The sequence below is a fragment of the Alteromonas sp. ASW11-130 genome (assembly GCF_026183735.1).
GTDB lineage: Bacteria > Pseudomonadota > Gammaproteobacteria > Enterobacterales > Alteromonadaceae > Alteromonas.
This window is the reverse complement of the sequence record NZ_JAPFRE010000020.1, coordinates 57,672-103,405: the sequence shown is the minus strand read 5'-3', so window position 1 is coordinate 103,405 and position 45,734 is coordinate 57,672. Positions and strand designations below refer to the sequence as shown.

Annotated in this window: 41 protein-coding genes, 1 tRNA gene and 1 pseudogene (1 of these 43 only partly in view); 20 read left to right on the top strand and 23 right to left on the bottom strand. The window is 43.8% G+C overall.

Annotated features, from left to right (window positions below):
- Positions 1-451: 451 nt before the first annotated feature.
- Positions 452-538: transfer RNA gene (locus tag OPS28_RS07980), tRNA-Leu, on the bottom strand.
- Positions 539-735: 197 nt separating this feature from the next.
- Here OPS28_RS07980 and OPS28_RS07975 point away from each other — a divergent pair.
- Positions 736-1,257 carry an RDD family protein gene (locus OPS28_RS07975; RefSeq protein ID WP_442863977.1) on the top strand — a complete coding sequence of 174 codons (522 nt, stop codon included), beginning with the start codon at positions 736-738 and terminating at the stop codon, positions 1,255-1,257.
- Between the two features lie 11 nt (positions 1,258-1,268).
- Here OPS28_RS07975 and lptG read toward each other — a convergent pair whose 3' ends face one another.
- Entirely contained in the window at positions 1,269-2,330 is a 1,062-nt protein-coding gene (lptG, locus tag OPS28_RS07970; protein ID WP_265608926.1) for an LPS export ABC transporter permease LptG, read from the bottom strand.
- Positions 2,330-3,433, bottom strand: coding sequence for an LPS export ABC transporter permease LptF (gene lptF / locus OPS28_RS07965; RefSeq protein ID WP_265608925.1), 1,104 nt, complete (start codon positions 3,431-3,433; stop codon positions 2,330-2,332). Before lptF ends, lptG begins: the two co-directional genes overlap by 1 nt.
- Before the next feature lie 251 nt (positions 3,434-3,684).
- Here lptF and pepA point away from each other — a divergent pair, with 251 nt between their 5' ends.
- Genes pepA through OPS28_RS07950 form a run of 3 tightly spaced genes read left to right on the top strand, consistent with a single transcriptional unit; the run spans position 3,685 to position 8,402 of the window.
- Positions 3,685-5,190 (top strand): leucyl aminopeptidase, encoded by a 1,506-nt coding sequence (pepA, locus tag OPS28_RS07960; RefSeq protein ID WP_265608924.1) that lies wholly within the window; start codon positions 3,685-3,687, stop codon positions 5,188-5,190.
- Positions 5,191-5,196: 6 nt separating this feature from the next.
- Positions 5,197-5,622, top strand: coding sequence for a DNA polymerase III subunit chi (locus OPS28_RS07955; protein WP_265608923.1), 426 nt, complete (start codon positions 5,197-5,199; stop codon positions 5,620-5,622).
- An 8-nt stretch (positions 5,623-5,630) separates the two neighbouring features.
- Positions 5,631-8,402 (top strand): valine--tRNA ligase, encoded by a 2,772-nt coding sequence (locus OPS28_RS07950; protein WP_265608922.1) that lies wholly within the window; start codon positions 5,631-5,633, stop codon positions 8,400-8,402.
- A 55-nt stretch (positions 8,403-8,457) separates the two neighbouring features.
- On the opposite strand, the gene OPS28_RS07945 is transcribed toward OPS28_RS07950, so the two are convergent.
- A complete protein-coding gene (locus OPS28_RS07945) occupies positions 8,458-11,133 on the bottom strand; it encodes a hybrid sensor histidine kinase/response regulator (protein ID WP_265608921.1) in 2,676 nt (891 codons plus the stop codon).
- A gap of 24 nt (positions 11,134-11,157) precedes the next feature.
- Entirely contained in the window at positions 11,158-12,438 is a 1,281-nt protein-coding gene (locus OPS28_RS07940; protein WP_265608920.1) for an ABC transporter substrate-binding protein, read from the bottom strand.
- A gap of 148 nt (positions 12,439-12,586) precedes the next feature.
- On the opposite strand from OPS28_RS07940, the gene OPS28_RS07935 reads away from it, so the two are divergent.
- Positions 12,587-13,438, top strand: a complete 852-nt coding sequence (locus OPS28_RS07935; protein WP_265608919.1) for an SPFH domain-containing protein — start codon at positions 12,587-12,589, stop codon at positions 13,436-13,438.
- Between the two features lie 15 nt (positions 13,439-13,453).
- Positions 13,454-13,669: a hypothetical protein gene (locus OPS28_RS07930; protein WP_442863978.1), complete on the top strand. Its 216-nt coding sequence runs from the start codon at positions 13,454-13,456 to the stop codon at positions 13,667-13,669.
- On the opposite strand, the gene OPS28_RS07925 is transcribed toward OPS28_RS07930, so the two are convergent.
- The 3 genes from OPS28_RS07925 to OPS28_RS07915 all read right to left on the bottom strand — a co-directional run bounded on the left by OPS28_RS07925 (position 13,666) and on the right by OPS28_RS07915 (position 15,680).
- Positions 13,666-14,367, bottom strand: coding sequence for a choice-of-anchor H family protein (locus tag OPS28_RS07925; RefSeq protein ID WP_265608917.1), 702 nt, complete (start codon positions 14,365-14,367; stop codon positions 13,666-13,668). The two genes, OPS28_RS07930 and OPS28_RS07925, sit on opposite strands and share 4 nt — an antisense overlap.
- 176 nt (positions 14,368-14,543) lie before the next feature.
- Complete coding sequence (rraB, locus tag OPS28_RS07920) at positions 14,544-14,921, bottom strand: ribonuclease E inhibitor RraB (RefSeq protein ID WP_265608916.1); 378 nt, start codon at positions 14,919-14,921, stop codon at positions 14,544-14,546.
- A gap of 33 nt (positions 14,922-14,954) precedes the next feature.
- Entirely contained in the window at positions 14,955-15,680 is a 726-nt protein-coding gene (locus OPS28_RS07915; RefSeq protein ID WP_265608915.1) for a 1-acylglycerol-3-phosphate O-acyltransferase, read from the bottom strand.
- 163 nt (positions 15,681-15,843) lie between these two features.
- Here OPS28_RS07915 and OPS28_RS07910 point away from each other — a divergent pair, with 163 nt between their 5' ends.
- Positions 15,844-16,986, top strand: a complete 1,143-nt coding sequence (locus tag OPS28_RS07910; protein WP_265608914.1) for an HD domain-containing phosphohydrolase — start codon at positions 15,844-15,846, stop codon at positions 16,984-16,986.
- On the opposite strand, the gene glnG is transcribed toward OPS28_RS07910, so the two are convergent.
- The 4 genes from glnG to glnA all read right to left on the bottom strand — a co-directional run bounded on the left by glnG (position 16,983) and on the right by glnA (position 21,637).
- The gene (glnG, locus tag OPS28_RS07905; protein WP_265608913.1) at positions 16,983-18,392 is read right to left on the bottom strand and encodes a nitrogen regulation protein NR(I); all 1,410 of its coding nucleotides are present in this window, start codon (positions 18,390-18,392) and stop codon (positions 16,983-16,985) included. The genes OPS28_RS07910 and glnG overlap by 4 nt on opposite strands.
- Positions 18,385-19,470 (bottom strand): nitrogen regulation protein NR(II), encoded by a 1,086-nt coding sequence (gene glnL / locus OPS28_RS07900; RefSeq protein WP_265608912.1) that lies wholly within the window; start codon positions 19,468-19,470, stop codon positions 18,385-18,387. The genes glnG and glnL overlap by 8 nt, the downstream gene beginning before the upstream one ends.
- A gap of 116 nt (positions 19,471-19,586) precedes the next feature.
- Positions 19,587-20,120: a DUF4124 domain-containing protein gene (locus OPS28_RS07895; protein WP_265608911.1), complete on the bottom strand. Its 534-nt coding sequence runs from the start codon at positions 20,118-20,120 to the stop codon at positions 19,587-19,589.
- A gap of 107 nt (positions 20,121-20,227) precedes the next feature.
- Positions 20,228-21,637: a glutamate--ammonia ligase gene (glnA, locus tag OPS28_RS07890; protein ID WP_265608910.1), complete on the bottom strand. Its 1,410-nt coding sequence runs from the start codon at positions 21,635-21,637 to the stop codon at positions 20,228-20,230.
- A gap of 1,315 nt (positions 21,638-22,952) precedes the next feature.
- On the opposite strand from glnA, the gene OPS28_RS07885 reads away from it, so the two are divergent.
- From OPS28_RS07885 to OPS28_RS07860, 6 genes and pseudogenes are all read left to right on the top strand, one after another.
- A complete protein-coding gene (locus OPS28_RS07885; protein ID WP_265608909.1) occupies positions 22,953-23,786 on the top strand; it encodes a hypothetical protein in 834 nt (277 codons plus the stop codon).
- Between the two features lie 13 nt (positions 23,787-23,799).
- Positions 23,800-24,021 (top strand): hypothetical protein, encoded by a 222-nt coding sequence (locus OPS28_RS07880; RefSeq protein ID WP_265608908.1) that lies wholly within the window; start codon positions 23,800-23,802, stop codon positions 24,019-24,021.
- Between the two features lie 262 nt (positions 24,022-24,283).
- Positions 24,284-24,609: pseudogene (gene tnpA / locus OPS28_RS07875) on the top strand (IS200/IS605 family transposase).
- 775 nt (positions 24,610-25,384) lie between these two features.
- Entirely contained in the window at positions 25,385-27,226 is a 1,842-nt protein-coding gene (gene typA / locus OPS28_RS07870) for a translational GTPase TypA (protein ID WP_265608907.1), read from the top strand.
- Between the two features lie 126 nt (positions 27,227-27,352).
- Positions 27,353-27,736 (top strand): response regulator, encoded by a 384-nt coding sequence (locus tag OPS28_RS07865; protein WP_265608906.1) that lies wholly within the window; start codon positions 27,353-27,355, stop codon positions 27,734-27,736.
- A gap of 359 nt (positions 27,737-28,095) precedes the next feature.
- On the top strand, positions 28,096-29,226 hold the full coding sequence (locus OPS28_RS07860; RefSeq protein WP_265608905.1) for a MalY/PatB family protein: 1,131 nt from the start codon (positions 28,096-28,098) through the stop codon (positions 29,224-29,226).
- 6 nt (positions 29,227-29,232) lie between these two features.
- On the opposite strand, the gene OPS28_RS07855 is transcribed toward OPS28_RS07860, so the two are convergent.
- On the bottom strand, positions 29,233-30,426 hold the full coding sequence (locus OPS28_RS07855) for an Nramp family divalent metal transporter (protein WP_265608904.1): 1,194 nt from the start codon (positions 30,424-30,426) through the stop codon (positions 29,233-29,235).
- A gap of 122 nt (positions 30,427-30,548) precedes the next feature.
- On the opposite strand from OPS28_RS07855, the gene OPS28_RS07850 reads away from it, so the two are divergent.
- Entirely contained in the window at positions 30,549-31,184 is a 636-nt protein-coding gene (locus OPS28_RS07850) for a UPF0149 family protein (RefSeq protein ID WP_265608903.1), read from the top strand.
- A gap of 16 nt (positions 31,185-31,200) precedes the next feature.
- Here OPS28_RS07850 and OPS28_RS07845 read toward each other — a convergent pair whose 3' ends face one another.
- The 3 genes from OPS28_RS07845 to OPS28_RS07835 all read right to left on the bottom strand — a co-directional run bounded on the left by OPS28_RS07845 (position 31,201) and on the right by OPS28_RS07835 (position 33,580).
- On the bottom strand, positions 31,201-31,371 hold the full coding sequence (locus OPS28_RS07845) for a hypothetical protein (RefSeq protein ID WP_265608902.1): 171 nt from the start codon (positions 31,369-31,371) through the stop codon (positions 31,201-31,203).
- A 69-nt stretch (positions 31,372-31,440) separates the two neighbouring features.
- Positions 31,441-31,869 (bottom strand): CopD family protein, encoded by a 429-nt coding sequence (locus OPS28_RS07840; protein WP_265608901.1) that lies wholly within the window; start codon positions 31,867-31,869, stop codon positions 31,441-31,443.
- A gap of 34 nt (positions 31,870-31,903) precedes the next feature.
- A complete protein-coding gene (locus tag OPS28_RS07835) occupies positions 31,904-33,580 on the bottom strand; it encodes a chloride channel protein (RefSeq protein ID WP_265608900.1) in 1,677 nt (558 codons plus the stop codon).
- Positions 33,581-33,668: 88 nt separating this feature from the next.
- On the opposite strand from OPS28_RS07835, the gene OPS28_RS07830 reads away from it, so the two are divergent.
- The 3 genes from OPS28_RS07830 (at position 33,669) to OPS28_RS07820 (ending at position 35,793) form a co-directional block, all read left to right on the top strand.
- Positions 33,669-34,373 carry a DUF6776 family protein gene (locus OPS28_RS07830; RefSeq protein ID WP_265608899.1) on the top strand — a complete coding sequence of 235 codons (705 nt, stop codon included), beginning with the start codon at positions 33,669-33,671 and terminating at the stop codon, positions 34,371-34,373.
- Positions 34,374-34,736: 363 nt separating this feature from the next.
- A complete protein-coding gene (gene erpA, locus OPS28_RS07825; RefSeq protein ID WP_265608898.1) occupies positions 34,737-35,081 on the top strand; it encodes an iron-sulfur cluster insertion protein ErpA in 345 nt (114 codons plus the stop codon).
- Between the two features lie 139 nt (positions 35,082-35,220).
- The gene (locus OPS28_RS07820; RefSeq protein WP_265608897.1) at positions 35,221-35,793 is read left to right on the top strand and encodes a glutathione S-transferase family protein; all 573 of its coding nucleotides are present in this window, start codon (positions 35,221-35,223) and stop codon (positions 35,791-35,793) included.
- On the opposite strand, the gene OPS28_RS07815 is transcribed toward OPS28_RS07820, so the two are convergent.
- Complete coding sequence (locus OPS28_RS07815; RefSeq protein ID WP_265608896.1) at positions 35,790-36,746, bottom strand: D-2-hydroxyacid dehydrogenase; 957 nt, start codon at positions 36,744-36,746, stop codon at positions 35,790-35,792. The genes OPS28_RS07820 and OPS28_RS07815 overlap by 4 nt on opposite strands.
- Before the next feature lie 107 nt (positions 36,747-36,853).
- Between OPS28_RS07815 and OPS28_RS07810 the strand changes: the two genes are divergently transcribed.
- Together OPS28_RS07810 and OPS28_RS07805 are read left to right on the top strand one after the other, a co-directional pair.
- Complete coding sequence (locus OPS28_RS07810) at positions 36,854-38,632, top strand: trans-sulfuration enzyme family protein (protein ID WP_265608895.1); 1,779 nt, start codon at positions 36,854-36,856, stop codon at positions 38,630-38,632.
- A gap of 98 nt (positions 38,633-38,730) precedes the next feature.
- On the top strand, positions 38,731-39,162 hold the full coding sequence (locus tag OPS28_RS07805; RefSeq protein WP_265608894.1) for an SRPBCC family protein: 432 nt from the start codon (positions 38,731-38,733) through the stop codon (positions 39,160-39,162).
- Between the two features lie 59 nt (positions 39,163-39,221).
- On the opposite strand, the gene OPS28_RS07800 is transcribed toward OPS28_RS07805, so the two are convergent.
- Positions 39,222-40,331 (bottom strand): anhydro-N-acetylmuramic acid kinase, encoded by a 1,110-nt coding sequence (locus OPS28_RS07800; protein ID WP_265608931.1) that lies wholly within the window; start codon positions 40,329-40,331, stop codon positions 39,222-39,224.
- Positions 40,328-41,644 (bottom strand): OapA family protein, encoded by a 1,317-nt coding sequence (locus OPS28_RS07795; RefSeq protein WP_265608893.1) that lies wholly within the window; start codon positions 41,642-41,644, stop codon positions 40,328-40,330. Before OPS28_RS07795 ends, OPS28_RS07800 begins: the two co-directional genes overlap by 4 nt.
- A gap of 192 nt (positions 41,645-41,836) precedes the next feature.
- On the opposite strand from OPS28_RS07795, the gene tyrS reads away from it, so the two are divergent.
- Positions 41,837-43,036, top strand: a complete 1,200-nt coding sequence (gene tyrS / locus OPS28_RS07790) for a tyrosine--tRNA ligase (RefSeq protein WP_265608930.1) — start codon at positions 41,837-41,839, stop codon at positions 43,034-43,036.
- 6 nt (positions 43,037-43,042) lie between these two features.
- On the opposite strand, the gene OPS28_RS07785 is transcribed toward tyrS, so the two are convergent.
- The 4 genes from OPS28_RS07785 to ahcY all read right to left on the bottom strand — a co-directional run.
- Complete coding sequence (locus OPS28_RS07785; protein ID WP_265608892.1) at positions 43,043-44,371, bottom strand: NAD(P)/FAD-dependent oxidoreductase; 1,329 nt, start codon at positions 44,369-44,371, stop codon at positions 43,043-43,045.
- Positions 44,368-44,943, bottom strand: coding sequence for a GNAT family N-acetyltransferase (locus OPS28_RS07780; protein ID WP_265608891.1), 576 nt, complete (start codon positions 44,941-44,943; stop codon positions 44,368-44,370). The genes OPS28_RS07785 and OPS28_RS07780 overlap by 4 nt, the downstream gene beginning before the upstream one ends.
- Positions 44,930-45,331 (bottom strand): DUF2721 domain-containing protein, encoded by a 402-nt coding sequence (locus OPS28_RS07775; RefSeq protein WP_265608890.1) that lies wholly within the window; start codon positions 45,329-45,331, stop codon positions 44,930-44,932. The genes OPS28_RS07780 and OPS28_RS07775 overlap by 14 nt, the downstream gene beginning before the upstream one ends.
- Positions 45,332-45,454: 123 nt before the next feature.
- A protein-coding gene (ahcY, locus tag OPS28_RS07770; protein WP_332017644.1) for an adenosylhomocysteinase crosses the window boundary here: on the bottom strand, positions 45,455-45,734 show its 3' end. It continues 1,112 nt past the right edge of the window; the window shows 280 of its 1,392 coding nt (coding positions 1,113-1,392); its start codon lies beyond the right edge, outside the window; its stop codon occupies positions 45,455-45,457.

The window sequence follows — 45,734 nt, the reverse complement described above, 5'->3', positions numbered from 1 at the left end:
ACTGGAGTGGTACAGCTCCTTGATAGACAAGGCCTGGGCTGGAAGCGTATGAAATCAAATTCGTGGGGATCCCTCAGGGTCAGAGTCAATTTAACTAAAGAATAGACCCAAACGAATCGACATAAAGTCGGTTTAGAGAGAGTTCCAGAGGCCGAACTCTGACTGGGCCGACACTGGGACGGCACACCCTTTGGGACACTTTGGAGCAGACACAAAAAAACCGACTTTCGTCGGTTTTTAATAGCGTTCTATACATGATGGTACAAGAGGCCGGGCTTGATTCGACCGAGACTCGGACGGCATACCCTGTAGTAAAAGGGGGCAGTGTACTTTAATCACTTGAATCAGGACTCTGATTGGACCGACACTTGGACGGCACACCCTTGCGGGCTCAAACATCAGACACAAAAAAACCGACTTCCGTCGGTTTCAAATAGCTATCTAAACATGATGGTACCAGAGGCCGGACTTGAACCGGCACACCCTCACGGGCGGCGGATTTTGAATCCGCTGCGTCTACCAATTCCGCCACTCTGGCATGGATAGATGTGCTATCAATTGCTGCTGCATTATAGCGTTATGCTAATCGCTGACAAGCCTTTTTTGACAATTGGCGGCGATTAGCAGTTCAAGTGATGTTTTATTCACCATATTGCAGCCTTTGCCATGTGCTATGCGTAAATTATTTTTGATTTGTTCAGCCGTGTGGCAAACTTGGTAGCAGATTTATTAAACGTGTTTAGTGTAGTGTCCAAATCCAAACTTCAATCGACGTCCTTCAACCGCGCCAGTTTTTTCAAACGCTTGTTAGCGATGATCTATGACACGCTGGTGGCAACAGCGGTGGCCATGTGTGCCGCCATGGTGATGATAGTTACGTTAGTGGTACTTTTTCACAATGGTGGGTTGGACATGGGCGAGTACTCGCAACCTTCTGAGGCTATTCAAGCTTCCTGGCAAATCAAATTACTCATTCAGGTGTGGGTGCTAGCCTGGGTAATGGGCTTTTTCTTGTGGTTTTGGAAACGGGGCGGGCAAACTATTGGAATGCGAGCGTGGCGCCTGAAAATTTATAACACTAAGGAAACGCCGATAACGTGGGGACGTTTAATACTTCGATTGATTGCTTCTCTTGGTGGTTTAGGCACATTGCTGGTATTGATTGACTATAAGCACAAACAATCGTTGCAGGATAGGGTGGCCGGCACTGAAGTGTTGCAGTTAAGCAAAAATCAGAACGACCACAAAAGCTGGTAGCGAAGCAAATGCTATCGTCGCAATAAATACGCGGCAATGGCAGCGAATAATACACTTGGCAAAATCGCGCCTAAAATGGGTGGAAACTGATACACCAGACTTAACGGCCCGAAGACCTCGTTAGTGATAAAAAAGCCAAAACCAGTCAGCACGCCCATAATAACTCTGGCGCCCATGGTAACGCTTCGCAAAGGTCCAAAAATAAAGGAAAGTGCCATTAACATCATTACGCCAATGGAGATGGGTTGTAAAATTTTACGCCAAAAGGCCAGTTCGTATCGCGAGGTGTCTTGATCATTGTTGTCAAGATAAGCGATGTAATCTGTTAATCCTTCTATCGATAACGCTTCAGGCTTCACGGCAACAATACCAAGTTTGTCGGGAGTGAGTGAAGAATTCCAGTTTTGGCGCTTATGTTTTTCAACGTCAATTTTTTCTTCGGTGAAGCGGGTTATATCCACATTTTCTAAAAACCAATTGTTTTCTTCAAATATCCCTGACTCGGCATACGTAATTGCATTTAGTGTCAAATCCTGGTTGAACGAAAAAATGCTGATATCTTTTAAGGACTCGCGTGTAAGTACCTGTCCAATACTGACAAACTGATCGCCGTCTTTTGCCCACACCAATTGTTCTGAAGAAAATAAGCTTCCGCCTGTTATAGCTTGAGTTTTTATTTCTTTAGCACGCGACTCACTGAAAGGCGTCACCCATTCACTGATGGCCATAACCATTAAAATTAATGCCAACGTCGACTTCATCGCGGAGCCGATAATGTTCCATCGGCTTAAACCCGCAGCTTGCATAACCACCAGTTCACTATTACTGGCGAGTAAACCCATACCCACTAGCCCGCCAATTAAGGTTGCCATCGGGAAAAACTGTTCTAAATCTCGCGGTAAACTAAGTAACACAAACAAACTGGCGGTGAGCATGTCATAATCACCTTCACCTAATTTGCGTAGCTGCTCGACAAATTTAATAAGTGCACTCAACCCGACTAATACCGAGAGCGTCACAATAATTGTACCAATGAGCGTTCGGGCTATGTAAAAATCTAGAATACGAAACATTAGCCCTTCCTGAATAGTAACGCGCGAATAGTCGCACCCGTTTTACGATCGCGAACCAGCAAGCCAATACCAATTATCAACATTATGCCATGCACCCACCATAAACCAAGTTGGACAGGAATACGGCCATCTTCTAATACCCGTCTGCTGGCAAGTAGTAAAAGGAAATAGCCTAAATATAATAAGATAGCGGGGAACATTTTTCCGAAACGACCTTGCCGCGGATCGACTGAACTTAACGGTACAGCAATTAAAATGAGAAACGGAATTGACAGAGGAATCGCGAGACGCCATTGCAGTTCTGCGTGCGCTTCGAGCGAGTCCATTTTCCACAGCTCTTGGGTGGGTAAGACGCTTATTTTTACCCGCGACTGTTCTTGGGCCTCATCGGCAACCTGCATGCGATATTCGTCAAAAGCAACTTTACGATAGCTTTTTAGTCGCTGCTCTCCTTCATATTGCACGCCGTCTTCAAGAATGAGCGTACGCGTGCCATCAGGCTCACTGCTTATCTTCCCCTGCTCTGCGTAAACGACTTGCACTTTGTCTGCCGCCGCATCGCTTTGATGTTGAGAAAGAAACACACGTTGTAAAGTGTCATTTTGTTTGTCTATATCGTGAACAAAAATAACCGCTCTTTCATTGCCCGTTTGCTGAAACCGGCCAGGAATGATGGCAGAAAACCCGGCTTCAGACCGCGCTTTTTCTTTTAATTCATATTCGCTTTGCGCCGCGGTAGGTGCAAGGTATAAGGTTATGGCTCCCGTAACCAGCATGATTAAAAGCGACAAAAATAACATTACCCGGGTAACGTACCATTCACTGATGCCGCACGCTCGCATGACTGTCATTTCGCTGTCAACGTAAAAGCGGCCATGGGCCAGCATAATACCCAGGTAGGCACTGATCGGCAGTATTAGTGAGGCAAGAATAGGCGAGTATAGCGCAAGAAAACCCGCAACTAACCCGGCCGGTATATCGCCATCTGAAGCGTCACCTAATACACGAACAAAACGTAATGTAATGAATATGGCCATTAGTATTAAAAAAATGGCCAGCTGGGACTTAAGCGTTTCCTTAAGCAAATAGCGAAATATTAACATCCCACTCCCAATGAAAATTTGGAATTATAGTGAAAAAGCGCGCAATCTTGAGTAAACTTTGTATTTTTACAAGTTAAGCAATTAACTTTAAAACGATTAGCTTTGGCTTTAGTTCAATTTAGCTTAGCAGTCAGGCCATAAAATATCATTGGCGTGGGCTGCCAGCGTGTGTATTAAACCATAACCACGCATAAAACGTTACGTGATTTTGAACCCTATGCCAGAACAAATAAAATAGCAAAGGAGATATCGTGGAATTTAGTGTGAAAAGTGGCAGTCCCGAAAAACAACGCAGCGCCTGTATCGTAGTGGGAGTATTCGAGCCACGACGACTAACTGCGGTGGCCGAGCAATTAGATGAAATCAGTGAAGGGTATATTAGTAACCTGTTACGCCGCGGTGATCTGGAAGGCAAAGCAGGACAGATGTTATTGTTGCACCACGTTCCGAACGTATTAAGTGAACGCGTATTGTTAGTCGGCTGTGGTAAAGAGCGCGAGCTGGACGAAAGACAGTACAAACAAATTATTGCACGCACCATTAAAACGTTAAACGAAACAGGCTCGATGGAAGCCGTCTGCTTTTTGACCGAATTACACGTAAAAGGCCGTGACACCTATTGGAAAGTGCGTCAGGCAGTGGAAGCTACCCAGGATTCCTTGTACACCTTCTTGCAATTAAAAACGAAAAAAGGTGAGCCACGCAGGCCGTTACGTAAAATTGTGTTTAATGTACCTACCCGCCGTGAGTTAACTGTGGGTGAAAAAGCGGTCGAACACGGTTTAGCGATAGCGGCAGGTTCTAAGGTGACCAAAGATGTGGCGAATATGCCACCCAATATTTGTAACCCTGGCTACCTTTGGGAACAAGCACAACAGCTGGCTTCGAATTACGACTCTATTACTTCAGAAGTGGTCGATGAAGCGAGAATGGATGAGCTTGGCATGCAGTCTTATTTGGCGGTTGGTCGTGGCTCTAGAAATGAATCTATGATGAGTATTATTCATCACAAAGGCGGTCCAGCTGATCAAGCGCCAATTGTGTTAGTGGGTAAAGGGCTCACCTTTGACTCAGGTGGTATTTCAATTAAGCCCGGTGAGGGCATGGATGAAATGAAATACGATATGGGCGGAGCCGCCGGCGTACTGGGTGTAATGCATTCGGTTGCTGCCCTGAATCTACCTATCAACGTCATCGGCGTATTAGCTGGTTGTGAAAACATGCCTGATGGCAATGCGTATCGCCCAGGTGATATCCTAACCACAATGTCAGGCCAAACGGTTGAAGTACTGAATACCGATGCGGAAGGCCGTTTGGTATTATGCGACGCGCTGACCTATGTTGAACGTTTTGAGCCAGAACTGGTGATTGATGTGGCAACATTAACGGGGGCCTGTGTTATCGCATTAGGAGCGCACGCGACAGGATTGATGAGCCAACATAATCCATTAGCGCACGAATTATTGAATGCATCAGAACAAAGTTCTGACCGCGCGTGGCGCTTGCCGCTTTGGGATGAGTACCAGTCTCAACTCGATAGCCCATTCGCTGATATGACGAACTTAGGTGGTCGTCCGGCGGGCAGTATTACAGCAGGGTGTTTCCTTTCCCGTTTTACTAAAAAGTATAACTGGGCACACCTGGATATTGCTGGTACAGCGTGGCGAAGTGGCAAAAATAAAGGTGCAACTGGACGTCCCGTGCCAATGCTTTCGCAATTTTTGATGAATCGTGCAGGCGTGAATCACGAGGATTAAGTATTCATGCCACAGGTTGTATTTCACGCCCTAGGAAAAGAGCAGCAGGCGTCTCATCGCGCATGCGAGTTGGTCGCTGATGCTTACTCAAAGCGTCAGCGATGTCGCATACTTTGTGCGAATCAAAAACAAGCTGAAGAGGTTGACGAACTGCTTTGGCAAATGCCACCTGACAGATTCATTCCACACAATATGTATGGCGAGGGCCCTGCATCTGGAACGCCAGTGGAAATCTGCTGGCAACCCCAGCAGATTGAAAAGTGCCATGTCATCATTAATTTAACGGATGAGTTGGTCAATCAGCCCCAGCAATTTTTATTTATTTATGATTTCGTGCCGGCGGATGAAGAAGCCAAACAAAAAGCACGATTACGCTACAAACATTATCAACAAGCCGGCTTTGCCATGCAATTTGAGTCGGTGGAGAATTGAGAATTAGTATGGATAAAACCTTCGAACCACAATCCATTGAAAAGCAGTGTTACCAGGAGTGGGAGTCCGCTGGGTTATTTAAGCCCTCAGGTGAGGGGGCACCCTATAGCATTCTGCTACCTCCTCCAAACGTAACCGGTAGTCTGCATATGGGGCACGCGTTCCAGCACACCATTATGGATGCACTCACTCGTTACCATCGTATGAAAGGTGACAATACATTGTGGCAAGTGGGTACCGACCATGCCGGTATTGCGACTCAAATGGTGGTAGAGCGTCAACTTAATGCTGACGGTAAAACGCGTCATGATTTAGGGCGTGAGGATTTTGTTAAAAAAATCTGGGAGTGGAAAGCGCATAGTGGTGGCAACATTACTCAGCAGATGCGAAGACTGGGTACTTCAGGCGATTGGGATCGTGAAGTATTCACTATGGATGATAACTTGTCCAAAGCCGTCACAGAAGTATTTGTTCAACTACACAATGAAGGCCTAATTTATCGCGGCAAACGGTTAGTAAACTGGGACCCAGTACTACTAACTGCTGTATCCGATCTGGAAGTCCTTAACGAAGAAGAAAACGGCAATATGTGGCATATTCGCTACCCACTTGAAGAGGGAAGCGAAGCTATCGTTGTTGCCACGACACGACCCGAGACTATGTTAGGCGACACGGCGGTAGCGGTTCACCCAGATGATGAACGCTATCAGCACCTTATCGGCAAAAAGATCAAATTACCGCTGACCAATCGACTCATTCCGATCATCGCTGATGACTACGTGGATCCAGAATTCGGTACAGGTTGTGTGAAAATTACGCCAGCCCATGACTTCAATGATTATGATATGGGTAAAAGACATGATCTGCCGATGATTAATGTGTTAACCCAAGATGCCCGCATTAATGACGACGCACCTGAACAATACAGAGGCATGGATAGGCTTGATGCGCGTAAGCAAATTGTGGCCGATCTTGAAGCGCAAAACCTATTATTAAAAGTTGAGCCTCACAAATTAAAAGTACCACGAGGCGACCGCTCTGGTGCTGTTATCGAACCGTACCTGACCGATCAGTGGTACGTGGCTGTCGAATCACTGGCTAAGCCGGCGATCGAAGCTGTGGAATCAGGCGAAATCCGCTTCGTGCCTGAGAATTGGAACAAAACATATTATCAGTGGATGCACAATATTCAAGATTGGTGTATCTCTCGTCAGCTATGGTGGGGGCATCGCGTACCCGCATGGTATGACAAGGACGGCAATATTTATGTGGCACGTACAGAGTCAGAAGCCCGTGAAAAACATAACCTGGCGGCGGATCTAGAGTTAAGCCAGGACAGTGATGTTCTTGATACCTGGTTTTCATCAGCATTGTGGCCATTCGCTACTATGGGCTGGCCTGAGAAAACCCCTGAGTTGGAAACCTATTTACCCACTTCTGTGCTAGTGACGGGTTTTGATATCATTTTCTTCTGGGTGGCCAGAATGATAATGATGACGAAAAAGTTTACGGGTCAAATTCCGTTTAAAGAAATTTATATTACGGGCCTTATTCGCGATGAAAATGGCGATAAGATGTCGAAGTCGAAGGGTAATGTGATTGACCCGATCGATGTTATAGACGGCATTGAGGGTGAGGCACTGGTGGCAAAACGTACTAGTGGTATGATGCAACCTCAGCTGGCTGAAAAGGTAGCTAAGCGTACGCGTAAGCAGTATCCAGACGGTTTTAATGCCTATGGAACAGATGCACTGCGCTTTACTTTTGCGGCTATGGCTTCAACCAGTCGAGACATTAATTTTGACATGGGTCGCGTAGAAGGCTACCGCAATTTCTGTAACAAAATCTGGAATGCCTCTCGTTTTGTACTGATGAATACTGAAGACCAAGATTGCGGTTTACATGGTGGTGAACTTGAATTAAGCCTGGCTGATCGCTGGGTATGGGCAAGATTCCAGCGCGTCGTGCAAGATTTCGAATCAGCCATAGCTGATTACCGTTTTGATATCGCGGCCCAGGTAGCTTATGAGTTTACCTGGAATCAGTTCTGTGACTGGTATCTTGAATTAACCAAAGCGGTATTAAATAATCCGCAAAGCACTGATGCGCAAATGCGCGGTACGCGCCATACGCTTATTAACGTGTTAGAAAACCTACTTCGGTTAATGCACCCCTTTATGCCGTTTATTACGGAAACCATATGGCAACGGGTAATACCTCTGTGCAAGCCCGTTGCAGATAACGCAAGCATTATGGTGCAACCTTTCCCTGAGGCAGGTGAAGATAAATCTGATGAGCAGGCGCTGGACGATATTGAGTGGGTAAAACGCTTTATCCTTGGCATTCGTAATATTCGCGGGGAAATGGATATTTCTCCGAACAAACCACTTGATGCGCTGCTAAGGAACGCTTCCGACGAAGATAACCGTAAATTGCAGGCCACCCGCCCATTTATTGATAAGCTAGCAAAATTACAGCATATCGATACGTTGGAAGCGGGCGAAAAAGGGCCTGCAAGCGCCACTGCATTGGTAGGAGAAATGGAAATTCTTATCCCGATGGCCGGGCTGATTGACAAAGAAGCTGAACTTTCTCGCTTAAACAAAGCGATCGAAAAAATGCTAAAAGATGTGGATCGTACTGAAGGGAAATTGGCAAACGAGAAATTTGTCAGTAATGCGCCTGAGGCGGTTATCGAAAAAGAACGAACCAAACTTGCGCAAGCTAAGGCACAACTTGATAAGTTGCAGGAGCAGCGCCAGACTATACTGGATCTGTAATTCGTTTGTACTAGACAAGGAAAAGCCCGCGTGTTGCCCACGCCGGGCTTTTTTTTTATGAGTGATGTCGTAAATATCGAAGTAACGTACTACTCATGGCCTGTCTTTTAATTGGCTTAGTCAAATAGTCATTCATTCCAGCTTGCATACCTTGGTTACGATCTTCTTTCATAGCATTAGCCGACAGGCCTATTATAGGGATATCGGTAAAACCTTGTGCGCGCAATTTTCGCGTGGCTTGGTATCCGTCCATTACCGGCATCTGAACGTCCATGAGTACCAGGTCGTAATGAGGTGAATTAGTTATCTTGGTTATAGCCAATGCACCGTTTTCGGCAATATCATAGGTCAAACCAAACGATGACAGCATTTCGCCGGTAACGACTTGGTTAATGTTATTGTCTTCCACCAACAACACATGGCCTTCAAGTGATTTTTCGTTTTCGTCTTTACCACTTACGATGAGGGAGGAAGTATTCTGCCCTAGCAATTCTTTGATAAAACGCGAAAACTGAATAGGGGTAAACGGATGAAATAAGATAGGGCCTTGCCATAAGTCATTAAATTTGGATTGGACATGGCCTGTTTGGGAGTTCGCCACTAAGCCGATCACACGACCGTTGTTCTTCAATTCCTGAAGTCGATGTCGCTTATTTTGCAAGTCTTCATATTCAGGTGTATCTATTATCAAAACAGGAACGGTTAGCGCTTTATTCGATTGGGCTATTTCCACTTCCGCAAGAGGCTGATGTTTGATGTTTAACAATTCGATGTAATTTAACGAAAGCAAGGGGCCATCGGTAATATACAAACTTTTTGCAGGCAAGCTTGCAACTTCAGACAGTACGCCTTTCTGATTCTTGAATGCCCTTAATGGCAAGGTAACCGTGAATTCAGTACCTCTACCTAACGTTGACGAAACTTTTAATTTACCTTTCATCAATTCAGTTAGCTGGGTGACAATGGTAAGGCCTAAGCCAGTACCGCCGTATTTGCGGTTGGTCGCGCCATCAGCCTGAGTAAAGGGCTTAAAAATTCTGTCAAGTTGTTCGTCGCTCATGCCAATACCTGTGTCCTTAATGGTCACTTTTAGTCTGAGCAAGTTGCCTTTTTCATTTAGCGTTCCATTAAACATTATTTTAATCGCACCCTTTTCGGTAAATTTAACCGCGTTTGAGGCGAGATTCAGAATAATCTGAGTAATTCTCAGCGGATCGCCGATCACTTGGGCCGGTAGTGAGGGGTCAACTTCCATACGCACGTGAAGGTTTTTTTCTTGGGCGCGTAAACCAATTACTGCCAAAATATTGTCAAAAATTGAGTGAAGTGAAAAGCTCACTTCTTCGATATCCAACTTACCTGCCTCGATTTTAGAAAAATCGAGGATATCATTGATAACACTCATTAGAATGTGCCCGGAGTAAGCAGCTTTATCTAAATACTCTTTCATCACCTGGGACATAGGCTGTTGCTGAGCAAGTTCGAGTAGACCAATTATACCGTTCATCGGTGTACGAATTTCGTGGCTCATGTTTGCGAGAAAAATACTTTTCGAAGCGGTGGCTTGTTCCGCTTTCACCTTCGCTTCACGGAGCTCGTTGTTCAAACGGCCTAGCGTCGTGTTAACTTCCTGGGCATCAGTCAGTAATTGGCGAGTTTGTCTATTTTTTTCGCTAAAAACTTGAGCGGCATTGGCTAGTTGACCAATTTCATCTTGGCGTTTTCGCCCGGGGATAGATTCCACATCTTCACCCGCAGATAGCCTTTTAAAAACATGGGTTATAGAGCGAATTGGGGAAAGTATTCTGAACGCGGTATAACCCGCAGCTATAAGCGCCAATAGAATAGCAAACAAAGTAAAAAACTCACCTTTTCGCTGAGCATCAATGCTAGCACGCTGTGCCTTGCGTTTTATTTGCTGGTACCGTTTTGACACCTGTTCAGCTAATTCGCCACTTAAGAACAAAAATTCGTTAGCTGAACCAGCCATGACAACATTAACTAGAAATAAATTACCCCGGGTGATTTGGATAAGTTCTCGAAAATGCTCCTCCAGATAGCTAAGTTGACTGTCAAACTCTTCTAAAAACAGTGCAGGGTTGGCGTTACGTATCGATTTAATTGCTTCAAGGGCTTGGTTAAACTCCCCAATATGAGTGGAGTTAGGTTGAGAAACGTATTGCAACGCTGCACTTTCAGCTTCGGATAAATGCAATTTCAATAATGCCTCATTAGTAGTAGTTAACTGTGTGTCTGATTCTGGGGCATTAATTAATCTTTCCAGTGCAGCAATTTCAGCTAATGTGCCAGAAGCGATCAGATTATCTCGTCTAAAGCGTGCATCCACCACTTGACGAAAATTTTCCTGATAGTCTGCCAGATGTCCGCGCATTCGCTTTAGTACGTCAGCGCCTTCCATTTTCTTAAAACTTTTATTTGTCGAGGACTCTAATGAAGATAGTTTCGAGTGGATAGCGAGCATTAAGCGTTCAAAGCGGGTCACCGCCGATTCACTCGTTGTTTCTTTAAAAATAAGTACATTACGTTGCAAGTCGATAACGTCTCTTTCAAGTTGACGTACTAGCCCAACATCGGTAAATGCGCGGTTTAATTGCTCTAATCCTTCAGAAGATACAATTTGGTTGGTACGTGCAATATAACCTTGTAAGATGAGCAGGCTTACAAGTGCAACTAGAATCAGAATAAGCTGTCCGCGGATAGACGCTAACATATAACGATACTCAACTCTTAACAATTAGGATGTGATAAATTCGTACCACTTTTGCAAACTGTATTCATACGAGGGCATAACCGTATTCCATACGGCCACATTGCTGAACCTGTCTTCATAACTGCCGCCTGAACGTTGCTGGCCCTTTTTTACCGATATTTTACCATTCGGACCTCTAAGGTCTTCAGCTGCGGGCAAACCCTGATACCAGTAATCCCATTCGGCTTTGCTTAAGAACTTAGCTGAGCGAGAAGGGTTTGAAATATAATAGCCCTGCCGAGCAATAAATGCCCCCGGCCATCCAGACAACCACCAGTTCATATACTCATAACAGGCGTCTTTAACTCTTCCCGTGGTGGAAGACGACAAACACATCACACCATGCCAGCCCCTATAGCCCTCAACTGGCGCTGCAAACCGTACTGGGATGTTTTCGCCATTTAACGCCGATACCGCGGGCGAAAACATACTTTCGATGTGCACCCTTTGCGAACGCATAAAATGCATAGACTCAGGCACAGAGGTCCAAAAGCCACTAAAGTGCTGAAGCTGTTTCAACTCAATCAAGATAGTAAATAACTCATCTAGTTCTTGGTTGGTAATGGCACCCATATCTTTGAATTTAAGAAAGCCTTTGGCTTCTGCTGCCAACGCTAAGTCAAATAACCCGATAGTGGGGTCATTAACAATCCCGACTTTTCCTGATAAACGTGAGTCTAGCAACCAGCCCCAACTTTCTTTGCTTTGGTCAAATTCGTCGTCCAGTAGGGCGGTGTTGTATCCAAATGAATCCACATTATGGACATAAGGCAAAAAGCTTAATTTATCGGTATGCTTTGTTCCAAGTGTGCCGTCAGCCTGTATGTGTAGTATTTTATGTGGAGCATCACCAGCGCCCATGCGAGCGTTACGGGTAATTTTTCCTGTTTTAGTCAGGCCGTTTATTTCGTCCCAATAAATAAGTCTTTTTTTTTCAATTGGCTGAATTGCTTTGGAACGCCACAGTACGTTGATGCTATTTGACCATTGTTCATAAAGATCAAAGCTTGAAGGATTCATAGAGGCTTTTTGCAGTAATGCTGCACTGCCTTTGGGTTCGAAGTGCAGTTCTATGCCTAAATCTTCCATCGCCCGTTTTCGCAAAGCTTCTTGTAACGTTACATGGGTGCCCAACACCCTCACTACAGGCCTTTCTCGACCTATAGCAAAAGGGGCGACCGTAGCTGAAATACCCAGCGCAGCCGCACTTTTGATAAACGAGCGTCTATTTACACTACGTGCAGAGGGCGTTGAAACTTTATCCATATACAGTCGATTGATTAAAATATTAGTGCTAAGTGTGGTTCACAATTCAAAGGCATACCACTTTTTACTGAGATAGGAATAGAAAAGTTTGACAGGACTCAATATAGCGTCTTTACTTGATATCATTATGATATCAAGGTGATTTACTATGAATGAAAAGCAAGGATTTTCATTAAACGGTTATATTGCAGGGTTGTTAGTATTACTGCCACTTCAACTGCTGTCGGTGTACTGGATGAATGAAGCCCCGAGTATCCCAAAGCTGCTATTTATTGTCATTGTGGCCGTATGTTGGAGTGGTTTTTTCATGGTGCAACCTAACCAAGGGAAGGTGTTTACTATGTTCGGGAGCTACATGGGAACCGAACGCAGAGACGGATTACGCTGGACTATTCCTTTTTTTATGCGCCAAACAGTCTCACTTCGTATTCGAAATTTTGAAAGCGCAAAAATGAAGGTTAATGACAATCAGGGTAATCCGATAGAAATAGCATCAATAATTGTATGGTCGGTGACGGATACGGCTGAAGCGGTATTTGAAGTAGATGACTATGAAAGCTATGTCACTATTCAAAGTGAATCGGCTATTCGTAATATGGCAAGCGACTTTCCCTATGACCCCAGAGATGATGCGATGGCGGAAATAGCCTTACGTAGCCATCCCGCTGAAATATCATACCGATTGCAACAAGAAATTCAGGACCGTTTAAATAAAGCTGGGATAACGGTACACGAAGCAAGAATCAGTCATCTGGCGTATTCCGCTGAAATTGCTAGCGCAATGTTGCAACGCCAGCAGGCGACCGCCATCATTGCCGCTCGCAGTAGAATTGTTGACGGTGCGGTTGGTATGGTAGAAATGGCGCTGGCACGCTTAAGTGAAAACAATATCGTGGAACTGGATGAAGAACGCAAGGCAAATATGGTGAGTAATTTACTCGTAGTGTTGTGCGGTGATAAAGCTACACAGCCTGTGGTGAACACCGGTAGCTTGTACTAATCCATGGCTTCAGATGTGAAAAAGAAAGCTTATCCATTGCGAATTAAAGCCGACGTATTAGCCGCTATGCAACGCTGGGCCGATGATGAAATCCGAAGTTTAAATGCGCAAATAGAATTTGTGTTGCGCGACGCATTGGTAAAAAATAAGCGGGTAAAGCTGGTAGAAAAAGTGGTCACCGAATTGAAACCTTCAAGTGACCACGATAAACGGGAAAGCAAAGACAGTTAAGACTTCTTTATTTTTCGCCAACAGATAATTGCTGCCAGGAATGCCAGGGAGGCAATCATCACACTTCCTCCATGGACATGGCTGGTGACGACCACTGTTTCGCGATAAATATCGTAGTTTTGGCTTTCTAAGCTGACAAACGCCAGATCAGCATCTTCGTAACCATCACTAAATGCGACGAGTTCATCCGTATCGGCATCGTAGATTTCAATCAAAATGTCGTAGTCATAAGCGCTGAAACCTGAAACGAGTTCACTGTCGACGATATAGCTATCGGTGGTGGTTTCTCCATGAACCCAGAACGTGTCGGAAACATGTATAGCTTCGTACTCATCGGCATCCCCTAAATACACTACGGCGTATACAGGGGCTTCAACATAGATAGTATCCACATCAAACTCGACTAAAAATCGTGAGTAGTAGGCATCCCCATCAATATCGTCTAAAAGTGTTATCCAGCTATCATAAACCCAAAAGTCGTTATAGATAGATTGCGAAGTAACTTCGTCTCGGGTTTTGCTGGCAAATTGGGATAGTGTTTTTTTATTATGCCTGGTGACTGGTTTAGCTGCTTTTAAATCTGATGAAGCCATCTTTTCACTAACACTAATAATTCGTTGTTCAGCTTGCGCCGCCGGAAGCCAAATAAACGGTATCAAGACAAAGAGCCAGGGTAGGTTTTTGAGTAAGGGTTTCATTGCTCACGTTCTTCCTTTGATTAGTTCAAGGTAAGTGTGGACTGAACAAACTGAACAAAAACTGAAAAGAAACTTAATACGAAATCGGGCTGAGTGAGATCCGCTCAATGCGGATTAAAATGATGCCGGTCAAAAAAAGAAATGCTACCGCAATGGTACGGCAGCAAAGAATGCGTTTACTCTATATCGTCATCGTCTTCACGCGGCATAAAGTAGGTGCCCCAACCGTCATAGTGAACACCATGCTTGCTGGCAATAGCGAGGAGAGCATCGGTGTCTTTATTCAACAAGTCACATTGCAGTTTGCGTTCAGCGACTGCATCAAAACAAAATACCGTGCCGCCGTCGTCCAAATCAAGCTCTTCGGCATCGGTCACTTCATAACCTGCTTTGTAAACATCAACAGCGACTTTTTCCAACTTATCAAAATTTGTCGACGCAAAATGATGTTCAATTGTGTAATCAGCATCTGCTTCGCTACCGTCCTCAAGTAAAGCATCGATAGTTTCCTGATTAAAGGTATACCATTCCTCACGTTCGTCTATTTGATTCATAACAATCTGAATTTGGAGAGAGATGAACTAAGTTTACTGCTTTTTTTCCATTTCAGCGACGAGTAAATTTAATTCTTCATACTTAGCTTTCATTCGACTGTGAAAAATATCAGTCCATTCTTTAATGCCATGTTCTTCCGTCAGCGGTTGAGGTGCAGCTATATCAATCAGAAGAATTCCATTGTTCCAACGGTTCCAATTGATTTTTCCATGCATATTACTGGCAGTAACCATCACTACTGGCTCTGCGGTATCCTTGGCTAGCCGAAAGGCCCCTGATTTAAAAGGAAGGACACCTCTGCCATAACTACGTGTACCTTCTGGAAATAACCATACGGAAGCGTGCTTTTCGTTCACTTTACTGGCTGCGACTTTTAATGTGTCGCGCGCTCTACCTGTATTTTTACGGTCAATCAGAATATTGCCTGATAGCCAATATATTTGACCAAAAATGGGGATCCATTTTAAGCTTTTTTTACCAATTGTCACCACGCCTGGCAGAGCAGCTTTGCAGATGGTGATGATGTCATAGCTATTTTGGTGGTTAGCGATGAATACATAAGGTACGCGGGGTTTCACTGCCTCTGAGCGCCGGATGATAATTTTCAGCCCTAAAATTTTCGCCATTTGACTGTAGGCTTGTCCGGCAAAATGAACATTATCGCGGTGGAAAGGACGCACTAAACATACAGCCAACACCACAATATTGATTAACAAAAATGCTATCAACATTAAAATAATTCGAAGAATTGCTAACACGTCGAATCCTTATCAATAATTTGCCGCGCAGTATAAGGCATAAGGTTAATACCACATGTCCGATCAGTTTGACTTATTATTTCAGAAATAACCAATAAGTTAGCGAAAGGACGTGTCAGATGTTATAAAAGAGTAGTTACGATCCAATAGACTAAAAAGAATCATGCAAACATTTGTACCTGACGAAGTTGAAGACGATATTCTCACTGACTTAATGGAGGAGATAAACGAGCTCTATGAGGCCAGTGAACAAACCCTGATCGAGCTTGAATTACGTCCGGAAGATAACGAATTACAACGGTCGCTGTTTCGTTCAGTTCATACGATTAAAGGTGATTTAGGGTTGGTGAGTTTTTCACCACTTATTCCTTTGTTGCAACATGTTGAAGATTTGCTGGATTTCCTGCGTAAAGGCCAAATCGAGTATACCAGTACCATGAGCGATCTGGTATTGCTTACCATGGATAGGGTAAAGGCCTTCGTCGAAAATATTATGGCAAAGGGCAAAGCAGAATACGATAAAACCCTGTATGAACAGTTGGTGATGGCAATTGCTCGTATTCAGCCTGAAAATCCTGGTGAGCACGAAAGGTTTCTCACAGAAGCGGTGTTGATGCTTAATCCTGATTTGGATTTAAAAGCAGAACCAGGCGCCAGGGAAAATCAGGCATTAACCGGCGCTACAAAAACCTTGGCTAATACGGGTATCCCAAAAGATATTAGCGCAGAAAAACAAATGGACATTTTGTTTTTTCGTGAGCTAATGAAAACGATAGAACATCGTTCGAATTACTGGTCTGGGCGGGGAGACAGAATTGCCAAACTGGCGTTGCACATAAATGGGATAGCAGAAAAACCTATTGAAGAAGATCAGTTAGCCGTTGCCTGCTATGTGCATGATTTTGGAATGGCGTTTATGCCTTTAAAATTGTTGCATAAAAAAGATCCATTTACCGATAATGAATTCAATCTAATGCGTTCGCATGTTTATAAAAGCTCACGTTTATTGGAGCATTTAGACCAGTGGGATCAAGCTAGAAAAATTGTGATGCAGCATCATGAGCGCACTGACGGCTCGGGCTACCCATTGGGTATCAAAGAAGATGATATTTGCGAAGGCGCTAAGCTACTGGCTATTCTTGATACCTACGACGCTATGACGCATTCCCGTTCGCACAACAAAGATAAACAACTATCGCGAAAACAAGCGGTGATTGAAATTAACCGCCAGGCAAAGGGACAATTCAGTATGAAATGGGTACGCTTTTTCAATCAGGCTATGACAACATTACTCACCCGCAACTAGTTAATCGATAATTCTTTTAGCTTTCGCGTGAGTGTATTTCGGCCCCATCCCAATCGTTTGGCGGCATCCTGTTTGTGGCCGCGAGTGTAATCCAGCGCTCTTTCAAGCAGGATTCGCTCGAATTCATGCAATGCGTCATTTAAAATATTGTGACGGCCGTTATGTAATTCATTATCTGCCCATTGGGCCAATAATTGCTGCCACTGCGTTTCGCCAGTAGTTTGTGACGCAGAGGTAGTGGCGGTCTGAACTTCCGGGGGTAAATCAGAGGCCAGGACTTCTTTACCACTGGCCATCACGGTTAGCCAACGACACATGTTTTCAAGTTGTCTGACATTGCCAGGCCAGGCTAGTTGCGTCATTGCTTTTTCTGCAGGCTTACTTAAGCTTTTGGCTTCAACGTCAAGTTCCTTTGCGGCTTTCCGTAAAAAGTAACGGGTAAGTAAGGGAATATCTTCTCTTCGCTCGGAAAGCGAGGGTAGGTGAACACGGATTACGTTTAAACGATGGAATAAATCTTCGCGAAATTTTCCTTCCGCGACTCTTTGTTCAAGGTTTTGGTGGGTGGCTGCGATAATTCTAACATCCACCGATACAGACTGGTGCCCTCCCACCCGATAGAATTGGCCATCAGCTAAAACACGCAATAAACGAGTTTGAACATCAAGAGGCATGTCACCAATTTCATCCAAAAACAGCGTTCCGCCATTGGCCTGTTCAAATCTTCCCTGGCGGGCATTCTGAGCGCCAGTAAAGGCGCCCTTTTCGTGCCCAAACAATTCTGATTCCACTAAGTCAGCGGGTATTGCGGCCATGTTCAACGCAATAAAAGGTTTGTTAGCCCGCGGACTATGGCGGTGTAGCGCATGGGCGACAAGTTCTTTACCCGTACCGGATTGGCCATTAATTAACACGCTGATTGACGAACGAGATAAACGGCCAATAGCTCTAAAAACCTCCTGCATTGCAGGCGCTTCACCGATTATCTCAGTCTCTGGCTCTGCCGAAGGGATGTGCCGTTGTTGCGATTGCTCGCGGGAGTGGGCCAACGCACGATGAGAAAGGGTAACAGCCTCATCAATGTCAAAAGGTTTGGGTAGATATTCGAATGCACCACTTTGGTATGCATTGACGGCACTGTCCAGGTCAGAGTGGGCAGTCATGATAATAACTGGGATTGAGGGATGCGTTTGATGCACTTCATTCAATAATGTCATGCCATCCATTTCAGGCATACGGATATCGGAGATTATTACTTCGGGCGCTTGTCCACTATTGAGTTGTCGCAATAGGTCATTGGCGTTATCGAAGCAACAACAACTAATACTTGCAGCTTGAAGTGCTTTGTGTAAAACCCAGCGAATAGAACTATCATCATCAACAATCCATACGGATTCATTATTCATGGGTTAACTCCTTGCGAACAATAGGCAGAAACAGGGTGAACTCGGTGTGGCCATGACGGCTGTCTACGTCGATTCGCCCACCATGGTGATTAATTAACGTTTGCGCAATAGAAAGCCCCAAACCGCTTCCATTCTGTTTACTACTCACCATTGGGTAAAATAAGGTGTCGCGGATAGTACTAGGAATACCAGGACCATTATCGATAATATGAATTCTGGCAACCAGCGGATGACGTTTACCTTGGATGGTAAGTTGTCGTCCGACGCGGGTTATTAACTTTATTTCTGGTCCAGTTATATGGGCATCGGTGAGGGCCTGAACACTGTTTTTTACAATATTCAGCACGGCTTGCTGAATCATTTCCTGGTCGATATGTACCTCAGGGATGCTGGGGTCATAATCACGAACGATCGTGATGGCATGTTCCGTATCCATCTTCATTAGCGCACGCACCTTTTCAAGCGCCTGGTGCAAGTTACTCCACTTTAACTTCGGTAAAGCATTGGGGCCTAAAAGACGATCAACCAAATTGCGGAGCCGGTCAGATTGCTCCACAATCATCTGGGTAAACTCACGTAGCGCTTCATTAGGTAACTCTTTTTCGAGAAGTTGCGCTGCGCCGCGGATACCGCCAAGAGGATTTTTTATTTCATGCGCTAAACCACGGATAAGCTCTCTTGCTGCGAAATGTTGGGCATTTTGCAAGTTTTCCCGCGAAATTCGGCTTTGTTGATCAATTCGTCTAAGCTCAAACAACAAATGTGTAGCGTTGTCGTAATACACGTTTGTCACAGTTAGGTCAGCCATAACCACTCTTTCATCGCGAAAACGCAGTTCCAGCTCATTCTCAGTGAAGTCTTCGCCACGCCGCATAGCAGCTTTTAGTCGGCTGGCCTCAATAGACCCTGCCATAAAAAAATCAACAAGCGCATGACCCAACAAATGCTTACTGCCCGTTTCGAAGAGCGCTTCTCCCGCTTGATTAACATACACAATAGATAATTGATGATTCACCATCACCAATGCAGTGTTCATGAAATTAAGCAGATTTTCCTGATCTAATCCGGGTGCTTGCAACAGTCGACATCCTCATTGCACGATTTTGGTGCATTGTACCTCATCCCGATAGTGGTGTGTGACTAACGGCGGTCATTTTCTTTATTGACTAATGAATGTTAACCGGCGGGCCTTATTTATTGCCGCTTGTTATTAATCAATGCAGAGGCTTGATGGAGGTACAATGTTTGTAGAGAAGACGATGCAAGAGTCTTGCCCTTATTGTCGATAAATTTAACCTGATATTCATGCGCTCCTCGGTTGACATTGTTCAAACTGAACTGGCCCGTCTGATTTGTCTTCACCGCTTCTCCATCAAACCATAACTGATAGCGACCGCTAACGTTGGGTGTGGCGTTGGCCTTGACCAGAACATGTCCTTGATTATTTCGTATGGTTGCCTCAGGGGCGGGTGAAAGAATACTAATCTGAACGCGGGGCCTTACTTTCTGCATGGATTTTAACGTAGGTTTTTGACCGCTTTGGGTGGTTAAGGTAGGTACAGCATTTTGTGTGGTTTCGTCTAGCTCCACTTTTTCGGCGTCTTGTTGTGGCTCGTCGGTATAAAGAATCGTGCCGTCTTCTTGCACTACTTTGTACAGTGTATCGGCACTTGCACTGGAGAATACAAATAAGGTCACCAATACCGTCCAATTAATTCGTCTATACATAGCATACTTCCTCGTACAATTTGGTAGAGCTATATTTTATTCTAGTCTAGCGGCTAAAAAAAAGCCCGCGAAAGCGGGCTTAGGTATTACACAGAATAACCTATTAATTACAAGCTGTAATAAAGATCAAATTCAACCGGGTGGGTGGTCATTCTTACTTTATCAACTTCTTCCATTTTCAGCTCAAGATAAGCGTCGATCATATCATCGGTCATAACGCCACCCGTTTTAAGGAAGTCACGGTCGTTATCTAATGCCGTTAACGCCATTTCCAACGAGCTTGCTACGGTTGGAATATCTTGTGCTTCTTCAGGAGGCAAGTCATAAAGATTTTTATCCATCGCATCGCCAGGGTGAATCTTGTTTTTGATCCCGTCAAGGCCTGCCATCAACATAGCAGTGAAGGCCAAGTAAGGATTCGCTGTCGGATCAGGGAAGCGAACCTCAATACGACGTGCTTTATCGCTGGTTACATAGGGAATACGTATGGATGCAGAGCGGTTGCGTGCCGAGTAAGCTAACATAACTGGCGCTTCAAAACCGGGGACCAGACGCTTGTAAGAATTGGTTGAAGCGTTGGTGAATGCGTTTATAGCACGCGCATGCTTAATGATACCGCCAATATAATACAATGCTTCATCCGACAAACCTGCGTATTTATCACCGGCGAAAATGTTAACCCCATCTTTTGAAATAGATTGATGACAGTGCATTCCAGAACCATTGTCGCCTACTAGAGGTTTAGGCATGAAAGTGGCAGTTTGGCCGTATGCGTGTGCAACATTGTGGACAACATATTTGTAAATCTGAATTTCATCAGCTTTCGTTACCATGGTGTTGAATTTACACGCTATTTCATTCTGGCCGGCTGTAGCGACTTCATGGTGATGTGCTTCAATATGTAAACCCATCTCTTCCATTACCATACACATCGCCGCGCGGGTATCATGGGACGAATCGACAGGAGGAACTGGAAAGTAACCGCCTTTTACGCCGGGCCGGTGGGCCATGTTGCCACCTTCAAACTCCGAACCAGAATTCCATTTTGCCTCTGAAGAATCGATTTTGTAAAACGAGCCTGCCATATCTGTGTGAAAGCGAACGTCATCGAAAAGGAAAAACTCTGGCTCGGGTCCAAAAAGAACAGTGTCACCAATACCCGTCGACTTAAGATATTCTTCTGCACGGCGAGCGACTGAACGTGGGTCCCGCTCGTAACCTTCCATTGTATTTGGTTCCACAATGTCACAGCGGATATTTACCTGAACCTCTTCGGCAAACGGATCGAGTACCGCAGTTGCTGAATCTGGCATTAGCACCATGTCAGACTCGTTGATGCCCTTCCAGCCCGCAATAGATGAACCGTCGAACATTTTGCCTTCTTCGAAAAACTCTTCATCGACAAGTGAAGCAGGAATAGAAACATGTTGCTCTTTCCCTATGGTATCTGTGAAGCGTAAATCGACAAACTTGGCTTCTGTTTCTTTTATCAGTTCTAATGCCTTTTCTACTGACATCGTGTCCTCCAGCAAATGAAAAAATGGGTGTCGGATTAACAGCTCGTTACGCTTGCGTTTTCCGACTCAATACTATCTGACGTTCTAAGCGATATTCATGCCATGTCGTTGTGCATGGTGTTACACGGGATAAAAACCGTTATCTCTTATCTACAATACAAACAAGGGATCTTTTAGGTGCATACGTGCACCAAGGTGGTGCGTTCGCGCTAATTAAAACGCTTTCGTCATTTTATAGTCTTTGGTTACTGACATTTCACAGAAATTGATCATCACACGACGTGGATAAACCTTATACAAATCAGAATTTAGATGCTCTTTGTATAAAATTCACGAAAAATAGTGCGCATTTCATTTCAATTTTCTGTACAATCTGCGCCCAATTTTGCGTTAAGCGCCTAGATAGCATGGATTGTAGGGCTAACATTGGTTACCGTTTTTTTGTCATTAGTGGTATTTTTTCATTGAGCCTCGTTACCATTTGACGTTTTAAGCTACCTTATCACTTGATTCCAAAAATAATAGCAGTACTACTCTTATGTTTGTCGGTTACAAACACCTCTGACCTTCATTACCACTCCGATTTCTTTCAATTTTGTCATGCCTGTGATTATTTATAGTTGTCTCCAGTACCAATAATTGCAGGAAACATCAATTAATGTGCTCTCAATTTAGGAAAATAGACATTGAATATCGATTGCTTTGGTCACCCATAGTATTGAAATAGAATAGGTGTTTCCTCAATTTGAAAAGGCCGCAACAAGCAATGCCAGCCTAACCATCACAATAATAGTATTTGTAAAAGGGTTTTCATGACAGATTCAATTCCTTCCCTCGTTCATTCAAATTTCTTCTATTCACCCTAACCTTCCATACTAATAAATTCAGTTAAGAACCTATAGTTGATGTCTGGCCACATTTGTCAATTTTTGCCTATCGTTCGTAAGAGAGTCCCCAAAAAAAGCTAAATAAGTATTTCTATTGGTTATGTATTTATCTGGCTGAATTTTTTTAATAAATTTCGTTTGTAACAGTAGGTTATGCTCATCTATAAGCTTTTTAATCATCAATTTTCAATTTTCCTATGTTTTGAGATTAAAGTTTTTGTTTGAAGTGCCTTGAAATTAAGCTGTTTATAGTTGCTTTAAGTTAATGTATGTATTACTTTTTTACATAGCTCGAGGCACTGAATATTTATTATAATAATGAATTTATGTGTGCGAGTTTTAGTTCTACTAGTTTTTTTAATAGTAGATGGTTATGGATATTTTGAATAGTTTAATGCACATGAATGTGCGATATGGAGATTTCAGTTATGAAAAAGCTTATTATGTTAGTGACGTTTGCGCTAATATCAGTCTCATCTTACGCAGAGGATATCTATCCCTGTGATTTCAAATGTTCTTCTGCATTCTCGCAAGCGGTAAAAGTTTCTGCGAGTGTATCTACAGGTACAATTTTCTCGGTTGTTGATCTCAAGGATTATAGTGCCAGAACCTATGTAGCTGAAAGATATTACAACCGAGCTGCGGGTGAATATCTTGAACGTGCTAAGCAAATCACAACAACCACTAGAGCAAAAAATGTTGCTAATGAAGTCAAAACTAGAATGAAAAGCATTCAAGAGCAAGGCATTACTATTCCAGCATCCACTGCACGCTCTGCTCATGACCTGATTTTAGTTCCTTCAACAAGGCAGACGGTTGCTCAAATGCTATACAGTAATATGAATTTTGAAAATAAAGCTAGGTCATATTTCTCATTCATAGTAAATACTCTTAGCTCGATGGTTCCTGTTCCAAATATTACTATTTATTTTAAAGTTCCTTTTTCAAATGGATCTACCGCCCTTTTTGTCGTATCTGGTCTAAGTTTTGACCATGGTGACATAATTGGTGAATTAACCTATGAATATGTTGAAGGCTCTGCTAAAGATTCTGATGGAAATATAATTCCTTCTTCCACATCCGGATTAATGGGAACAAGGTATTTCAGAGTTAGCCAAAATCAAAGTTTTTTCAACGCAGTTGCTGATATGTATGGTGCGCAGGTTAGGGTCGCTAATTCGTGTAAGAATACTTCGTATACTATCTGTAAAACCAGTAGCTCTGGAAGTGCGACTTGTACAAGCTATACAACTTGCTTTTAATTTGGAGTAATTAATGATGATAGATCCAATGTATTTATTTGGCGGACTGATTTTGATTGGGTGGCCGCTATTTTATATCGTTACTTTCTACATGATATGTAAACACCATCAATTGTCGCCTGCGGTGAAAGTAATGGGGTATGTCCTGTGGTTGTTGCCACCTATTGGCCTATTGTATCTGCTTGGAGTCGGATTGTTCACCAAACAAAAGCAGGTTACCGTTTCTGAAAGTTAAAGAGAGAGCCTAAAAGTATTTTCGGATACATTTTATGAGGTTGAAAAGTACTTTCGGCGGGTGCAGACCAATCGAGAATAGTTTTGTTAAAGGTCAGTTTATCTTTCTCAAATTTAAGAACTCCGATGGCAACTGCCATCGGATTTTAATTTAAGCCTACCCATGTTAGATGCTTCCTTAATTTTTAGCGAAGTCAAAAGAGGCAAATAATATAAGTAGATACGAGTAACCATTACATCTGTTCTGACGATGTCAATATCACATTGTATGAACGCCGAAGTATCGATTTCGGATTTTAAGGAATAATGTTGGCAAGGAAGTCTATAGGTGCGTTCATGTGTAGTGCAGCCAATTAGGTTGCATTGTGATGAACTTAAATGTGCAAATAGGCCATGTCCACTTGTTGGTCAACGTACCGTCTGAGCTATCCATCTCACACTTGATGGGGCTTTAAAAGATAACGTAGCGTTAAAGCTATTCAGTTGGTTTCCACATTTACGCTAAAACAAGATGGGGGGTAACCACTTCTGGCTGCGAGGATATTTCGTTGATTCAGTTAGGATTAACGAAGAGGTTATTCGGTATTAAGTAAGGCAACGCGAGAAAGCTCAATTTGTTCTGGAAAAGAAGGTCCCTCTTCTAAGAGGTAAATACAAAGCTACCTTCTTAAGAAGGCCCGAATCCAGATAATAAGTGCACCACTCACGGTTAATAGGTGACAGACAAACAACCCCCAGTTGGAGATATTCGAGATTGTAACCGATTCTGTATAACTGCCCTTTAGTTAATATGCTTTTTGAGACGTTCCTCGAACAAATCATTTTGTTGGTCGATTTATCCCAAACCTATTGATCATCGTGCCAACTCTCATTTGATTACGTTCTAGACTATGTTAAATGCCTCGGGTAAAGAGATCATGAAACTTCAAAAGCCTTTGGGAAAGTGACAAAACTTTACTCAAGACAGGTTTAATTAGTGTCTTAATCAGATAAATTCGACACTCTTTTTCTATTATAAATATTTGCTCTAGTTTCCGAGCGCCGATGATATGGGAGTGATATTTATACAATTACATCAGTATAAATAATCAGTTACAACCAAATGAAAATTGTTTTTCTATACTATAATAACGAAGGTCAACTTTAACTGTTATTTATCAGATATAGGATCTGCGTTGAAGAGGCTTACAGGTAGAATTGGCCAAATCTGATGGTGCCACTTCGCAAAAATAGTTAATGAATAAAATATGCGCGAAATTTTTTTATTTCGTGTAGAATCCGCGCCCAATTGTGCAACCATGAGAAAGTCTAATCAAGACTTAATGGCATCTGCAGCGGCACCCATTCAAATTTGAGAATTTTACATGAGTAATAAACCCATAGATATCAACAAGCTACGCAATATCGCCATCATTGCTCACGTCGACCACGGTAAAACAACCTTGGTTGATAAGCTTCTTCAGCAATCCGGTACTCTGGAAAGCAGGGGTGAGGCTCAAGAGCGTGTGATGGACTCAAATGATATTGAGAAAGAACGCGGCATTACTATTTTGGCAAAAAATACTGCCATTAATTGGAATGATTACCGCATCAACATTGTCGATACTCCCGGGCACGCGGACTTCGGTGGTGAAGTAGAGCGCGTTATGTCAATGGCTGACTCGGTGTTGCTATTGGTTGATGCTCAGGAAGGCCCAATGCCGCAAACCCGGTTTGTTACGCAAAAAGCTTTCGCACAAGGGCTTAAGCCTATCGTTGTTATTAACAAAATTGATAAACCTGGGGCACGTCCTGACTGGGTAATGGATCAGGTTTTTGATTTGTTTGACAACCTTGGGGCAACTGATGACCAGTTAGACTTCCAGGTGGTATACGCCTCAGCATTAAATGGTTGGGCATCACTTGATTCGGATACTAAAGGCACTGATATGACGCCTTTATTCCAAACTATTGTTGATCAGGTCGAGGCACCGAACGCGGATCCTGATGGCGCACTGCAGATGCAGATTTCTCAACTAGATTACAACTCGTATGTAGGAGTCATCGGCGTTGGTCGTATTACGCGTGGTAGCGTGAAAATTAATCAGCAAGTTACTGTGGTTACGGCCGATGGTAAAAAGCGTAATGGTAAGGTCGGGCAGGTTTTAGGGTACCTTGGCCTTGAGCGTCATGAAGTAGAATCGGCCCATGCTGGTGACATTATTGCTATCACTGGTTTAGGTGAATTGAAAATTTCCGACACTATTTGTGATGTGAACAATGTTGAAGCGTTGCCGCCGCTGACGGTTGATGAACCTACCGTTACCATGACTTTCCAGGTTAACACTTCACCGTTCTCGGGCAAGGAAGGTAAGTATGTTACTTCACGTAATATCCTTGACCGTCTTAAAGATGAACTAGTGCACAACGTAGCGCTACGTGTAGAAGAAATGAACGACCCTGATAAGTTCCGGGTATCAGGTCGCGGAGAGTTACACTTAGGTATTCTGATAGAAAACATGCGTCGTGAAGGTTATGAATTAGCCGTCTCTCGACCCGAGGTTATTCTTAAAGAAGTGGATGGTGAGTTACAAGAACCTTTCGAAACGCTTACCGTCGACTGTGAAGAGGGCGATCAAGGCTCTATCATGGAACAGCTGGGTATACGTAAAGCTGAAATGACAGATATGTCTCCAGATGGCAAAGGTAGAGTGCGTATAGACTTCATTATTCCTAGCCGCGGTTTGATTGGCTTCCAAACTGAATTTATGACGTTAACGTCGGGTTCGGGTTTGCTATATCATTCGTTTAGCCATTACGCAGCACACAAAGGTGGTAAAATTGGCCAACGTAAAAATGGTGTTTTGATTGCCAATGCCCCAGGTAAAGCGCTGACCAATGCTTTGTTCAACCTTCAGGAGCGTGGACGTTTATTCATCGGTCATGGTGTTGAAGTGTACGAAGGAATGGTAATTGGTATTCACAGTCGTGATAACGATCTCACTGTTAACGCTTTGAAAGGTAAACAGTTAACCAACGTACGAGCGTCTGGTACAGACGAAGCACAAACGTTGGTTCCACCGATCGTTATGTCTCTTGAGCAAGCACTCGAATTTATCGATGATGACGAATTGGTTGAGGTAACGCCTAAGAGCATTCGTATTCGTAAGAAGTTGCTAAGCGAGAATGACCGTAAACGAGCTTCACGCGAAAAAAGTAAGAGCTAGTTATATCGTTTTCTGACAAGGGCGCTTTTTCAAGCGCCCTTTCTTATCTCAATCTTATCCCCCGTAAACTTGCAAGCTTAGAATCAACGTATATTCTCAAAGTAACGTCAATTAGTAGATTATAAGATGTCTGAGTTAAATATCGTGGCTATCGACGACGATGACATTACTTTGGAAATTATAAAAAGTATTCTCGAAGAGTCATTGGATGCTTTTGTGTTTACGTTTTCACGCAGCAAACAAGCGCGCGAATTTTTAGTCAAGCAGTCGCCTGAAACTCTCCAACTGATCATCAGTGATCAAAACATGCCTGAATATAACGGGCTCACACTATTGAAAATGTGTAATGCAGTGGAGTTGAACGTACCATTTATTTTATTAACAGCTGATGCTTCGCGGGAAACGGTTGTGAAGGCAAAACAATTAGGTATTGATGGTTACATTGCCAAACCCATCAATAAGAATAACCTTATCGCAAAAGTTAAAGATGTATTGCAGCTGCCTAAATAACCACCGCGTTATTGCCTATACCGATATCTAGAAGTGTAGGCAAACTTTTACCTAGAGCCGGGGTGCTGTTGCCGTGCGAATAGTAGAAGGTTTGATAAGGCTTGAGTGAACGAAGACTTAGCACCCCATCGGTAAAGAAAGCGGTGTCCGAAGGGAAATAGACGTACGTTGCCTTACTGGGCTATGAAGATACACTAGACTCCTACATTTTGTATAAAATGTATGTTGCACAAATAGGCTCCTTTTTAGCTGAAAGAGACTTGCTCCCTTGCTAATGAATATTTTTCGAGAACCCCCTTTTTTCTATACAGTTAGCTAGTTAGACTGGACTTATCATTCAGCAATGAGCCAGTCGACACGTGTACAATTTTGATAACCCGCCATCTCGCGCTAACACCTATGCATTTAAATGGAAAAAATACGAAGGTACAGACATCATCCCCGCCTGGGTGGCGGATATGGAGTTTGAATGCGCCCCTCCCATTCTTGAAGCTATACACGGGGAAGTTACCACGGGTGTCTTGGGCTACACCTTACCTAATCAATATACTCCTGCTAAAAACGCAGTAATTAGGTGGCTAGCCGACAAGCATGATTGGGCAGTCGAGACGGACTGGATAGTATGGATGCCTGGCGTGGTGCCAGCTTTTAACGTGTTTTGTAAAGCATTCAGTCAGCCAAACAGTAAAGTGATAGTACAAACGCCTAATTATCCGCCCCTTCTCGCCGCCCCACAGTTAAACGGCTTGGAGCGAATAACAGTTGGTACGCTAAAAGTTGACGGCAGATGGGCTATAGATTTTGATCAACTCGAACAGCACGCTACGGACCCATTGTGCCAGCAGTTGATTTTATGTAACCCAATGAACCCAGTGGGATCTGTGCTGACCGAAGCTGAGATAGACCGGATAGCACACATTTGTCAAAAACACGATTTACTGCTTTGCTCCGATGAAATCCATTGTGATTTAATTTTAGAACCGGACGTTAAACACATACCGGCAGGTAGAGTGGCTTCGCTTGAACAGCGAAGTGTGACTCTGATGGCGGCAAGCAAGACATTCAATATTGCTGGGTTGGGAACGGCATTCGCTATTATTCCAAATAAAAAAGTTCGCCAACAATTTGTTAATGCTTCCCTGGGTATGCTGCCTTGGGTATCGAAAATAGGATTAGTGGCAACTGAGGCGGCGTTCACTCAGTGTGACGAGTGGCATAGCTCGTTACTTGATTACCTCCGAGTCAACCGAGATCTGCTAGTGAGCCAAATCAATGCCATCGATGGGCTAGCCATGGAGGCACCCCAGGCGACCTATCTTGGTTGGATAGACGCATCGGGGCTCAAAGTAAGCTATCCCCAGCAATGGGCTGAAGGTAAGGGCGTTGGGCCTTCACCAGGGAGGGACTTTAACGATCCTAACTTTTTCCGAATTAATTATGGTTGTAGCCGCACGATGCTGCAGGACATTATTGATAGACTGAAAGCGTAAAGCTCACTAGATAACCATGTGGGCAAGTTTATATAGTGCTAGTACAAGAATGAGCATCACTACAGCCCCTCCAACTAAATTCGAAGAGTATTGGTTGCGAAACGTGCCCAGTTTCGGATGTGTGTTCATAATAATTAATAAAAAAACAGCTACGATAGGAAGTAAAAGGCCGTTTGCTGCTTGTGCGAATAATATCGCTGCAAGCGGCTTAAACCCTGCACTGGCAACTAAGACTCCGGCGGTGATGACGATCATCCAGATAGCTCTGAATAAACGGTCATTTAAGTCCGCCGGACGATTTAATGCGCCACAAACGGCGTAAGCCGCGGCAAGAGGTGCTGTTATCGCGCTGGTAAGCCCAGCGGCAAATAAACCTAAAGCAAAGAACCATTGGGCATATTCTCCTAAAACCGGTTCAAGTTGTTTGCCTAGGTTTCCCGCCGATAGTGAAGTTTCGCTGCCAAAAAAGGTTGTCATTGCAGTAGCCATCACTACCAGCGTTATAACACCGCCGAAACCAATTGCGCGAACAGACTGTTTGCGACAATCATCAATAGTATGATGGGGAGGCTTATTGCGCGTCAATTGGGCCATCAAGCTGGCGTGCAGAAACAAGTTATAAGGCACAATAGTAGTGCCGATTAAAGCAAATATCATGGTTAAAGAAGCAAGCGATAATATCGGTGACGTAAATTGATGCCACATTAATGAGAAATCTGGACGGGCAAATACTAGTGTAATAAGAAACACTACTGCCATCAGAAATACCAGACTAACCAATGTGGACTCAATAAGCTTGTATCGTCCAGTGTAGAGCAAAACAGTCGCAAGTATACCTAATATAATTACCCAGTATGAAAGCCCAAGTGGCACTAGGGCATTCAGGCCAATAGCTGCGCCTGTTAGGTTGCCTGATTCATACGCTGCGTTACCTATTCCAATTGCGGCAACAATCAAAAATGCCATTAGCTTTCTTACAAGAGGAGAGGAAATGCTTTTGGTTATTCCATCTGCTAATCCTTGCCCGGTTACAAGGCCTAATCTGGCTGCCATGTCCTGTAAAACTATGGTAGCTATAACCGAAAAAAGAAGAGCCCAAACCAGGTGAAAGCCATAATTGGCACCTGCTAAGCTAGCAGTGGTAATTGTCCCTGGACCTATAAAAGCGGCTGCTATTATGTAACCCGACTTATCTTTCATCACATCTGCTCTGACATTATTTATAATTTTCTTACTCAGAATACCGTCAATTAGCTAGATGCGGCAAGAATACTATGGTTAGATCTTGGTAAGACGAGTGACGCAAAGCAAGCGAGATCGAAGTGAATTCCCCCTTACGTGCTGTATATCAAAATTCGACTGTAACCAACGTTCTACCTTCCCAGGCTTTTTGTGAAGGGTATATTTTTGCAATAGCTGCGGCACCCGAAATCCCTATGCCGGAGCAGTGGATGCCAGGAGTAATAAAAGGGAGTAATAACAGCCTCAGCACCGAGCAGGTGGACGAATTAGCAGAAGCTTTAATGAGCACTTTACGGGATTCATTGATGCTCATGCGAGATGGGGCGAGCTTATTGCCGGATTACGTGGTGTGGTCACACGATAAACAAAAAAGGATAGATGCCGAACAATGGCTAACCGGACTATTGGCTGGACATCAGTTTGTCGAAGATAGCTGGCAGCGAGCGTGGCAAGTAGCGCAGCAAGATAGTTTTCAAAATGCAACAGATGAAACGCCGACTAAGCGCTTAACTCGGTGTTTAAAGCTCTTTAGCTCACTGGCAGACGTCGATCTTGCATTGCATGTACGTACAGAAGAACAAGCACAGGCATTTCATCAGAACTTACCTGCCTTGTATAACCAATTGCCATTTATACTTAAGGAATATGTCGCATTGGCAGGGGAATTAGCTAAATCGCTCCCCAATCAATTTGAAACCTTTCAACGGGTTGAGTAGATAGTGGAGAAACAATTTAACGCTTAGCTAAAGTGGAGCGCAGGCTTGCCACGTAGGAATCTAACTCTTGTTTGGCCTTCTCATAGTCAGTATTGCGTTCAATTGAACCCGGCTCCTGCATTAACGCTTTAAATGCGCTGTCTGTTCGTTCAAGTAAGCATTTTAACTGTTCGTTTTGTACATCCATGTTCTCTCTCGCTTTTAATATGTGCGATCTGTCATTGATCTCATCTTAAAATATATTACTTAATACTGACTAAAACGGTTTAACTACCGCAAGAAAAACTATCCCCAGTATGATAATTACGGGGGCTTCATTTAAGAATCGATAAAATCGTGGGCTATGTTTATTCTGATTTTGAGCAAAACTTTTTACCAGTTTATATAAATAAAAGTGGTACCCATAAACTGCTATCAGCAAAGTCAGTTTGATATGAAGCCACAGTGAAGCCCGCAGCCAGTCAACCCCGTAAAAAGCTATTAACCAGACGCCAAATACTAATGCCAATCCTGCAAACGGGGTAACAAACCACCATAACCTTCGTTCCATTATTTTAAATTGCTCATGAACTGACGGATTATCCGACTGAGCGTGATAAACAAAGATTCTTGGCAAATAAAAAAGCCCCGCCATCCATGTTAGTACGAAAAAGATATGTAATGCCTTAATCCATAATATATTCATGATTTTCTACATCATCATTTTAGATCGCTAAAAATTAATATTGTGCTTTTTGTAAAAAACTTTGCAGGATATTCCATGTAATAACACCTACCAGCACATCTGGCTCCTCGTCGTAGACGTAAACCGCGCCTGATCGACTTTTTTTCAATATTTCATAGACTTCATGCAAGGTAGATTGAGCGCTTACCCCTTCCATCTCTGTGAAAAGGATGGGTTTCGAGTCGTGTTCAAGACTAACATCAAGGCTCACCCATTTATACTGTACATCGAGTTCAAATTTCTCTTGCTGTACTACTAGTGAGGTGGGCTTTTGCGAAAGAAAGTTTGACAGTACATGATCGGGCGCGTCGCGGAACAATTTAAAGTCTTCCGCCATTGCCGCCAGAACCCCGGTTTTTTCAAGTGACTCGCGGATAGACGAAATAGCATAAGGTAAGTTTTGATAATCCAGTTGTCTAATAAATACAGACCGGTTCCCTAAAAACTGAGTAGACGTTACATATGCAGGCACGATAACCAGCATTGCCGGTAAAATAATTTGAGGACTATAAGATAGTTCCATTACCGCTGACAATGCTGCAAGCGGCGCGTGAAGAACCGCCGTGAGCATGCCCGCCACACCCAACAGTGCAAAGCTACTCGTATATTCTTCAGCGGGCAAAATGTGGCTAACGGGCAATAACAAAATTGCACCGGCCAACATTCCGATGACCATTACTGGCCCCATAATACCCCCAGGAACACCTAAGCCGATGGCGAAAACAGCAAGAACAAATTTAGCCAATAGCACTGCAAGTAAGAGTAAAACACCCGGAGAGCTGGCAAAAAGCGTGTCTATATCGACAAAATCTGCCCCTCTAGCCTCCGGAAGTAGCATAGTGACCAGTCCAGTAATGACGGCTGCTAATACAAGCCGCCAAACCATACTCACCGGACGAAACAGTTTTACGATGCGCATAAGTTGGTTATTGAACAGCGTGGCCAACCAGCCCAACACAATACCCAGCCCAACCAGATACACATACATCCATTCACTGAAATCGTTAAAGGTAAGAAAAGACAGTTCGTTGACCGAACCAAAAACTAATCTTGTCATAACTGAACCGCAAGCGGCAGCTAACATTACAGGAACAAAAACATGTATCTTGTATTCCCTTAACACCACTTCCATTACAAATATAACAGCAGCAAAGGGGGTGTTAAATGAGGCCGAGATACCAGCCGCAATACCACAACCGGCCAAAATTCGAATTGTATTGTAAGGTAATCTCAGCCATTGACCGAAATAACTGCTTCCAGCGGCACCTAAATGAACTGAAGGACCTTCACGGCCCACCACGAATCCCCCTGCCAACGCCAGCATGCCCCCGAAAAACTGATTAATGGTGGTGCGAAAGGGGACATGACCATAGTAATATTTGACGCGGTGGATAACGAAGGGGATACCCATGCGGTAGTGTTTAAAGCCAGTTAGATAGGCAATTATAAGAATAGCCAATACAGCCAGTAATGGCATTACCATCCATATCAGCTTGTGAGATCCAATAATACTTTGAAGGTGCGATAACGCGCTATTTTGCACCCATTCTACACATAAGCGAAATAGAATAATCAGTAGCGCAGCACTGACGCCTCCGACGATACCTAACAAACAAATTTGGATGGAGGTCCGTGGATGGGCTAATTCTTTTCGTAGAGCCGACAGCCGCATGTCATGATACTATCTAACAAAATTAAGCTATAGCTTATCACAAGTGCTTGCTTTGCAAATGCTTTAAGCTTTTTTACGTCATAATTAAATGAAAATAACCAACGATAAAGATTCGGGGCCGGTTATTCCCGCCAAACGATCCATTGCAATAGCCATGTTGATAATGATGGCCTTCGGCTATTTTTTGGCACACTATTTTGCAGAAGAACAAGTGCGGGTGGCTTCGGCAACTAAACGAGCTATCGAATCTTTTGCAGAAGAAAACAACCAATTGACTACAAAAACTCATCAACTTCAGGCTGAGCTGACGCTATTACAAGAAGAAAATGAGCAATTGATAGCCACCGTTGAGAAGTATCAGGTGGAACAAAGCGAGCTACTCGATACACTTTCGCTGTACGAACGAATTATTGCGCCGGAAACCACGCAAAAAGGTTTTGCGCTTGAACAATTAAAAATAACAGAAGCGGCTGGGAAAAATCGCTACCGGATGGCGTTTATTCTTTTACAGAAACACCAAAATAAAGCGGTGGTAAAGGGAAACCTGAAGATTACTATTAAGGGGAGACAGTCAGGTAAACCAGCCATCGTGGCTACGGGTTCTGAACACTTATTGGCTGAAGGTGAGATGTTCTATCGGTTTAAATTTTTTCAGGCAGAACAAATGCATTTTACCTTGCCTGAAGATTTTACCCCTGAATTTGTCGAAGTAGAAACTGACGTTTATCAATACACCACGCTTAGAGGGAAATATCAAAAACAATTTGCTTGGAACTCAGTTTTTGATAACTAAGGCGAAACACATTCTATAGTAGTGCATTGCTCATTGGTTGAACGATTTCACCGCGCGGGATGCGTATGCCGTGACGAGCCGCAAACGTATGTAGTATTAGAGCGTGGCAGACAATTATAATTCCTACCAAAATCCCCATGAATAATGCGACTACAGGGGACTTTGCTATGTCTGTGATAGCAACAAGTGAATCCAGGTTATAGAAAGTATTCATTCACACTAAAGCATATCCTTCTAATCCGCATCACTCATTTATGTTTGTGGGACGTTAAATTTGGGCAAGAACCAGATTGACCCATGAATAGCTGTTGATAGCAGCTCCCAACTATACGATAATTGACCAGGTAAACTTTTGAGGTACCTATGACTGTTGAAACTGCCCTTCCTATTGAATTTTCTGATGCCGCTGCCAGCAAAGTTAAAGAGCTGGTAATGGAAGAAGAGAACCCAGAGCTAAAATTGCGAGTTTATGTGACTGGTGGCGGCTGTTCGGGCTTTCAGTATGGATTTACGTTCGATGAAAAAGTAAATGATGGTGATATGACCATCGCCAAAAATGAGGTGACTTTGGTTGTTGATCCGATGAGCCTGCAATACCTGGTTGGCGGAACGGTTGATTATATTGACGGATTGGAGGGTTCACGCTTTATTGTTAATAATCCAAATGCGACAACGACATGTGGTTGCGGAGCCAGCTTCAGCGTTTAATCTTCTCCACCCTGTCGTCCTGAAGCTATAACTGCTATAACTTATACTAGAAATCTACAATGATATGTGCCGAGCTGATCACATCTTAATGTGGGTTAGTATTAAACAAACGATTTGGTATTAAGGATTGTCAGTTATTATGAAAATATTTGGCTCAACCACCTCTCCTTATGTTCGTCGTCTTCGCATTTTATTGGCTCAGACTCCTCACGACTTTGTCAATTTAGAGATCTTTCAAGAGGAAGATAGGGCTAAACTGGCTGAACAAAATCCCACGCTCAAAATTCCTTGTTTAGAAGATGAAGGAGGCGTGATTTTCGATTCGCGGGTAATTTACCGTTATATAGCAGATAAATTTCAATATACGCCCTTGAATTGGGAGCAGGAGAATCAGTTAACGTTAATCGATTCCGCTAACGATTCATTGGTGCAACTGCTTTTACTAAAACGTTCTGAATTAGATATCGGTGAAGACAGGCTTTATTATCGCTTGCAAAAGGAGCGGGTGCAGACAATATTGCTAGAGCTGGATAATCAGGTACGCTTGAATGGCTTTGAGGGGTGGGACTATCCAGCTATTTGTCTGTTTACATTAATCGACTGGATCGAATTCCGCGAGATGCATAATTTACAAGCGTTCGATAATCTTAAAGCATTTCGAGAGCGCCATATCGATCGTATCGAAGTCACTGCGACTGATCCCAGACATTAATATCCCTTTTCAAAATCGAACTGAAAACGAAGTGGCCGTCCGGCCACGTAGCGTTCCACATTATCTAAAAATAACGCCACAATGTCTTCGGGCCGCGATTCTGCTGCGGTATGTTGCGTAACGATTACTCGAGGGTGAAGCCAGTAAGGATGATCTACCGATAAGGGTTCATCTTTGAATACATCAAGCACCGCCCCGCGTAACTGGTTGTGGTTTAGTGCCGCTAGTAGACTTTCGTCGTCAATGGCAGATCCCCGCCCTGCATTGATAAGTACTGCATGAGAAGGTAGGGCTGCTAAAAATCGCTCGTCGATAAATTCGTTGGTGGCTGCGGTATCCGGAAGAAGATTCACGACATAGTCACACTCTCTGGCAAAAGTTTCCTTTTGCTGGGCACTAAAAACTTTATCAAAGCCTGGCACTGAATTACCTGATGAGTTAAGTCCAATGACATTCATGTCAAAGGCTAACGCCGGAGATATCAACGCACGCGCAATTGACCCCGCGCCAAGAATTCCCAGTGTTTTCCCTGCGACATACTCATAGGGAATCGTTTGCCATGATTGTTGAAGCTGCTGATCAGTAAACGCCCGGACATTCCGCGCAAAATGAAACAGGTAAGTAAATACATACTCTCTCATCTGTTGACCAAATACGCCTTTTACCCCTGTCAGGCAGTAATCTTTGCGAGGATGATTTAACAAAGGCGCATTTCCAGCCCAGGTTGACTGGCACCAGTGCAAGTTTGGGCAGTCATCTAGTATTACAGCTGCCATTGAAGGAGAGGCGAGTAAGCACTTAACTTGTTTACAGTTCACTTTTTCGGGTTCAGTCGCACACTGAACAATGGTAACGTGTTGATAAGCTTCCGCTTCAATCAATTCACGGTATCGAAATGCGTCGCTACATAAAATCGTCAGCTCGATGTGTTTTTGGTCCTTATTGGTCTTCATTGTAAACAATTCTTTCCTTGCAGGTTTGGCTACAATTCTGTTTCATATTTATAAATTACCGTTAACAATTTACATTCGCTAATCCCAAATAACCAGAGATAATCGAAATGAAGGATACATTACAGTCGGCAAAATGCCTGTCACCTAGAAGAAACACGACACAGGCGGCTTCTTTGGATGAATTGGTCAGTGAGCAGCTAGCCCATTTTGGCATTAACGCTGACTCAGATTACGGTAAAGCGTTAAGTGATACTGCGCGTAATTTGTATCAGGCGCAAGCAAACGTGATGACCCTGTGGGATATTACAACAAACACGCTTGGCTCTTTAAATAAAGAAGATCGCGTTGCGTACTTTAACGCAAAAAAGTTTTTATCTTTTCAAATAGCGAAAATTCTCGATACGTTACAAAACCCTTTCCGTAAGACCTATCAAAGTTTATCGTCGGGGGACAATTCACAAGGTCATTATCCCCTTTTCGATAATGTGACAGCATTATTTTCAGCTACGCCAGTGGTGGTCCGCACCGCTACTTACGTTTACGCGTGTACAGAATGGGTGGACGATGCCTTTCAGGGTAAAGAGTTTACTCACCAGATATACTCGCGCTTGTTAAACCCCACCAATATCTCGCTGGCGAATGCGATAGTGGACCGGGAAGCTGGCAAAAATGCTTCAGAATATATGGCATGGAACTTTAACTCCGGCATGGCAGCTATTGATGCGCTACTTTCAAATGTGTTGACTCATGGTGATGTACTGATCGTTTCACGCAATGTTTACGGCGGAACCTATCAATTACTGCATGACTATTTTGCGCGACGTAACCGCATGGATATTCAGGTGGCATGGTTCGACGGATACTCAAAAGAAGAGTTTGTCGAATTTATGGAGACGACGCGTGAAGAAAACGCTGCCCGTCTTGAAAAAGGCGCAAACATGCACGTGTACATGGAGTCGCCATGTAACCCTCATGGATACGTGCTGGATGTGCCTGCTATTTGTGAAGAAGCTCATAAGGTAAATGCGCTGGTCATGTTAGACTCTACGCTAGCTACGCCGGTTCTACATCAGCCCTTGCAACATGAAAATCGTGCGGCTCGGCCAGATTATGTGGTACACAGCTATACCAAAGATATTTGCGGAAGCGGCGCCACTACGGCAGGTGTGGTTATTGGGGAAAATCATCGTATGTTTCAATCGAAAGGCGATGAAGTCAACGGCGTAAAGTGGTCAGAAACCTTATTCTGGGACGTGTATTACATTAAGGGTGCCTTCCTCGATTCGGAAAAAGCGTTTGACGTGTTAAACGGCATGAAAACGATGGAGCAGCGTATTATTTCTAAAGTGATTAATACGCAAGTATTTACTGAGTTTTTAGCCGCACACCCGAAAATTCGGGTCAATAGCCATGCATTGGATAATCACCCTAACGCAGAGCTTAAACGCAAACAACATAAGCACGGTTGGCCTTGCCCACTCTTTACCGTGGATATGGCGCCTGCCAATCTAGAAAGGGAAGTTTTTACCCGTTTCTTTGATGCACTCGAGCCCGCGTTCAGCCACCAGGTAAGTATAGGACAGACAAACACTATCATTCTATGCCCAGCATTAACTTCCCATTCAGAAATGAGTAAAGAGGAGCAGCGTAAAGCGGGTATCGAGCTGACTACAATGCGTATCGCCATGGGAACAGACAATGTGAAGCAGCTTTTAGCACACTTTATGTTGGCAGCCCGTCACTTTATCGATCCTGTCGTAGAGGGTTTCAGCGACGCGTTTATGAGCAATGCTGAGATTGACGAGCTGTATCGTAAAATCAGTCTGCATGTATGCGAGCAACATTATACGGCTGTTCCGGGGATTGCCGAAATTCTTCAAGAGTGATAGTAATGCTAGTTTGCGTTTTTTGAACATCGTAAATTAGTATAAATGGCGGTTTCTTGCGTATATAAAAGTCTGTGACTTTGGCGCAAGAAACCCATATGTATAATTTCAAAATGAATGTAATCTTTCATATTCCAATTACTCAACTTTTCGATGCTTTTCATAAGCCTGAATTGATTAGTCAATGGATAGCGCCACCGCCAATGCATGTTGTGCAAGTGGTCTCTGACTTTGAAGAAGGCGGACAGTATCGTATCGTTATGGAAGAAGCTACGGGTAAATCTTATACGTTGACTGGGGAATACACGCGAATCCGCCGAAATGACCAGCTGATGTTTTCATGGGCCTGGGAAGACGCGTTAGAAGAAAGCGTAATTACCAGTGTTGACATACAATTTGAGCAATTAAACGATAGTACCACCGAGATTATTTTAATTCATTCAGGGTTTGCCAACGAGAAAGAAAAAGAACAACATAATTTAGGCTGGATTGGGTGTTTGGAAAAACTGTCCACTATCAGATTTCACTGATTCCGAATAGCAATATTGGGATTACACTTAGTGCTGATTATGCGTCGGTGCGAATTAGCCTAAGCTGAATACAAAGCTCCTAAAACACACGCCCTTCTGGCACCCGTCACGTCAGGCAAATTACCGGTAATTCGATTGGTATAAGCCCAAGCCAACCACGCAAAAGCGGCTCCTTCTACCCATTGAGGGTTTATTCCCAATTGTTCGGTTGATAGCACGTCAATCCCCGTTTTCACAGCTAGCGTTTGTAATAAGTGTACGTTGAACGCGCCGCCACCACATACGTATATTTCATCAACTTGCTTTAAACGGTGGATAGCATCAGCAATCGACTGGGCTGTTAAACACAACAAGGTAGCCTGAATATCGTTCGCACGAATCTGACATAGTGCATCAAATTGCGTCAACCACTGTTCGTTAAAATATTCTCGTCCAGTACTTTTCGGTGTATCTTTTTTAAAGTAGGGGTCATCTAGCATTTCCTTTAACAGGCTTATATCAGCTTCACCCGAGGCCGCCCACTGGCCATTATTATCGTAGCGCTTCCCTGTATGACGCTGGCACCAGATGTCCATTAAACGGTTTCCCGGTCCAGTATCGAATCCCACAACAGGCTTCGAGTCATCGGCAGGTAAATATGTAACATTAGCAATTCCACCAATGTTTACAATTGCTCTTGTAGCGGACGGTGAACCAAACACCTGGTGATGAAAAGCAGGCACTAAAGGGGCGCCTTGTCCGCCTTCGGCAATATCTCTGCGTCTGAAATCGGCTACCACATCAATATCCGTAAGGGCAGCAATCCTGTTAGCATCGCCAATTTGAATAGAGTAACCAAAGAGAGAGCCCGATGTAGGTTGATGACGAATTGTCTGCCCGTGAGACCCAATGGCAACAATATCACTTGGTTTTAAATTCGTTGCACAGAGCAGTTGATTAACTGCTTCAGCAAATGTATGTGCAACATTACGATCTGCTTCCGCCATGCGTTCTAGTTCGTTAACTCCCGGCGAACAAAGCGCGACCAATTGATTTAATAATGCATCAGAAAAGGGAAGGGAAAGACAGTGTTTAGTAGAAATATTATTATGAGTGATATCACACAGGACGGCATCTACGCCGTCCATACTGGTGCCCGACATCAAACCAATGTAATAGGCCATATTTATTGCATAGCCAACATTATACGTTTGTTTGTATCTAATTGTTTAAGTCGATTGCGCGCAATGACTTCAAAAGCCGCACGCTCTTCTTTGGCAATCGGGAGTGCTTTAGGTAGTGCCACTGTGCGTGGATTACGGTGCACACCATCCACTAAAAATTCATAGTGTAAGTGTGCGCCAGTTACCATACCTGTACTACCTAAGTAGCCTACCGTCTGACCCTGTTTAACTACATCACCGACTTTTACGGCATTTTTCTTGAAATGCAGGTATTTGGTAGTGTATTTCTCACCATGCTGGATAAAAACGTGATTACCATTAAAGCGATCATAGCCCGCTTTCACTACTTTTCCGTCACCGGCAGCCATTACTGGCGTACCCGCCGCGGCTACGTAATCTGTACCGCGGTGTGCTTTCCAACGTTTTTGAACGGGATGGAAGCGAGCTTTAGTAAAGTTAGAGCTAACGTATTTAAAGTTAATTGGCGCACGCAAAAAACTCTTGCGCATGCTACGGCCTTCTGGGGTGTAATAGTTTCCATCGCTGTGCTTAATTGCAGCGAATTTTTCGCCCTGATTGATAAATTCAGCAGCAACAATATCGCCAAAACCTACAAATTCACCATCAATGTACTGTTCTTCAAATACCACATTAAATACGTCTCCTCGACGAATCTCCATGGCAAAGTCGATGTCCCAGCCAAATATACCAGCAAGATGCATAATCTGGTTATCGGTTAATCCTGCAGATACCCCCGCATGCCAAAAGCTTGAGGTAATCTCTCCCTGGGCAAAATTATGACGGACTTCGATTTCTTTAGTCTGAAGCTCAGCAATCAGTTTGGCTGATTCTTCGGAGGGCCCGATAGATAGAGTTTCCTTTGCGGATAACTTGTATTTTAGCCCTGCAAAGCCGCCATTATCATCAGCTTTTAGCCAGAGTTCATCGCCAGGTAAAATGGTCACCAGCGTTTTAGCTAGTTCACCGGAGCTGCTTACTTCATAAGTGTCGCGAGGAGAAAAGCCGGCGCGCTTAAAAATCTTTGCCAGCGTATCACCCCGACCTACTTTATAAAGCTGCCAACCCGACTCTTCTTCAGGCAACATCACATCTGTATTCTGGGTTACCGCCAACTTAAGTGGATATCGGACGCCAACGTCTAAAATGGCGGCTTCAGCATGACGGCTGGCTTCAACCGGTTCTGACGGCAATAGTACCATCCCACACAGGAACGCACTGGCAATCGCCAACCCGGTGCGGTGTGGCGAGGGTAATCTTTTTACGGTGTTTTTCACACCCGCGTATAAATTGATTCTCATCGTACAACCTAATTAGAGAATAAAGCTTTCAACATGGACATTTATTCATTATAGCTGCTCATAATTTGCTCAGCTCGTTATCTTTATCGGCAGTTTGCGCTCAAATATGAACACCAAACCTTTCAAAGGTTCCCATCCATGCGTAAAATGCCAGCCAGATTAAACCGTGATACCAGTAGATGTGAGAAAAAAATGAATGACTGGCAAACAGCATTAGCTGAAATAAAGCGAGGAACCGATGAAATCCTGCCTGAACAGGACTTAATTGATAAACTTAAAACCGGTAAAACGCTTACGGTTAAGGCGGGTTTCGACCCTACCGCGCCAGACCTGCATTTAGGTCACACTGTACTGATCAACAAACTAAGAACATTCCAGCAACTCGGTCACAAAGTGGTCTTTTTGATCGGAGATTTTACTGGTCTTATAGGTGATCCTACTGGTAAAAACGTCACGCGCAAGCCTTTATCCCGAGAACAGGTATTAGAAAATGCACGTACGTATCAAGAGCAAGTTTTTAAAATACTTGACCCTGAACTGACTGAAATTCGCTTCAACTCCGAATGGATGGATACATTAGGAGCAGACGGTATGATCAAACTCGCCGCAAGTCAAACTGTGGCAAGAATGTTAGAACGAGACGACTTTAAAAAGCGCTATGCCACAGGCCAGCCCATCGCCATTCATGAGTTTTTATATCCGTTAGTACAGGGCTGGGACTCGGTTGCGCTAAAAGCCGATGTTGAACTTGGTGGAACCGATCAGCGGTTTAACCTGTTAATGGGTCGAGAATTACAAAAAGATCAGGGGCAAACGCAACAAGCACTGGTAATGCTGCCACTATTAGAGGGGCTGGACGGTGAGAAGAAAATGTCAAAGTCACTCAATAACTATATTGGTATAACTGATGCACCCAACGATATGTTTGGTAAAGTTATGTCAGTATCGGATGATTTGATGTGGCGTTACTATGACTTGATAAGCTTCCGTCCAATTGAAGAGATTGAAAGTTTCAAGCAACAAATTGCTGCGGGCGCGAATCCGCGGGACTTCAAAATTATGCTAGCAAAAGAGATTATTGCCCGCTTTCATGATGAAGATGCAGCTGCCGCAGCACATCAGGATTTTATTCAGCGTTTTCAGAAAAATGCGATTCCTGATGAAATGCCCGAATTTACTTTTGACTTAACTGATGACGGATTAGGGTTAGGCAGTGTATTAAAGGATGCATCGCTTGTTGCTTCAACCTCAGACGCTATGCGAATGGTTAAGCAAGGAGCAGTGAAAATTGATGGAACAAAAGTTGAAGACCCAAGGTTGCAACTTACCTCACCAGGTGAGGCGGTATATCAGGTGGGCAAACGTAAATTTGCCCGTATCACCCTTAAATAATCAGTATTATTCAAATAGGTGAGCCCAGGTATAAAGGGCTCGCAACCCCATTCTGCGCATCGCAGGCATGGGGTATTTAGGTAAAGCATTTCGATAAAGGGGTAAGGACGTATCCAACTTTTCGCCTAAGGCCCTTTGCACCAGTCTGGCGCCTGCAAGAGTAGCGAATGATACGCCAGAACCACAATAACCCATAGAATATCCAATTCGTTGCTTTTCATCGAATACCACTCTGGGCATACTGTCCAAGGCGACTGACACCCACCCACTCCAGAAATAATCGATATCAATATGCTTTAGTGACGGAAAGCTGGCGGTCATAGCATCAATTAACCGATTTTTGGCCAAAGGACTGTCGGCATTTTTACCCGCTACGGCTCCGCGACCTCCAAAAAGTAGCCGTCCATCTGGCAGTGTACGATAGTAATATTTCATCATGCGCGTATCCATCATGGTCATCGCCTTATTGAGCCCAGTGGTTTCGCGTACCGAGTTGGAAATAGGTGCCGTAACAATGATGCTTGATTGAACTGGGAACTGCCGTTTATCTATCATAGGATGGAATTGGCGCGGGCTGTATGCGTTGCTCGCAAGTAAAATATTCTCAGCGTTAATGGTTGCTTGGGGGGTCTTTATCTTCCAACCATTCGCTGTGCGTTCAATGGACTCAGCTGGTGTGCGAGTATGAATTGTTACCCCATCGTTTTCTGCAAGTCGAGCGAGCCCATCGACGTACTTCAATGGGTTTAAAGATTGTCCCGGCTGGATAGAGGCCCCGTATGCGTGCTCAATTTTAAGTTGAGAGGCAAGCTTGGCGGGGGACAAAAAGTTGGCATCTATGTCGAAATCGCGTTTGTTTGTTTCTACTGCAAGACGAAGTAAATTAGCTTGTTTGGCGTTGTGAGCAATTTTTAAATAGGGCCCACTACTTAAGTCACACTGAATATTTCCTTGCATAATGTGTTTATTTAATGCGTTTACGGCACTCTGCCACTCTCCATGCATTTTAACCGCCACCTCGACGCCCCACTTTTTAGCAATAGCCGGTAAGCTATAACGTCCTGTGCCAGAAAGCACAAAACCACCATTGCGACCGGCACAGCCAAAGCCAATGTCATGACTATCAACCACCACAACGTCTGAGCGGGCGGAGTGGCGTTTTAATTCACACGCAGCGGCAAGACCAGTGTAACCCGCGCCTACAATTAGCCATTCACACTGGATATCTTGAGCAAGGGGATTTCTCGATACGACTTTATGTGTCGAACGCCAGTAAGTTGGTGGATGGGGAAGTTCCGTGCTTACTGCGTTGACAGTTAATGGGTCATAACTCATTGGAAAGGGAGTATCATTTCAGCAGCTACACATTCGCAATATCCCGTACATACAGGACAGTTGTAGCCCTCATGAATAGATGCATGGCGCCACATATTAGGGTGTTTCTTCACTAATTTACCCCCATTTTTAGTGAAATATTTGTAAGCACTGTTTCCAGGGCTAGCCAGCCATATATGGGCAAGACCTGCTTGAGCACCTTGCAACTTAGCTTGCTTGATGGAACGTTTTAATAATTCACTGCCCACCCCATGGGCGCGAATAGATTTGTCAACAGTATTACACTTGAAGTAACAGACCTGTTCTTGGGGAATAGGCCAGAGCGTTGGAGAGCACCATTCGTTTGGCGTCCATTTAGATGCTGCGAAAGTAAGTCTAAAACCCACTACTTTATCTTCGAATAATGCAATCCAACTGGCATTAATATCATCCTGCCAACTGTCCTCATAAATTGTTTTGATAGATTCAGACGAGAGGTAATTGTCGCCATGTACTCTATTCCCTAATTCAACCACTTGTTTAAAGTACTTGGGTTCAAGTTGTACGTAACTTACCTGCTTAACACTCTTCATGGTTGGATTTCCTCGCCACACCCGCTAAATGTACATCTAAAGCTTCCACTGAAATAAGAATTTCTCTCACAGACATCCACAATGAATAAAGTAAACAAACTAAACTCACACCAAAAATCCAACTGCCGACTTCCTGATACGTTAAATAGATGGCCAGCATAGCTAATACACATAAAAAGAAGCTCGCTACACCGGCAATTTGCATGCGCTTAATTAATTGAATCCGTTGGCGTAAGTTCTTTATTTGCGCTGCGGTATTATTGTCTAGTTCGTCTTTAGCAAAATTGCGAATGATAGTTGCTAATGTCAAAAAGCGATTAGTATATGCCAATAGTAATAATGAGATGGCAGGAAACAGCATAGCCGGCGTAGCAAGATCGATAGTCATGTAAGATTAATGCTTTAAAACGATTTTCAGCATTTTAGCAAACACCGCTTAGGTTCATCCACCAAAACAGATCTGCCAGCTATATTGGCTGGCAGATAGGTAAGTGGGTGGCCTTAGTTACGCTTAGTAACGATAGTGTTCAGACTTGAACGGGCCGCATTTTTCTACATGAATATAATTTGCTTGCTGGTCTGTCAATTCGGTGATTACACCCCCGAATCCTTCTACCATATAACGCGCGACTTCTTCGTCTAACTGTCGAGGTAGCACCTCAACCCGCAGTAAATCTTGTTGGGTATGCTCATTTTGATCGGCGTAAGCCTGTGCGAATAAATGTATTTGTGCCAGTACTTGGTTGGCAAATGAACCATCCATTACTCTGGAGGGGTGACCGGTAGCATTG

Coding starts and splice junctions, on each gene's coding strand:
- lptG (WP_265608926.1), bottom strand. CDS start 2,330: ATGTTTCGTATTCTAGATTTTTACATAGCCCGAACGCTCATTGGTACA.
- lptF (WP_265608925.1), bottom strand. CDS start 3,433: ATGTTAATATTTCGCTATTTGCTTAAGGAAACGCTTAAGTCCCAGCTG.
- OPS28_RS07955 (WP_265608923.1), top strand. CDS start 5,197: ATGCCACAGGTTGTATTTCACGCCCTAGGAAAAGAGCAGCAGGCGTCT.
- OPS28_RS07950 (WP_265608922.1), top strand. CDS start 5,631: ATGGATAAAACCTTCGAACCACAATCCATTGAAAAGCAGTGTTACCAG.
- OPS28_RS07945 (WP_265608921.1), bottom strand. CDS start 11,133: ATGTTAGCGTCTATCCGCGGACAGCTTATTCTGATTCTAGTTGCACTT.
- OPS28_RS07940 (WP_265608920.1), bottom strand. CDS start 12,438: ATGGATAAAGTTTCAACGCCCTCTGCACGTAGTGTAAATAGACGCTCG.
- OPS28_RS07935 (WP_265608919.1), top strand. CDS start 12,587: ATGAATGAAAAGCAAGGATTTTCATTAAACGGTTATATTGCAGGGTTG.
- OPS28_RS07925 (WP_265608917.1), bottom strand. CDS start 14,367: ATGAAACCCTTACTCAAAAACCTACCCTGGCTCTTTGTCTTGATACCG.
- rraB (WP_265608916.1), bottom strand. CDS start 14,921: ATGAATCAAATAGACGAACGTGAGGAATGGTATACCTTTAATCAGGAA.
- OPS28_RS07910 (WP_265608914.1), top strand. CDS start 15,844: ATGCAAACATTTGTACCTGACGAAGTTGAAGACGATATTCTCACTGAC.
- glnG (WP_265608913.1), bottom strand. CDS start 18,392: ATGAATAATGAATCCGTATGGATTGTTGATGATGATAGTTCTATTCGC.
- OPS28_RS07895 (WP_265608911.1), bottom strand. CDS start 20,120: ATGTATAGACGAATTAATTGGACGGTATTGGTGACCTTATTTGTATTC.
- glnA (WP_265608910.1), bottom strand. CDS start 21,637: ATGTCAGTAGAAAAGGCATTAGAACTGATAAAAGAAACAGAAGCCAAG.
- OPS28_RS07885 (WP_265608909.1), top strand. CDS start 22,953: ATGAAAAAGCTTATTATGTTAGTGACGTTTGCGCTAATATCAGTCTCA.
- OPS28_RS07880 (WP_265608908.1), top strand. CDS start 23,800: ATGATGATAGATCCAATGTATTTATTTGGCGGACTGATTTTGATTGGG.
- typA (WP_265608907.1), top strand. CDS start 25,385: ATGAGTAATAAACCCATAGATATCAACAAGCTACGCAATATCGCCATC.
- OPS28_RS07865 (WP_265608906.1), top strand. CDS start 27,353: ATGTCTGAGTTAAATATCGTGGCTATCGACGACGATGACATTACTTTG.
- OPS28_RS07855 (WP_265608904.1), bottom strand. CDS start 30,426: ATGAAAGATAAGTCGGGTTACATAATAGCAGCCGCTTTTATAGGTCCA.
- OPS28_RS07845 (WP_265608902.1), bottom strand. CDS start 31,371: ATGGATGTACAAAACGAACAGTTAAAATGCTTACTTGAACGAACAGAC.
- OPS28_RS07840 (WP_265608901.1), bottom strand. CDS start 31,869: ATGAATATATTATGGATTAAGGCATTACATATCTTTTTCGTACTAACA.
- OPS28_RS07835 (WP_265608900.1), bottom strand. CDS start 33,580: ATGCGGCTGTCGGCTCTACGAAAAGAATTAGCCCATCCACGGACCTCC.
- OPS28_RS07830 (WP_265608899.1), top strand. CDS start 33,669: ATGAAAATAACCAACGATAAAGATTCGGGGCCGGTTATTCCCGCCAAA.
- erpA (WP_265608898.1), top strand. CDS start 34,737: ATGACTGTTGAAACTGCCCTTCCTATTGAATTTTCTGATGCCGCTGCC.
- OPS28_RS07820 (WP_265608897.1), top strand. CDS start 35,221: ATGAAAATATTTGGCTCAACCACCTCTCCTTATGTTCGTCGTCTTCGC.
- OPS28_RS07815 (WP_265608896.1), bottom strand. CDS start 36,746: ATGAAGACCAATAAGGACCAAAAACACATCGAGCTGACGATTTTATGT.
- OPS28_RS07810 (WP_265608895.1), top strand. CDS start 36,854: ATGAAGGATACATTACAGTCGGCAAAATGCCTGTCACCTAGAAGAAAC.
- OPS28_RS07805 (WP_265608894.1), top strand. CDS start 38,731: ATGTATAATTTCAAAATGAATGTAATCTTTCATATTCCAATTACTCAA.
- OPS28_RS07795 (WP_265608893.1), bottom strand. CDS start 41,644: ATGAGAATCAATTTATACGCGGGTGTGAAAAACACCGTAAAAAGATTA.
- tyrS (WP_265608930.1), top strand. CDS start 41,837: ATGAATGACTGGCAAACAGCATTAGCTGAAATAAAGCGAGGAACCGAT.
- OPS28_RS07785 (WP_265608892.1), bottom strand. CDS start 44,371: ATGAGTTATGACCCATTAACTGTCAACGCAGTAAGCACGGAACTTCCC.
- OPS28_RS07780 (WP_265608891.1), bottom strand. CDS start 44,943: ATGAAGAGTGTTAAGCAGGTAAGTTACGTACAACTTGAACCCAAGTAC.
- OPS28_RS07775 (WP_265608890.1), bottom strand. CDS start 45,331: ATGACTATCGATCTTGCTACGCCGGCTATGCTGTTTCCTGCCATCTCA.